The organism is Bacillus sp. SN32, from assembly GCF_002837495.1.
GTDB classification, from domain to species: Bacteria; Bacillota; Bacilli; order Bacillales; family Bacillaceae; genus Bacillus; species Bacillus subtilis.
Genome location: NZ_PJCT01000001.1, coordinates 514,847 through 572,517 on the forward strand (window position 1 = coordinate 514,847; position 57,671 = coordinate 572,517).

The window sequence follows — 57,671 nt, forward strand, 5'->3', positions numbered from 1 at the left end:
TCCAGCTTGAGACAAAAGAGGCCTCTCACGCAATGGTTGAGGCAAGCAGAATGAATGATGAACAAAATAGTGCCATTCACGAAACTGGAGAGGTATTAAATACGATAACTGCAGAAATGCAGTCACTGGTACAAGGTATTGATCACATTTACGCGGAAATTCAAAGAATGAGTGAAGAACAGCTTGCGATATCTGAAGCTATTCAAAGCATTTCAGCCATATCACAGGAATCAGCTGCCGCAGCAGAGGAAGTGAACGCATCAACCGATGAACAGCTTGTCACCCTTGATAAAGTCAAACACTCAACGGAAACACTAAAACATGCAAGCCAAGAGCTTATGAACACAATTGCAAAATTCACATTGTAATCCAATTACATCCCCAAACATCATTTGTTTTGGGGATTTTTTATTTTATAAGATGAATAGATATGGTAGTCTAAAAAATGAAGGAAAAATGATAAATTTTAACTAAAATCAAAACGAAACATCTGGGAGGAATGACCTTGAAAAAAACAATTGGTTTTATCGGTCTTGGAGTAATGGGAAAAAGCATGGCATCACATATTCTGAATGACGGCCACCCTGTTTTGGTGTACACCCGGACAAAAGAAAAAGCAGAAAGCATACTTCAAAAAGGCGCGATCTGGAAAGATACGGTCAAAGATCTTTCGAAAGAAGCGGATGTTATCATCACAATGGTCGGCTATCCCAGTGATGTTGAAGAAGTGTATTTTGAAAGCAATGGAATTATTGAAAACGCAAAAGAAGGCGCATATCTTATTGATATGACGACATCTAAGCCTTCGCTTGCGAAGAAGATTGCTGAAGCGGCCAAAGAAAAAGCATTGTTCGCTTTAGACGCTCCTGTTTCCGGTGGAGACGTCGGTGCACAAAACGGAACACTCGCGATTATGGTCGGTGGAGAAAAAGAAGCTTTTGAAGCCTGCATGCCGATTTTCTCTTTAATGGGAGAGAATATTCAGTATCAAGGACCGGCTGGAAGCGGACAGCATACCAAGATGTGCAATCAGATTGCAATTGCAGCCGGTATGATCGGTGTTGCTGAAGCGATGGCTTATGCTCAAAAATCAGGCCTAGAGCCGGAAAATGTTCTGAAAAGCATCACAACGGGCGCAGCCGGAAGCTGGTCATTGTCAAATCTTGCTCCCCGTATGCTGCAAGGCAACTTTGAACCGGGATTTTATGTGAAGCATTTTATTAAGGATATGGGAATCGCACTAGAGGAAGCAGAATTAATGGGGGAAGAAATGCCAGGCTTGTCGCTCGCAAAATCCTTATATGATAAGCTAGCTGCTCAAGGTGAAGAAAACAGCGGAACACAGAGTATATATAAGCTTTGGGTGAAATAAAAAAAGATTGCCTGTACGAAACAGGCAATCTTTTTTTATTATTTTCCGATGAATTGTTGTGTCCAGATGCTTCCAGACTCAACGTAGCCAACACCGATGTGAGTAAAGTTAGGGTTTAGAATGTTTTTTCTGTGTCCTTCACTGTTCATCCAAGCTTTTACTACTTCTTCAGGTGTCTTTTGGCCCTTCGCAATGTTTTCACCTGCTGTTTTGTAGCTGATTCCGAAAGATTTCATCATATCAAACGGTGAGCCGTAAGTTGGGCTTTGGTGATCAAAATAGTTTTTGTCCTTCATATCCTGAGATTTTGCGCGTGCAGATTTGCTTAACGTTTCATCAATTTGAAGCGGCTTTAATCCTTGTTTTTGTCTTTCTGCATTTGTAAGTTCAACAACTTTTTTCTCATATGCACTTACAGATGAAGGTGCAGATGTTGTTGTGTTTGTTTTTTCAGCAGTTGCAGGTGCTTTAGAAGCAGTGTTTTGATCAGCAGCTGCTTTTTCAGTAGTCTTTTGTGCAGGTTTTGCCGTTTCTGTCTTTTGAACATCCTGAACTTTCACGTTAGATTGCTTCGCATGTTTTTGAAGAAGCTGCTTAATCTCTTTTTCGTTTGCAGCGTTTAACGTTTTGATATTTGTGTTAATATGCAGTTTTTTCACTGCATCGTTAAGTGACATGTTTTGTACTGTGTTCCCCGTTTTTACTGTAACCACAGGCTGGCAGGAGAGTTCTTTCGCTGATGCTTGCTGTACGCCCCCGAATGTGAATAATCCAACCGCAGCGGCAGCAGATAAAATAAATGCTTTCTTCATTAGTTCGTAACCTCCTAGAGTTGTTTGTTTCTACAGAAAAATCATAACATAGCTTTTTTGTCATAAAGGTTCCAGCACTTTCCTTTGACAAATAGAGATTGTCATTTTCGTAAAGTAAATCCGTTGAATCACTAAGAATAAGGGAATCAGCGGTATATATGATTTTATCGTACCGTTACATATCTTCCTTTTTTTTGAACCGTTAGTTATATTTTAATGTGTTTTTATATTGACAGCTTTTTTTACTCCTTTTCGCTGTAACAACTATTACAAAGGTGTTACAATTAATCTCAGTATATGTAAATATATTGAATGATTTGAGAGGGGTAACCAGAAGTGACTGAAATAGGACGTGAACCAAAGAAAAAGAGCAAAGGAAACAGAGCAATCAGAATGAACCTTTTTTTCCTAGCTGTCTTTGTTCTATTCACTGCATTAATTTTTAAGCTCGGGGTTGTTCAAATTGTTGAAGGCGAACAGCATGAAGAAGACGCTGAGAAATCAAATGCAAAAACAGCTTACTATCCTGCGCCTCGCGGGAAGATGTACGACAGAAACCAGAAAGTTGCTGTCGACAACCAGAGCGTTCCAGAAATTGTGTATGTATCAACATCTAGCACAAAAACAGAAGATAAAATCAAAACAGCGAAGCGGCTTGCTTCTTTCATTCATATTGATACTGAATTTTTGAAGGAAAGGGATCTTCGTGATTACTGGATCGCAGCTCATCCGAAAAAAGCAGCCGCTCTGCTTAAGGAATCAGAAAGCAATCTGAAAGGAGACCAGGCTTACAAGCTTCAAATAGAGCGTGTTCCGGATCAAGAATTAAAGGCTATTCAGCAAGATGACGAAGAAATGGAAACTGCTGCGATATATACAAGGTTTTCAAGCGGAAATGCTTACGAACCTCAAATCGTAAAGGCAATGAATCCAAATAAGAGCAATAGCAATGGAAAAAACGGAGCGCTGCTTGATGAGAAGAAAAACTCCTCGCAAAGACCAAAAAATGACTTAACATATGATGAAATTTCCATTGTTTCTGAGCATTTAGAAGAACTTCCGGGAATCGATATCGTAAACGATTGGACACGAAAATATCCTTATGACAAAACCCTTTATTCTGTTTTCGGGGGCGTCACGACACCTGATCAGGGCCTGCTGAGCGACCGGAAAGATTTCTACTTAACAAGAGGCTATGCGAATAATGACAGGGTGGGAAAAAGTTATTTAGAGTATCAATATGAAGAATATTTAAATTCGCATAAAGAAAAAGTGGAATACGTAGAAGATAATAAAGGAAATGTCGTCAGCCAAAAAACCATTGATAAAGGCAGCAGGGGATACGATCTTCAGCTTTCTTTTGACATGGAGCTTCAGGCAAAGGTAGAAAAGATCATTGAAGAAGAAGTAAGAAACAGCCGTGCACGCGGAAATTACATGCTTGACAGAGCCTTTGCCGTGATGATGGACCCGAATAACGGCGATATTTTATCGATGGCAGGGAAAAAGATAGATTTAAAAACCAACAAAATTGAAGATTATGCGATAGGGGCATTTACCACCCAATATGAAATGGGATCAGCAGTAAAGGGGGCCACCGTGCTAGCCGGCTATCAGGACGGGATCCCGCATTATAAATATTTTGTTGATACACCTCTTTATTTAGCAGGATACGGTAACAAACCGAAGAAATCCTACATGAACATGGGAACCATCAATGAATTAACCGCTCTGCAAAAAAGTTCAAACGTATATATGTTTAATGTTGCCATGCACATTGCCGGTGTCACATACAAGCCGTATGGACCTCTTCCTGCTGACCAGAAGGATTTAAACAAAATGAGAAATTACTACAGCCAATTTGGCCTGGGAGTAAAGACAGGTATTGATCTTCCGCAGGAATCAGCCGGAATGCAAACTACACCTGATGCGGTAGGGGGGTTAATTTTAGACTTGGCCATTGGACAATACGATACATATACACCGCTTCAAATGGCACAGTACATCTCATCAATTGCCAATGGGGGCTACCGTGTTCAGCCAAGAATTGTTACAAGTATCCATGAGCCCAGCAAAAAAGAAGGCCTTGGGAAGACCATTGAACAAAGAAAGCCAAACATTCTCAACAAAATTAACAACTCAGAAAGTGACATTCAGCAGGTGAAGACCGGAATGAAGCTAGTTACCACTTCAGGGACAGCAAAAAATACGTTTACAGAAGATGTATCAGGGAAAACGGGAACAGCGGAAACATTTTACTACGGCACGAATCGCAACTGGTGGGGGGAAAAAACATACAATCTGACTTTTGTCGGCTATTACCCATCGAAAAATCCAAAAGTGGCTTTTAGTGTTGTTGTTCCATCAGTAAATGATGATGATAAGATCAATAAAATTATTGCCAAAAGAGCTATACACGCCTACGCAGAGCTCGAAAAAAAACACAGTAAAAAATAAAAAACAGGGTGCACAACGAAAAGATTGTGTGCCCTTTCTTTTATTCAAAAATTGACGTTCACCATAAGAATAGAAGGAGAATACTCATTTTCTAGCGAATCATACTAGGTAAAAGTCAATCTGTATATGTCGAAACACGATGATCATGCAAAGGAGGGATTCTGTGGAACAGGATACGCAGCATGTTAAACCACTTCAAACAAAAACCGATATTCATGCAGTCTTGGCCTCTAATGGACGCATCATTTATATATCTGCCAACTCCAAACTGCATTTGGGCTATCTCCAAGGAGAGATGATCGGATCATTCCTCAAAACGTTTCTGCATGAGGAAGACCAATTTTTGGTTGAAAGCTATTTTTATAATGAACATCATCTGATGCCGTGCACCTTTCGTTTTATTAAAAAAGATCATACGATTGTGTGGGTGGAGGCTGCGGTAGAAATTGTTACGACAAGAGCTGAGCGGACAGAACGGGAAATCATTTTGAAAATGAAGGTTCTTGAAGAAGAAACAGGCCATCAATCCCTAAACTGCGAAAAACATGAAATCGAACCTGCAAGCCCGGAATCGACTACATATATAACGGATGATTATGAACGGTTGGTTGAAAATCTCCCGAGTCCGCTATGCATCAGTGTCAAAGGCAAGATCGTCTATGTAAACAGCGCGATGCTTTCAATGCTGGGAGCAAAAAGCAAGGATGCTATTATTGGAAAATGGTCTTATGAATTTATTGAAGAAGAATATCATGATATCGTGAAAAACAGGATTATACGAATGCAAAAAGGAATGGAAGTCGGAATGATTGAACAGACGTGGAAAAGGCTTGATGGCACACCTGTTCATTTAGAAGTGAAAGCATCCCCGACCGTCTACAAAAACCAGCAGGCTGAGCTGCTGCTGCTGATCGATATCTCTTCAAGGAAAAAATTCCAAACCATCCTGCAAAAAAGCCGTGAACGATATCAGCTGCTGATTCAAAATTCCATTGATACCATTGCGGTGATTCACAATGGAAAATGGGTGTTTATGAATGAATCGGGAATTTCCCTGTTTGAAGCGGCTACCTATGAGGACTTAATTGGCAAAAACATATACGATCAGCTGCATCCTTGCGATCACGAGGATGTAAAAGAGAGAATCCAAAACATCGCCGAGCAAAAAACAGAATCTGAAATTGTCAAGCAATCCTGGTTCACCTTTCAGAACAGGGTCATTTATACGGAGATGGTCTGCATTCCGACGACCTTTTTTGGTGAAGCGGCCGTCCAGGTCATTCTTCGGGACATCTCAGAGAGAAAACAAACAGAAGAATTGATGCTGAAATCGGAAAAATTATCAATCGCAGGGCAGCTCGCGGCGGGAATCGCCCATGAGATCCGCAACCCTCTTACAGCGATCAAAGGATTTTTACAGCTGATGAAACCGACAATGGAAGGCAACGAACATTACTTTGATATTGTGTTTTCTGAACTCAGCCGTATCGAATTAATACTCAGTGAATTGCTCATGCTGGCGAAACCTCAGCAAAATGCTGTCAAAGAATATTTGAACTTGAAAAAATTAATTGGTGAGGTTTCAGCCCTGTTAGAAACGCAGGCGAATTTAAATGGCATTTTTATCAGAACAAGTTATGAAAAAGACAGCATTTATATAAACGGGGATCAAAACCAATTAAAGCAGGTATTCATTAATTTAATCAAAAATGCAGTTGAATCAATGCCTGATGGGGGAACAGTAGACATAATCATAACCGAAGATGAGCATTCTGTTCATGTTACTGTCAAAGACGAAGGGGAAGGTATACCTGAAAAGGTACTAAACCGGATTGGAGAGCCATTTTTAACAACAAAAGAAAAAGGTACGGGGCTTGGATTAATGGTGACATTTAATATCATTGAAAACCATCAGGGAGTTATACATGTGGACAGCCATCCTGAAAAAGGCACAGCGTTTAAAATTTCATTTCCAAAAAAATAAAACAACGGCTTAAACGCCGTTGTTTATCGTCTGCATGGCTTCACGTTTTTTTAATACAAATAATTCTAAACGGTCCAGGCCTTCTCTCAGCGTGTCCAGCGAGTACGCAAAAGACAATCTTACATATCCTTCACCATATGTTGAGAACGAGCTGCCCGGCACGAGTGCCACACCAGCGTCTTCCAAAAGAGCCATACTAAAATCAAATGAAGTCATTCCAAATGATTTAATAGAAGGAAAGATATAAAACGCACCGGACGGTTTAACTACGTCAAGTCCCATGGAAACAAGACGGTCATAAACATAGTCGAGACGTTTTTTGTATTGTTCTCTCATAATCAATGCGTCGTCAAAGCCGTTTGTGACAGCTTCAAGCGCGGCTTTTTGAGAAATGGATGAGGCGCACGACACATTGTATTGATGAACCTTTAAAATGTGCTTTGCAATGTCTTTCGGTGCGAATAAAAATCCAATTCTCCAACCGGTCATGCTGTGTGATTTTGACAAGCCGTTAATGACAATTGTTTGATCCCGCAAATGGTTTGCGATGGAGTAATGCGGTCTGTCATATGTTAATTCACTGTATATTTCATCAGACAATACGAAGACATTTCTGCCTTTTAAAAGGGCTGCGATGCTTTTCAGTTCTTCTTCAGATAAAGTCACGCCGGTAGGATTTGACGGATAAGGAAGCACGACACACTTGGTGTTGGGTGTCAGAGCATCTTCAATCAGCCGGGCGGTAAGCTTAAAGCCGTGTGACGTAGTATCAACAATGACAGGCTTGGCCCCGCACAAATTGATAATAGGTTCATAGCCTGGATAAATAGGCCCTGGCATAATGACTTCATCACCGGGAGATAAAATCGTCCGGAATGCAGCATCAATGGCTTGGCTTGCGCCTGTTGTGATGATAATTTCAGATTCAGCATCATAGTTGAAATCCGCTTTTTTCTTCATATAAAGCTGCACAGCTTGTCTCAGCTCCAGGTAGCCGGCATTCGGAGTATATGACGTCACGTTTTCATCAATGGCTTTTTTTGCGGCAGCTTTCACATGATGCGGTGTGAAAAAATCAGGCTGGCCGATTGTAAGTGAAATGACGTCTTCGTGTTGGGCTACAAGATTCGAGAATTTGCGTATTCCTGAAATTTCGATCTCTCTTGCTTTCGGATTCAGCAAATGTTCCATAATTCATCACCTTAACAAATATAATGAGTTTATCCTATTTTACCACTAGCTGATCATTTGTCACCTTTTTAACTGATATATTTCGATTGTATGCGCCTTTTTTCTAAACATACCTTTCTTTTCAGAAAAAAAGAAGACAACCAGCGATTTGATTGTCTTTATTGTATCATGTTCTATTATTGTTTATATGTGCCAATTTCATTAATAGCCATAATCAAAATGAAGGTCTTCGTGCCAAATCAGATACGGAGGATGCTCTTCTTGAAGGTCAGCTGATTCTTTCTTCATATTCAGGTAAGTTTCTTCACTGATATCCTCTAAAACAGTCATTTCGTTTTCTTTAAATATTACTAAGGTACCCATTATTTACACCCTTCTTTGGAAAAATCCTTGACTATTTTATCACTGTTAGTTGGAAAGTCAATGGTTATTAGGAAAAAAGTTTCTTTTTTGAGGAACGCGGCTTGTTGCCTTCGGAATTCGATTTTGAAGAGCTGCCATTCACTTTTTACAAATTACGCCGATATATACAGTACAATACTGAATGCGAATAGCGAGGGATTGAATTGTCGTTACAACAATACGAAATTTTATTGGATTCTGGTACAAATGAATTAGAAATTGTGAAGTTTGGCGTGGGTGAAAATGCTTTCGGAATTAACGTCATGAAGGTAAGAGAAATTATTCAGCCTGTCGAGGTGACATCAGTGCCTCACTCCCATCAGCATGTAGAAGGAATGATTAAACTCAGAGGAGAAATCCTCCCGGTGATCAGTCTCTTCTCATTTTTTGGAGTAGAGCCTGAAGGATCAAAAGATGAGAAATATATCGTGACTGAATTTAATAAACGGAAAATTGTTTTTCATGTCGGCTCTGTTTCTCAAATTCACAGAGTATCCTGGGAAGCGATTGAAAAGCCGACATCGTTAAATCAAGGAATGGAGCGGCACCTTACCGGGATTATTAAGCTCGAAGACCTGATGATCTTTTTGCCTGACTATGAAAAAATTATTTATGACATTGAATCAGATTCAGGTGTTGACACGTATAATATGCATACCGAGGGCTTCGATGAAAGAAGAACTGATAAAAAGCTTATCATTGTAGAGGACTCACCGCTTTTGATGCGCCTCTTGCAGGATGAATTAAAAGAAGCAGGGTACAACAATATCGCTTCGTTTGAAAATGGAAAAGAAGCATATGAATACATTATGAACCTTGCTGAAAACGAAACTGATTTATCAGAACAGATTGATATGATCATCACTGATATTGAAATGCCAAAAATGGACGGACACAGGCTCACAAAGCTGCTGAAGGAAAATCCGAAAAGCTCAGATGTGCCGGTTATGATTTTCTCATCGTTAATTACGGATGATCTGCGTCACCGCGGCGAAGTTGTAGGCGCAGATGAGCAAATCAGCAAGCCTGAGATCAGTGATTTGATTAAAAAAGTGGATACGTATGTTATTGAATAAATAAAAACAGCCGTTGCCAGAAAGAGGCACGGCTGTTTTTATTTTAAAAGTAACTCTCGCCAAGTTTTTTAAAGACCGGTTTATGGTAAACTGGCTGCTGGCGATTTGGCACTAGCGGCTTTTCTTTCATGCCGACATATTCTTGCAATAGGTGTTTCGCTTTTGTTAAAGACATTTGAGCTTTAGGATTTCGGTACGATTGATTAAGTGTACCTAAATGCGGAAGATGTTCGAAGTCTTCTTTAGTTGGAGGCATGTGAAAATAGTAGTCTCCGATTGAGATAAGCACGTCCGATTGCTGTTGGCTGAACCTTGGATTTTTTGAAAAATGAAGCCCTATTTTCTTTCCTTTACCTTCTTTGACAAGCTTTTGCAAAGCCCGTTTTTTCAGCAGATATAGGTATTTAGGGTTGGGGGCGGTTTTTGCATGGCGGTTCACAGTGTAAACTGCTTTTGAAAGATTTTCTACGGTTGGCTGCAGATCTTTCGTATATGCATGGTCGTCCATTATTTCTCTCCTTTGCTCTTATCAATTTCTATATGTTTAGATTATACTTTTTTAAAGTTGAAATGCAAATATTGAATGTAAAAATGCGCTTTTTTCTAAGAAAAAAAGCGCATTTTTAACCTGCATTATACAGATCTTGCCTTCTTTTTCGGCTGTTCTTGAAATGCTTCCTGAACATTCACTTCCACAGCCTGAGCACTGTATTTTGGCAGTGCAATAAAATAAAAAATAAAAACGAGCAGGATAATAACACCCATGCCGTAATAAAGATAATCAATGTTTGAAACAAACTTAGGGAATAACAGCGCGACTAAGCCAAGTGTCAAAGACTGTGCAAACATCATAAAAGGGTCCTGCATGCCGCTTACACGTCCCATCAGTTTTGGATGAACAATTTTTGGCATCCACCCTCCGATTGCAATGTTGATCGGTCCGATGCACATTCCCAGTGCAAAAGCTGCCGCGTAATACACCCATAAAATATTGGTGTAGCCGAGGACGAAGATCAGCAAACCTGCAATGAAAATCGGTATCGACATTAAAAAGTGCGGCTTCACTTTTTTAGAGATGATCGTGCCGATTACGCTGCCTGCCAGCAGCCCAAACCCGAGTGCGATCGTAAATACAGACGTATGCCACTCATAACGGTCAGGCGCCAATCCATATTTCATTGTAAACATCGGCAATACGGCGAATCCTCCGTTGACAAATCCAAAAATGAAGAAGCCGAAAATAAGAGATGCCAGCAATTTGTTTTTTAAAATATAGAGAATGCCTTCTCTAAAGTCATTTATTGAATCCTTAACAGAAGTCTTTCTCCAGCTGAATGCACCGTTTGGCTGTCGGGCTTCTTTTGGAATCCGGCAGCTGCGGATCAGCAGCCCGGAAATGATAAAGCTGACAAAATCAAGAATAATGGCGCCTTCAATACCGATTGTGTTGTACATAAACGCGCCTATACCGACTCCAAACACCATAAAAATGCTAAAAAGCATCTGATTAAGCCCTGCCGCTTTCGCATAATGCTCCTTCGGCAGAATGGCTTGTACCAAACTGTTTTCTGCCGGAAAGAAAAACTTTGTTACAGCGCTTCTGATAAATAAGATACAAAAAACAAGAGGAATATTGCCGGTAAATAAAGTGAAAAAAAGCACGACAGTCAGGCCTGCTCTGATCCAATCACAATTTTCTGCCACCTTTTTTCTGTCAAACCGGTCCGCGACGACTCCCACGATCAGAAATACAAATATGGTCGGAAGAGAATACATTAGCTCCGCCAAGGTCGTATATGAAGGCTGGCTGCTGAATCGGTCCAGCAAAAAAAAAGCAAAGGCCATGTTGCCTACTGTCGTGCCCATTTGAGAAGCGAGTGCTGCGAAAAATAGACGAACAAAATTACGATTTTTAAATATATCCATAAAAACGCTCCTTACCCTAAAGGTCCCACTTTATCATATTATAAACCGCCTGTTTTTGAAACAAATAAGAAAACATTACCGGTTAATCGTGACTCTTGTTCCGTTTGGCACAATTGAAGCAAGTTCGATCACGTCTTTGTTATGCATGCGAATGCAGCCTTTAGAAACAGCCTTACCAATCGAAGCGGGATTATTCGTCCCATGTATTCCGTAGTGCTGCTTTGAAAGGCTCAGCCAATAAGCGCCAAATGGGCCGCCGGGATTGCGCTGGCGGTTAATAATGTAAAACTCGCCAGTAGGCGTTTGCGTTAGTATTTTACCAACGGCGATGGGATAGGTTTTCATTACCCGATTATTTAGGAACAGCGTAAGGGTCTTTGCTCCGATTGAGACTGCGATATGATACGGAATTGTATAAGGGTCCGGCAGTCCGGGGATGACTATGGACTGTCCCGCGGTGAGCCCTGCCTGTAGTGACGGATTAGCCTGGAGTAATGCAGCCGTGCTGATTCTGAAATCAGCCGCGATGCTGTTCAGTGTATCACCTTGCTTCACCTGGTACGTAAGCAGTTTCCTCATCCTCCTTTTTTACTTATAAGTATTGATGAGGAGCCCATCCTGCTACATTAATTTGTGCTTTTTAAGGTGAAGACAGTGATTTCAGGCTTGGCCAGAAACCGCAAAGGCAGCCTGGTCATCCCGAGGCCTCGGTTTACGTAAATATGAGTGCTGCCCATTTGATACATTCCCTCTGTGTAGACTTTTCCATATGGAGGCGTAATAATCGGTCCGTAAAAAGGCAGCTGAATCTGGCCACCGTGTGTATGACCGGAAAGCTGAAGGTTCACGGGATAATCTGTTGTTTTCAAGGCTGCATCAGGTTCATGGACGAGAAGAATGGAAAAAAGTCTGTCGCTCAGCCTTGAAAGGGTGCCTTCATAATCTGGGTTTCCCAGCATTAAGTCATCAAGCGAAGCAATTTCGATTTTGCTGCCATCTGCGAGTGACAATGTTTGATAGCCATTGCGATATACCGTGAAACCTCCGGCCGTCATCAGGCTTTTGTAAACGGCAGTTCCATAGCCTCCGTGATCATGATTGCCGTAAATACAAAGCTTGCCGAAGGGAGCATTAAGCTTTCTCAATAATGGAATGACTGCCTGGTGGTGCTGGTACGTATCAGGATTATCGATAATATCACCTGTAAAAACAATTAGATCAGGTTTAGATTCATTAATTGTAAGAATGACAGTTTTTAAATCTTCGAGAGTAAAGTAATCACTCAAGTGTGCATCGCTGAACTGCACGATTTTAAAACCGTCAAATCCGTGCGGGATGAGAGAGCTTTTTATTGTGTGTTCGGTTGTCTCGATCATATGCGGCTCGAGATACCTGGCATAGCCATATCCCCCGCCGGCCGTTAAAGCCCCGGCAGCAAGAGCGCCGAACATTCCTTTTAGAAATTGTCTTCTGGACATCTTTTTCATTTCAAACCAACCTTTAATAGAGTTTTTCTATTATATCATCTGTATCTGATAAAAATCTCATATGAGCATGTGCTGACAGAGGCAGGGATATAATGATAGAATATTATTGAATGAATACTCATTCACAATTGGAGGGATAAACATGGAAAAAAAGGCGGTAATTATTACCGGCGGGTCAAGCGGCATGGGAAAAACGATGGCAAAAAAACAGGCTGAATTAGGGTGGCACGTTATGGTGACAGGGAGGAACCATGAGGCACTTGAGGAAACAAAAAAAGAAATTCAGACCTTTGAGGGACAGGTCGCTTGTTTTCAAATGGATGTCCGTTCCGATTCCGCCGCTTCAGACATGATTAAAGAAGCGATAAAAGCCTTTGGCCGGCTTGACGCGCTGATTAACAACGCAGCCGGAAACTTTATTTGTCCGGCAGAAAAGCTGACGCCCAATGGATGGAAAGCCGTTATTGAGATTGTTTTAAACGGCACATTTTTTTGCAGCCAGGCAGCGGCAAGGCATTGGATTGACCAGAAGCAGCAGGGTGTCATTTTAAATATGGCAGCCACGTACGCTTGGGGAGCGGGAGCGGGGGTCGTTCATTCCGCTGCAGCCAAAGCGGGGGTATTGTCATTGACAAGAACGCTGGCCGTTGAATGGGGGAGCAAATACGGCATTCGCACAAACGCGATAGCCCCCGGACCGATTGAACGAACAGGTGGTGCGGAGAAGCTATTTGAATCGGAAAAAGCGATGGCCCGCACGATGAACAGTGTGCCGCTCGGCCGATTGGGCACACCGGAGGAAATCGCCGCTTTGGCAGCGTTTTTGCTTTCTGATGAAGCATCCTATATAAACGGGGATTGTATCACAATGGACGGAGGGCAATGGCTGAATCCTTATCCGTTTTAAAGAATATTAATCTTTGGATTCAATGTGGTATAATCAGACAAAGATAGAGAAGCAGGTGATAACATGTTGGATCCACTTGATATTTTAACGAACATTGATGATGTCCTTCCATATTACCAGGCGATTTTCAGTGCCGAGGAACAGAAGGTTGTCGGATATGAGGTGCTTGGACGAATTTTGGCAGATTCAGAAATCCAAAGTCTCGGACCCTTCTTTTTAGATGCAGGGATACCCGAAGAATATAAATTAGAGGTTGATAACAGAATTATCCGCCAGGCTCTTGACCGCTTTTTAGAGGCGGATTCTGATCTGCTGATTTTTATGAATCAGGATGCCAATCTGCTGATGCTGGATCATGGTGAAAGCTTTCTGGAGCTTCTGAAAGAATATGAAGCGAAGGGAATCGAACTACATCGTTTTGTTCTTGAAATTACAGAGCACAATTTTGAAGGGGATATTGAGCAGCTCTACCATATGCTTGCATACTATCGTACATACGGAATTAAAATCGCAGTTGACAACATCGGAAAAGAAAGCAGCAACTTGGACAGAATCGCGCTGCTCTCACCAGATCTGTTAAAAATCGATTTGCAGGCGCTGAAAGTGTCACAGCCGTCACCGTCATATGAGCATGTGCTGTACAGCATATCTTTATTAGCAAGAAAAATCGGTGCGGCGCTATTGTATGAAGACATTGAGGCGAACTTCCAGCTTCAGTACGCCTGGAGAAACGGAGGCCGTTATTTTCAGGGCTATTACTTGGTGTCTCCATCTGAAACGTTTCTAGAGAGAGATGTATTGAAACAAAGACTTAAAACTGAATTTCACCAATTTATCACACATGAGAAAAAGAAACTGGAGACCGTCTATGAGCACTCTGAACAGTTTTACAAACGAGTGCATCAGGCTGTGACCTCTTTGAGAAAAAACAATCTGTCTTCTGATGATGACTTTATTAAAAAGCTGGCGGAAGAGCTGACAGATTGCAGCTTCAGGATTTACATGTGTGATGAAGAAGGCGATCAGCTGACGGGAAATGTGTTTAAGCAAGATGGAGAATGGATTTATCAGCCGGAATATGCGGAAAAGAACTGGAGCTGGCGCCCTTATTTTCTGGAGAACATTATGAGAATGAGAAATCTCAGGAAAGGTTTTTTCAGTGATCTGTACAGTGATTTGGAAACAGGTGAAATGATCAGAACGTTTTCATATCCGATGGATGATCAGATGTATTTATTTATAGACTTGCCTTATTCTTATTTATATGAGCAGGACGGACTGATTTAACGGCTGAAAGGCCGTTTTTTTTATGAATTGAAAAAAATATCAAAAAACGATTGACATTGATACTGAGAATCATTATCATTTAATTGTAGAGAGAAGCTACTCTCTGTTCCCCAACCCCTCTATCAGATCAAGATCCGAAAAAACTTGGCGCTACCCCCGCCAAGTTTTTTATTTGTCAAAGCATAGGACAATCCAATGAAACAATAAACCTAACTAGTGGTAAACGTTTAACACGGGGAGAAACATTCAGTGCCGAACACCCCTGACACTGCTGCACGGGTGAGGAGGAAAATTCGTTCTGAAATGTTTATTTCAGTTCCGTTGTTTACCTCTATCCAGCATGACTCCCATTGATTATGGCCACGCGGGACTTCACCATAAAATTCAAAAGAAGGTTTTGACAAAATTGCAAAAAGGCATTCTTAATGCTGCCAAAGATTCGAAAAAAATTATAATTGTGTGCATGACATTCAAAAAAAGCCTCAAACTAAAGAAAAATAGTTTTTTTCACTTTTTTTCTTTGCTTAAATTCAGCAGTGAAAATGCCATCCTGTCCGACTTTATGGTATGATGCTCAATAGAACTTGTATTATAATAAATACTTGTTGATTTGAAGTTGCTTTTTGAAAGGAGTCTTTTTTTAGAATGTCACAATTAATGGGTATCATCACACGGCTGCAAAGTCTGCAAGAAACAGCGGAAGCGGCTAACGAGCCAATGCAGCGTTATTTCGAAGTGAATGGTGAGAAAATATGCAGTGTTAAATATTTCGAAAAAAATCAAACGTTTGAACTGACGGTTTTCCAAAAAGGTGAAAAACCTAACACATATCCGTTTGATAATATCGACATGGTTTCCATCGAAATCTTTGAACTTCTTCAGTAAGATTCCTGAAATAGGGGGAACAAGCTTCCGCCTTTGCAAAAGTAATCGAAATAAACGGTAAGGAACATACTTGTTTCATGGTTGTAAATCCTTGAAAAGGAGTGTCGTGATGGCTGATTCTTTTCTGTTTTATAATCTTTCAGAAGCACAGATGACCTTTCAAGATGTGATGGAACGGCTTAAAGCCTTTGTTCAAAAGGACCCCCGTTCTTCTTATGTGTTATCGATCGGAACCGATTCACAGGTTTACCGCGATTACACAAAGTTTATTACCGCATTGCATTTGCATCGTACAGGCAAGGGAGCTTGGGGCTGCTTGAAAAATCATACAGTCGACAGACCCATACATAGCCTTCGGGAGAAGATTTCGTTAGAAACGGCGTACAGCCAAGAAACGGCCGCTCATATTCTTGATGGACACTTAATGGATATTACCGATCTGCTCCTGCCCTTTACCGGTGAGGGGGCGGATCTTACCTTTGAAGTTCACTTGGATATTGGGAAAAAAGGGCTTACAAAAGATCTGATCCAAGAAATGACTGGACGTATTACCTCCATGGGGATTGAGGCCAAAATAAAGCCGGATTCATACACTGCCTTCAGCTATGCAAATCGTTTCACAAAATAATTTGGCTGAAAAAGCCAAGGTAAATGTCGAATTATGCGGTTGACGTTTGTTATCTGATTACTTATTCTAGCGGTAGAGCTGAAAGTAAGTTGTCTTGCTTTCAGAGGTATTCAGTATAAAACAGGGGGCCTGATTGCGAATGAGTCTTATCGGTGAACGATTTACAGAAGAAGAACAAAAACTTCTGCTGAATATCCTGATCAACCATGAGTATGCCATCGAGCTATTAAGCAGTGAAATCAACGATATAGAGACAGGGACCAAAAACGTTGACGGAACCACCTACAAAAAACTTGTAACGCTATACGACCGATTTCGATTTGAAAATTAATGGGACACCCTATAATTGATACTCCACAAAGAGTATCTTTTTTATTGAAAGGAAACTTTTCGACAAATACTGATAAAGTTTATATTATTGCAATATAGGGAATGTATTGATGATGAAAATGAAAAGGGGTCGAAAACATGATAAGCTTACAATCAGATCAACTTCTTGAGGCAACAGTCGGACAATTTATGATTGAGGCGGACAAAGTAGCGCACGTGCAAGTCGGAAATAACCTTGAGCACGCATTATTAGTATTGACAAAAACCGGATACACAGCCATCCCGGTTCTGGATCCTTCCTATCGTTTACATGGCTTAATCGGGACAAATATGATCATGAACAGTATTTTTGGACTTGAGCGAATTGAGTTTGAAAAGCTTGACCAAATCACTGTTGAGGAAGTCATGCTGACCGACATTCCGCGCCTTCATATCAATGATCCGATTATGAAGGGATTCGGCATGGTCATTAATAACGGATTTGTCTGTGTTGAAAATGACGAGCAGGTATTTGAAGGGATTTTTACGAGAAGAGTCGTTTTAAAGGAATTGAATAAGCATATACGCTCGTTGAATAAGTAGGCTGTACGGCCTATTTTTATTATATAGCCAGAGCGAAAAAAGAAAGCGCATACATAATTTAAACGAGAATAGGGCTTGAATAAGAAACTAAGATTTTATTAGAATGGGAGATAAGAAAAACTTATTGATAACAAAAAGGAGGACGACATGCAGCTTCAAGAGCTTCATATGCTCGTAGTTTTAGCTGAGGAATTAAATATGAGAAAGGCGGCAGAACGGCTTTTTGTATCTCAGCCGGCTTTATCTCAGCGCTTACAAACCATTGAAAAGGCGTGGGGAACAAAAATCTTTTTAAGATCACAAAAAGGATTAACGGTAACGCCCGCCGGTGAGAAAATCATTCAGTTTGCGAATGATGTGACATTAGAGCAGGAAAGAATAAGAGAAAATATTGACGAGCTTGAAGGTGAAATTCACGGCACATTGAAGCTTGCCGTCGCCTCCATAATCGGTCAGCATTGGCTCCCTAAAGTCCTGAAGACGTATGTGGAAAAGTATCCGAATGCAAAGATCTCGCTCATAACCGGGTGGAGCAGCGAAATGCTGAAAAGCTTGTATGAGGATCAGGTTCATATCGGCATTATAAGAGGCAACCCTGAGTGGAAGGGGCGCAAAGATTACTTAATGACAGATCATCTGTATTTAGTGGATACTGAAATTTCCTGCATCGAAGATATTGCCCATACAGAACGGCCGTTTATCCAGTTTAAAAGTGACAGCACTTATTTTCAGGAAATTCAGCACTGGTGGCACCAAAAATTTAAAACGTCGCCGAAACAGACGATATTGGTTGATCAGATTGAAACGTGCAAACAGATGGCGTTGCACGGAATCGGTTATGCTATTTTGCCGTCTGTTACCCTTCAAAATGAAGATAAAGTGAATAAAATGCCTCTTTTAGACATGAAAGGGCATCCGATCGGTCGGGATACATGGTTATTAGGCTATGAGCCTGCCTTTGAACTGAAACAAGTTCAAGCTTTTGTACAAGTGATAAAGGATATGCTGGATCAGGAAAATCCATTTTAAAGACAGCGAGGTGCTGTCTTTTTTTTATTTATCTGTTGACAGTGAGAATCATTATCATTTAAAGTGATACATATGATATTGAAAATCATTATCAATTAATGGGGTGATAACATGGCTAAAGCCTTGATTACATATGCCAGCATGTCAGGAAATACAGAAGACATTGCCTTCATAATAAAAGATACGCTTCAGGAATATGAGTTGGATATCGATTGTGTCGAGATAGATGATGTGGATGTGTCTTGTTTAACCTCCTATGATTACGTACTGATTGGCACCTATACATGGGGGGACGGCGATTTGCCCTACGAAGCGGAGGATTTTTTCGAAGAGGTCAAACAGCTTCAGCTTAATGGTTTAAAAACAGCCTGCTTCGGGTCTGGCGATTATTCTTATCCAAAGTTTTGCGAAGCGGTGAATTTGTTCAATGCCATGCTGCAAGAGGCGGGAGCTGCTGTTTACCAGGAAACACTAAAAATTGAATTAGCGCCTGAAACAGATGAAGATGTGGAAAGCTGCCGAGCGTTTGCGAGAGGTTTTCTTGCATGGGCAGATTATATGAACAAGGAAAAAAGCCATGTTTCATAAAGGAGCAACTGCTGTTACGGCATCGGCGTTTTCTGGATATTTTGTGGCGGTACAAAGAGAAGGCATTTTTCATTATTCTTTAGAGCAGGGCTGGAGAAAGCTTTTTCGTTTGAAAAGTAAGATACACTGTATCAGCTACATAGGGCCTTACTTATTTGGCGTTGGTGAAAAGGGAACAGTCATTCGTTCGGCTGATGAAGGGAAAACCTGGACGATGTCGAGCTTTCCGACAAATGCAACAGTGTGGGCGATTACCGGCAGAAACAACGGGTTTGTCTGCGCCCACGGTAAGCATTGTATTTATGTATCGGATGATTTTGGTGTCTCATGGCGCGTAGCCAAACCTTTTGCCGAATTTCATAATCCCCCTGTTATCCGGTCGCTATGCCTTCACGGGGGCAATCTTTTTATCGGCACGCAAATACACGAATATTTTGGCGGCATTTGGGCTTACGACATTAAGCGTGACAATGTCCAAATTGTCAAAAAAGAAAAAAACCGGATGACGGCATCCATGCTCGTGTTCAATGAAAATTGGCTGGTGGCGGCGATGGGTTCTGTGAAAGGAAAGCACGGTGCTGTCACTGTACGGAATCTTTTGAATGGTGAAGAATTCATCATTCAATCCAGCATGATCAGAATAGAAGAATCATTTCTTGATCTTTCAGAGGATGATGGCATTATATATGTCACTACAACACAAGATGAAAATGGTTTTTCGAGAATTTACCAGGCTGATCTCGAAGCCCGATCGTTAAAATGGTTCGATATCATTAAGGGGCATGGATGGAGAGTGGCCAATCAGAAAGAGAATTTCTTTTGCGCAGGCTTGTATGAATGTAAATTTGTCCAGCCGTACGAAGTTTCAGCAATGATTCATTAGAGGAGGAACAAGGAATTGGCGAAGATTTTGCTCGTTTATGCAACAATGTCAGGCAATACTGAAGCAATGGCAGATTTGATTGAAAAGGGGCTTCAGGAGGCGGAAGCAGAAGTAGACCGTTTCGAAGCAATGGATATTGATGATGCCCAGCTGTTTACCGATTATGACCATATCATAATGGGGACCTACACATGGGGAGACGGAGATCTGCCTGATGAATTTTTAGATCTGGCTGAAGACATGGATGAGATTGATTTTTCCGGCAAAACATGCGCTGTATTCGGTTCCGGTGATACAGCATATGAATTTTTCTGCGGAGCGGTTGATACGCTAGAGGCAAAAATAAAAGAACGCGGTGGAGACATTGTGCTGCCTTCGGTAAAAATCGAAAATAATCCAGAAGGTGAAGAAAAGGAAGAATTAATAAACTTCGGGAGACAATTCGCAAAGAAAAGCGGGTGCGCTGTCTGATCACTCACTGGGAACTGCTAAAACGGCTGTTCCTTTTTTTCTTGTCTTTGTATCTTTCCTTTGATACAGTAATGAGGTAGAAAATCAGGAGGAGGACTATACATATGAAAATGATGGACGCAAATGAAATTATTTCATTTATTCAAAATAGTACAAAATCTACACCTGTAAAGGTTTACGTGAAAGGTGAGCTGGAAGGAATCAATTTCGGCGAATCTGCGAAAGCTTTTATCAACGGAAACACTGGTGTCGTTTTCGGTGAGTGGAGCGAAATCCAAACAGCAATCGAAGAAAACCAAAGCAAAATCGAAGACTATGTGGTTGAAAATGACCGCCGCAATTCTGCGATCCCAATGCTTGATCTTAAAAACATCAAAGCGCGTATCGAACCGGGCGCGATCATCCGCGACCAAGTTGAAATTGGTGATAACGCAGTCATCATGATGGGTGCTTCTATTAATATCGGTTCAGTCATCGGCGAAGGCACAATGATTGATATGAACGTTGTGCTTGGCGGACGAGCTACTGTCGGAAAAAACTGCCATATCGGCGCGGGTTCTGTACTTGCGGGCGTTATTGAGCCGCCATCCGCTAAACCGGTTGTGATTGAAGACGACGTCGTAATCGGCGCAAATGCTGTTGTGCTTGAAGGCGTAACAGTAGGTAAAGGAGCTGTTGTTGCTGCGGGAGCGATCGTGGTAAACGACGTTGAGCCATACACTGTCGTTGCAGGCACACCAGCTAAAAAAATCAAAGACATTGATGAAAAAACAAAAGGCAAAACTGAAATCAAGCAGGAATTACGCCAGCTGTAAGGAAAAGTTTGATAAAAAAGGCGTGGATAATATATCCACGCCTTATTCGTATAGGCAGGAGGAATAGAAATGAAGATAGAGGAGCTCATCGCAATTCGCAGAGATCTGCATCGTATACCGGAGCTTGGATTTCAGGAGTTCAAAACCCAGCAGTATTTATTAAATGTCTTGGAACAATATCCGCAAGACAGAATTGAAATTGAGAAATGGCGAACAGGGCTTTTTGTAAAAGTGAACGGGACGGAGCCGGAAAAAATGCTGGCGTACAGAGCGGATATCGATGCGCTTTCTATAGAAGAGCAAACTGGTCTTCCATTCGCATCAGAGCATCACGGCAACATGCACGCCTGCGGTCACGATTTGCATATGACGATTGCACTCGGCATTATTGATCATTTTGTTCACCACCCAGTCAAACATGATTTGCTTTTTCTGTTTCAGCCGGCAGAGGAAGGGCCTGGCGGTGCGGAACCAATGCTTGAGAGCGATGTATTAAAAAAGTGGCAGCCTGATTTCATCACTGCGCTTCATATTGCTCCAGAGCTTCCGGTAGGCACCATTGCGACAAAAAGCGGCCTTCTATTTGCGAATACATCAGAGCTAGTCATCGATCTGGAAGGCAGAGGGGGACATGCGGCATATCCGCATTTGGCTGAGGATATGGTTGTAGCGGCAAGTACACTTGTCACTCAGCTGCAAACGATTATCTCTAGAAACACAGATCCGCTAGACAGTGCTGTTATTACAGTTGGTACCATTACCGGAGGCTCGGCACAAAATATCATTGCGGAAACGGCCCACCTGGAAGGCACAATCCGCACGCTTTCTGAAAAATCGATGAAACAGGTAAAGGAACGGATTGAAGATGTGGTGAAAGGAATCGAAATCGGATTCCGCTGCAAAGGAAAAGTGACATATCCGTCTGTCTATCACCAAGTTTACAATACGAGCGGATTAACAGAAGAATTTATGTCTTTTGTTGCTGAACATCAACTGGCGACAGTAATTGAAGCAAAAGAAGCAATGACTGGGGAGGATTTTGGCTATATGCTGAAAAAATATCCCGGCTTCATGTTCTGGCTCGGCGCTGATTCTGAACATGGGCTTCATCACGCTAAGCTGAATCCCGATGAAAATGCGATAGAAACAGCGGTTAATGTCATGACAGGTTATTTTTCTGTTTATGCCAATTAAGCACAAATGAAAGAATAAAATTCCATAAAATGAGCACTCTAGTAAACGGAGGTGTTCAAAAATGGCTAAAAAAATTGGAATTGAACAATCGTTATCAGATGTAGAAGCTGCTTTAAAAGAAAAAGGATATGACGTTGTAATGATGAAAAGCCCTGCTGATGCTCAAGGCTGTGACTGCTGTGTCGTAACAGGTCTTGATAATAATGTGCAAGGGATAGCCGATACGGTAACACAAGCACCTGTCATTACAGCTTCCGGGATGACGGCTGAAGAAATTTGCAGCGAAGTTGAAAGCAGAATTCAGTAATATAAAAACCGAAGCAAAAAGCTTCGGTTCTTTTATTTATTCTGTTTCTTTAGGGAAAGCGCGGTCGAACGCGTTCTTTATTTCTTTTCTCAACACTCGTTCGACTCGCCACTGTTCCATATTTTCTGTTTTGGCAATGACCCTGATCACAATTTCAGAAGTCCCCAGTTCTTGAATCCCGATGACATTTGGGCCTTCTTTTATTTGTGGAAGAGCCGCTGCCGTCTCATCACAAACCTGCTGTAAAATATGAATCATTTCATCAATGTTTCTTTCAGCCGGCACTTTAATATCAACAAGAGCCTGCATGGTACCACGAGAATGATTACTCACGTTTGTGATGTTTCTGTTGGGGATGTAATGCAATGTTCCGTCAAAGCTGCGGATTTGAGTTGTTCTTAAGCCAACCTGCTCGACAATTCCGTCAAAGGTGGAAACGGTAATATAGTCTCCGACATCCAATTGTTTCTCAAGCAAAATAAAAAAACCTGTCACGATGTCACTGACAAGCCCTTGGGCGCCAAATCCGACAGCCAGGCCGACGATTCCTGCCCCCGCTAAAAGAGCGCTTGGATCATAATGAAACAAATCTAGAACCATGACGAAGAATATAAAAATCAAAGTATAAGCAAATATGTTAAGAGTCAGGCTTCGGAGCGTATGTGCACGTCCTATAGACAAGCTATTCTGCTCCTCGAATTTTGCAAACAGATGTTTAATGATTTTCATGCCTAATGATCGAACGATAAAATAGAGCAATATCATAATGGCGAGTTTAATGAGCAGAACACCGGCATTTGTAATCAGTCCCGCCCAATCATATTGTTTAATAAAGTCCATGTTGAGCTCCTTTTCTAATTGATGGCTGCACATTGAGGCTAGTTACCCTGTACATGACCATGTTAAACGTTTTATTCAAAAATGTCGAAGCCAAAGACATGCATGATTTGTTAAAAATTGACTCAGGAAATCTACTTTTATATAATGGCATTGCAATATAACTAAAAATGGTTAATAACCCTTTATTTTCAAGCTATTTCGATTTTAAGCCAAACAATAAATTGGAGGGATACATATGGCAGAACGTATGGTAGGTAAACAAGCTCCTCGTTTTGAAATGGAAGCAGTCCTTGCAAGCAAAGAATTCGGCAAAGTAAGTCTTGAGGAAAACATGAAAAACGACAAATGGACAGTGCTGTTCTTCTATCCAATGGACTTTACTTTTGTTTGTCCGACAGAAATTACAGCAATGTCCGACCGCTATGACGAGTTCGAAGATCTTGATGCAGAAGTCATCGGGGTTTCAACTGATACCATCCATACTCATTTAGCTTGGATCAATACAGACCGCAAAGAAAACGGTCTTGGCCAGCTGAAATACCCGCTTGCTGCTGATACAAACCATGAGGTATCCCGGGAATATGGCGTTTTAATCGAAGAAGAAGGTGTGGCTTTGCGCGGATTGTTTATTATTAATCCTGAAGGGGAGCTCCAATACCAAACTGTTTTCCATAACAACATTGGACGTGATGTTGATGAAACGCTTCGTGTTCTCCAGGCGCTGCAAACTGGCGGACTCTGTCCGGCTAACTGGAAGCCAGGCCAAAAAACACTTTAATTCTTTCCAAGAACGAAAAGCGGTCTAGCATATTCGTTAGGCCTTTCTGTTAAATAGGAGGGAAAAGCAATGAAATTACGTCAGCCCATGCCGGAATTGACGGGAGAAAAAGCTTGGTTAAATGGTGAAGTGACGAGAGAGCAATTGATTGGGGAAAAGCCGACGCTTATTCATTTCTGGTCCATCAGCTGCCACTTGTGCAAAGAAGCGATGCCGCAAGTGAATGAATTTCGTGATAAATATAAAGATCAGCTGAATGTTGTAGCAGTGCATATGCCTCGTTCCGAAGATGATCTTGACCTTGGTAAAATTAAAGAAACAGCTGCTGAACACGATATCACTCAGCCGATTTTTGTTGACAGTGACCATGCTTTAACCGATGCATTTGAAAATGAATATGTGCCTGCATATTATGTGTTTGACAAAATAGGACAGCTCCGTCACTTCCAAGCCGGCGGGAGCGGTATGAAAATGCTTGAAAAACGTGTGAACCGCGTTCTGGCTGAAACGGAATAGATATCTGGCTAAATAGTATTTCCTAAAAACCTGATCTCATCAGGTTTTTTATTTGTGCAAAAAGCAATGGAAGAAGAGTAAGAAGCTTATTTTTCCAAATTTGGGTATAGGAATTGATGATTTGTTTGATTGATACGCTAAAAAACATAGCTAATTTTTGATGTTTTTCCTCAATTTTAGATAAATCTCATATCTCATAACTCGAAAATTGTAGATATTACACTAAATTTCTTTAAAGAAGTAAGTAAAATATATATTTTCAACATTATACCAAATAAACTAGAAAGACCCTTGACCCCTTGAGAATAAAGGACTCTTTTGAAAAATAAAACTTTTTCAGAAAATAAGGAATTTTTCATAGAGTAAATATAATAGTAAAATGCTAAAATAATAGTTGATAAAATTACTTTTGTAATCTAATATCTTAATTAAAGATGTTAATTTTGATAGGGGGTACATTGAGGAATGTTTAATGAAAGAGAAGCTTTGCGCTTGCGGTTAGAACAATTAAATGAAGCTGAAGTGAAAGTCATTCGTGAATATCAAATTGAACGTGATAAAATATACGCAAAATTAAGAGAGCTGGACAGAAATGGAAGCCCTTCCGAAATCAAAAAGGATTTCCGTTCTGAAAAAAAACCTGACTCTCTGCCGGTTCTCGCTGAGCTTGCGGCTCAGGAAATCAGAAGCTATCAGCCGCAATCACAGCAGCAGTCTGTTCAGCCTCAGCTTCAATCTATTTCCTCTCTTCCTGCCGGTATACCAGACGGAACAACACGAAGAAGAAGAGGAACGGCAAGACCGGGATCAAAAGCAGCTAAGCTGCGTGAAGCTGCTATTAAAACATTAAAACGCCACAACGCGGCGATTAAGAGCTCGGAGCTTCAAAAAGAGATTGAAAAAGAAAGCGGTCTTGAAATCCCTAATATGACAACGTTTATGCAAAGCTTAATTAAAATGTACCCGGAAGTGAAAAAGCCATATCGCGGGCAGTACATTTTAGAGGGTGAAATCGAATCTGCAGAATCAGCAAATGAATAAATATAAAGAAAAACTGCTTGGCATCGCTCAAGCAGTTTTTTTATTGAGGTTTTTTCTGTGAAGGTTTGTTTTCTTTTTCAAGATTAAGCTTATACACCCACTTTTGATAAGGCTTTTCTTCAGCGGCTCTGTTTTTCAGCTCTTCGATTGTATGGCTCTTGGCCTGGTCTGATGATTGGGCGTGGGCAAGCTGTTTTTGAAGCACATGTATCTGTTTGGTGACATCTTCAAGGATGGTCTCTACATGATTTGGCTGCGCGTAGACCGCTGGAGCTTCTTCTTCCGTTTTTTCTTTTTGTTTCGTGCCGCCATCAATATCGGCAAAATGAGAAGCAATCCAGGCATCGCTTTCATCAAGCTGCCGTTTATACGATATAATAGTTTCGTGAAATAATTTTTCTTTCGTTTTTTCTATGTCTAGCAGTCTTTCTTTCGTTTCTATGATTCGATCTTTCATATGATCAACTTCTATTTTAATATGTTTTAGCTGATATTCTTTTTCTACCATTTGCTCTTTTAGACGCCCGTTTTCGGCTTTTATCAATTCGGCTTGCTGTTTTGCCTGAAGCAGTGCATTTTGTTCCTGCTCAATTGAGGCTTGAAGTTCGCTGATCCGTTTATGAAGATTTTTATTTTCTTCTTCGATTTTGACTTTAGCAATATGAAGTTTATGTTTTTCTTCGATTTCGGCTCTGCGTTTATAGGTTTCAGCAGATAGAAGCTCCTGCAAAACAACGATTTTATCAAGCAGTTCAGCTCTTATTTGGTGCAGGGTTTGGCTGGTGTGGGAGGCATGTTTTTCTTTTGTTGACATATGTGTTAATTCGGCAGACAGCTGCTGGAGCTTTTCTTTCATATCGTTATTTTCTTTGAGCAGTTTGTTATTTTTCTGATGAAAGTAGCTTGCTTCAAGTTCAGAAATCAGCTTATGGCACCTTGAAAGCTCGGATTTTAAATAAAGGTTCTCCTGAGACACGTCGTGGAAAAAAGGACCTGATCTTTTCATTCGAACCATCTCCCTCATGATGTTAACACTACAATATGCAAATACTGAACAGCTATTCCTCTTTAATAAACAGACAAGCAGTAGCGTTGAGCCTTTGCTTTTGCTATGCTTTTAACGAAACTAGAGGTGAGATGATATGAAGCATGTAAACGTACTGCTGGCAGGGGGAGCCTCGCGGCGATTTGGAGAACCGAAGGCGTTTGTCAAATGGAAGGGCAGGATGCTTTACGAATGCGCTAAAGAAGCACTTGGAGAACAAACGGTTATCATCAGCCGTCCCGAATTTATTGATAGATTTCAAGAAAACGGTGAAAATGAAGTGTATCAAGATGCTGAGCCATTTCAAGGCATGGGGCCATTGGCTGGTATATATACCGCTTTTAAAAAGACAGACGGTGATCTTTATACTGTTCTTTCCTGTGACACACCGCTGATACAAAGAAGGACGATGCTGGAGCTCAAACGTCTAATGACTGCCGGTGCGGACGCGGTAGTCCCAATTTCAGACGGACAAGTGCAGCCATTGATTGCGATTTACCACAAACGTATCATGCCAGTTCTATACGATCAGCTTTCTGAGAAGAGGTTGAGAACATCAGATTTATTAGGCAGAATTTCGGTTTGTTACGTACAGGCTGAAAATATCGGAGCAAACCCGGCAGAGTTTATCAACATTAATACACGTGATGATTTTAGCTGTTTGGAAGAAAAATCGAACTCCCTCAAGCGGGACTGACGGGGCAATAACATGATAAGATGACATAAAAGATAAGGAGAACAGGTTTGATGGAGGAACGTTATTCACGGCAAATCAGATTTAAGCAAATTGGGGAAGAGGGTCAGAAAAGACTGGCAGACAGCCATGTGCTGATTGTCGGAGCGGGAGCGCTCGGCACTTCAGGAGCTGAAGGGCTTTCGAGAGCGGGAGTCGGTACGATTACCATTATTGACCGTGACTATGTGGAGTGGAGCAATCTTCAAAGGCAGCAGCTTTATACAGAAAGCGATGCCAAACTCCGCATGCCGAAAGCCATGGCTGCCAAAGAGCATCTATCAGCGATTAACAGCGAGATACATATTGAGGCGTATGTTACCGAAGGAACAGCCGAAACGCTTGAGCCGCTGATTGAAAAAGCAGATATCGTAATCGACGCGACAGATAATTTTGAAACCCGCATGCTGATAAACGACCTTGCCCAGAAAACAAAGACACCTTGGGTCTATGGCGCCTGTGTAAGCAGCCAGGGAATGTTCATGACTGTCATTCCCGGAGAAACCCCTTGTCTGTCTTGTTTGTTTGAGCAAATTCCTGTTGGCGGGGCGACGTGTGATACTGCCGGCATTATTCCGCCTGCTGTGCATATCGTTTCAGCATATCAGCAGGCTGAGGCATTAAAGCTGTTAACCGGCCAAATAGAAGCAATACAGCGGGGTTTTGTGACATTTGATGTCTGGAACAATTCGCATATGAAGATTAACGTTAATCATGTACGCCGTGAGGATTGCCCATCTTGCGGAGCAAATGCGGTATATCCTTATCTTCAGGATTGGAATACACCAAAAGCTGCTGTATTATGCGGCCGTGATACAGTGCAGGTAAGGTCAGAATCATTAAAAAGAATCCCGAAACAGGAACTCATTAAGCGGCTGAAAACAATCGGCAAGGTCGAGGCTAATGCGTTTTTGCTGCATATTTTTTACGAGGATTTCAGAATTGTCATTTTCAATGACGGACGGGCACTGGTGCATGGAACAAATGATGTGAAAGAAGCCAACTCCGTGTTGGCAAGAGTGATTGGACTGTAACAACAGGAGGGGTCAGAATGCTGGAGAAAAGAACACCGATACCGGTAGACGAGGCAGTTCGGCGTGTCTGCCATTTTCAAAAACAAGGTGAAACAGAATGGGTGGCGCTTGAAGACAGCCTTCACCGGTTTTTAGCCGAAGATATAACTGCGGATCACCACGTCCCTGCGTTTGACCGTTCGCCATACGATGGTTTTGCTGTCAGAGCGTGCGATACGGCAGATGCATCACGTGAAAACCCAGTTCGGTTTGAAGTTATTGACCATATTGGAGCTGGGGCAGTATCTGAAAAAGAACTTGGCCCGTTTCAGGCCGTGCGGATTATGACTGGTGCGCAAATCCCTGAAGGGGCAGATGCAGTCGTCATGATTGAACTGACTCAAACCTTTGAGGAGAATGGGAAGTCATTTATGTCTTTAAAACGCCGCTTTCAGACGGGGGATAATATTTCAAAAACAGGTGAGGACGCTCAAAAAGGGAGTGTTTTACTGAGAAAGGGTACCCGGGTGACACCAGGAGTGACGGCTCTTTTGGCAACCTTCGGATACGCATCTGTGCCTGTCGTGAGAAAGCCTGTAGTCGGGATTATCGCAACCGGTACCGAATTGCTGAATGTCAGTGATCCGCTGGAACCGGGAAAAATCCGCAACAGCAATGCGAGTATGGTATATGCGCAAGCGATAGAAGCAGGCGCAACACCGCTTTATTTAGGGAAAATCTCTGATGAACTGGATAAAAGCTTTGATGCAATTAAAGAAGCGATGAAAAAGGTGGATTTCCTGATCACAACGGGCGGTGTGTCAGTCGGTGACTTTGACTTTTTGCCTGCGATCTATGAAAAACTCGGAGCGGACGTGCTGTTTAATAAAGTTGCCATGCGCCCGGGCAGCGTGACAACGGTGGCGCATGCAAACGATATGCTGCTGTTTGGCCTTTCAGGTAATCCGTCGGCATGCTATGTCGGTTTTGAACTGTTTGTCAAACCGATAATCCAGACATGGCTGCTCAATGAAACACCGCATTCAATTTGTGCGGAAGCTGTTTTGACCAAGGATTTTCCGAAGCCGAACCCATTTACCCGATTTGTTCGTGCGCTCGTGCACCATCAGGAAGGGAAGCTGTTGGCGACACCCGTCGGATTAGATAAGTCGAGCTCTGTCACATCACTTGCAGATGCCAATGCATTTATTATCCTGCCGGGCGGCACGCGAGGCTACGAAACTGGCAGAACGGTTCAAGTGCTGCTCATCAGAGAAGAGAATGGAAGTGAATGGCCTTGGTCCGTCCTTTCCCGATCGTCCAAGTTGTAGGATTTCAAAACAGCGGGAAAACAACGTTTATTGAGCGCATTCTTGAAAAAGCCTCTGAACAGGGAGTCCATTTGGGCTGCCTGAAGCATCATGGTCACGGCGGTGAACCGCAAACGCTCACGGAAGGAAAAGACACGGACCGTTACAAGGCGGCAGGTGCTGATGTAACAGCGGTAGAAGGTGCTGGTGTGTTACAGCTGACTGCCCGCCGCAATTGGGATTTGGCACGGCTGATCGAGTTATACCAATTTCTCGAAACAGATTGTCTTCTGATTGAAGGCTTTAAAAAAGCCCCTTATCCTAAAGTGGTTATCCTAAGTGAAAAGGAAGATCTGGAAGCGCTGCAAGCAGTAAATATAATCGCCATCATCTATAGAAAAAAAGAGCATATGACAGAGCATCAGGGATTACCCGTTTTTCATGCGGATGATCCGGTTGCCGTGGATTTTGTGCTTTCACAGCTGAAGGGGGAATCTGCATAATGGAACGGTTTGAGATTACGAAAACACCCATTAATACTGAAGACATCATCAAAAAAGTGGAGAAACGGGAAGCAGGAGCCATTACGACATTTATTGGTACGGTTCGGGAATGGACAAACGGAAAAAGAACGGTTCGGCTTGAATATGAGGCATATGAACCGATGGCCGTGCAAATGCTTGCTCAAATCGGCGCTGAAATCGAAGAAAAATGGGAAGGTGCCTCAGCTGCGATCACGCACCGTATAGGTGTGCTCGATGTCGGTGAAGCAGCGGTAGTGATTGCTGTATCTTCTCCCCATCGAAAAGCCGCATATGAAGCCAATGAGTATGCGATTGAACGCATTAAACAGATTGTGCCGATTTGGAAAAAAGAAATTTGGGAAGACGGTGAGCAATGGATCGGCGACCAGCTAGAAACAACAGCTTATCCGAACGGAAAACCAGACCTAAGCGAGGGAGAGCAGCATGATTAAAATTCTTTTATTTGCAGGGCTTGCTGAACAGGCCGGTACACAAGCAATAGAAATAGATATGGAACAAGCAACCACAGATGAAATAAAAGCGAGTCTAAAAGAACAATACGGTCTTGAATCTATTGATACGGCTATGATTGCCGTTAACGAAAGCTATGTAAAAGAAAATACCTCTGTATCTTCAGGTGACACGGTAGCCATCATACCGCCGGTCAGCGGGGGATGAAAACCGGACGGCATTTCAGCCGTCCGGTTTTCTGTATTTCATTGGCATATCCCCAAGTATCCCCAGCATACAATGATTTTCTGTAAGCGTTTATTCTACATATGGTACTCCCTATAAAGTAAGAGACTCATTCCATAATTAGACTGAAATTTTGAAAAATAATAGAAATTTATTACGGGTATCGATATAGTAAAGATGATAAATGTTGGAAAGGTGCTGGATATGGAGACATTTAAAAGATTAAAAATGTATTATTGGCCGTATAGAAAAGTGTTTATGTGGTCGCTTCTAGCCATGCTTTTGATGACTGCAATTACTGTCGTTTATCCGATTATCCTGCAAATTACGATTGATGAGATCGTGTTGGGACGGCAGTATCAGCTTGCGGCGTGGGTCAGCTTAGGATTTATTGCGGTAATGGTTTTGAAAGGAACGGCTACCTTTTTTCATCAGTATTTAGGTGATATGTTCGGGATCAAATCCGTTTATCGGCTGAGAAATGGTCTGTATGAAAAACTGCAGCGGCTTTCTTTTTCTTACTATGATAACGCGAAAACAGGAGATTTGATGTCCAGGCTGACTGCTGATGTTGAAGGGCTTCGTTTTTTCTTATCATACGGTCTCGCTGAGCTCATTCGCTTCGGCCTGCTGGTAGCCATCAGCCTGTCGGTTATGTTTTACTATTCTGTTCCTCTCACGCTTGTGACAATAGCTGTTCTGCCATTTCTCGCGGTAGCGGTATACCGGTTTGACAAAAGAGTCCATCCCGCCTTCAGAGGCATCCGCAAATCGTTTGCGAAACTCAATACAAAAGTCCAGGAAAATATCAGCGGCATTAATACGGTTAAATCTCTTTCAAGGGAAGATTTTCAGATCAGCACTTTCAATAAAGCCAATGCAGAATACAGGGCGCAGTATTTACAAACATCATCCATCTGGTCTGCGTATTTCCCTTTAATGGAGTTCATTGGTAACATTTGTATTGTAGCTCTCCTCTCATACGGCGGTTACTTGGTTATGCAAAATCAGCTCAATCCCGGCGAGCTTGTTGCTTTCTTCAGCCTTGTCAATTATATGATGTGGCCGATTATGAACTTAGGTTTTGTCATCAATATGTTCTCTCAAGCAAAAGCGTCAGGGGAACGCCTGCTCGACATTCTGGAAAAAGAAGAAGACATTACAGATCATCCTCAGGCTTTGCATAAACAAAAATTAACCGGAGATGTCCATTTCAAAAATGTTTCTCTTGCATACGGAAAAGAACAAACAAACGCGCTGTGCAATGTAAGCTTTGAGGCAAACAGCGGGAAGGTAATCGGACTGTTGGGCCCGACAGGTTCAGGCAAAAGCTCAGTGACACAGCTTCTCACCAGATTTTACAGTCCTGTTGGCGGAATGATTACCATTGATCACAAACCAATCACAGATTATTCGTTAAAAACCCTTCGCTCCAATATCGGGGTCGTACTTCAAGAATCCTTCCTGTTTTCATCTACGATTAGATCAAATATTTCGTATGGGCGGCCGGATGCCTCAATGGAAGACGTCATCGAAGCGGCAAAAAGGGCGCAGGCTCATAACTTTATTATGGAGCTTCCTGATGGGTATGACACCATGCTGGGAGAGAGGGGAATGGGGCTTTCCGGCGGGCAGAAACAGCGAATTGCCATTGCGAGAGCCATCTGCTTGAACCCGAGCATTTTAATATTGGATGATGCCACAAGTGCAGTAGATATGCAAACGGAGCACAGCATACAGCTTGCCTTAAAAGAAGTCATGAAAAACCGCACAACCTTTATCGTCGCTCACCGCATTTCTTCACTGAAACACGCCGATGAAATTCTCGTTTTTAATAAAGGACGCATTCGTGAAAGGGGAACACATCATGAGCTTCTTGAAAAAGGCGGCTACTATAAAAAGATTTACGATTTGCAATACCGTGATGTCAAAATCATTAATGAACCGCATGAGGTCGGATAGGGAGGGGCCAAATGAAACAAGCGAAAAAACAGGGGATTTTAGAGCGTTTCTATTACTCTTCAGATGAAATCATTGAAAAGCCGTTTAACTGGGCTCAAATGTGGCGGCTGCTGAGCTATGTCAAACCATATCGAAAAACAATTTTGCCGCTTTCTTTTCTCACCGTATTAATTGGCACTGCTGTGAAGCTTGTGATCCCCATTCTGATCGGCGTTTATGTTCTTGATCAAGCGATTACAGGGAGAAACTCGGAGCTGCTGATTCAGCTCATTTTTATTATTAGCGGTTTATATGTCCTCAATTACGCCGCCAATGTGTTAAGAATCAGGTGGATGAATCAGCTTGGCCAGCATGTCATTTACGATTTGCGACAGCATTTATTTACCCATGTGCAGCGCTTATCCCATCGATTTTTTGATCAGCGGTCGGCGGGATCGATCTTAGTCAGGATCATGAATGATATTAACTCTCTTCAGGAGCTCTTTACAAGCGGAGTCATCAATTTGTTGACCGACTTGCTGCTTCTGGCCGGCGTGATTATCATTTTGTTTACGCTGAGCCCTGAGCTGACTATAGCCATCATGGTGACATTGCCGATTATGTTTTTTATTTCAACAAGTCTCAGAAAAAAAATACGCCGATCCTGGCAAACGGTACGGCTGAAGCAATCGAAGCTCAACTCTCATCTAAATGAAAGCATTCAGGGCATCCGGGTCACACAGGCATTTACGCAGGAAGAAGAAAACATGGCGTATTTTGACGGTGTCAATCAGGAGAACTACGAATCATGGCGGGAAGCAACTAGAAAAAATGCCATGTTCCGTCCGCTGGTAGAAATGACGAATGCGATTGGGACGGCTGTCTTGATTTGGTATGGAGCCACACTCATCATGAATGAAACCATTACGATTGGCGTCTTCGTTTCTTTTGCTTTCTATCTGGGAATGTTTTGGGAACCAATTTCGAGACTGGGTCAGGTCTATAATCAGCTGTTAATGGGGATGGCATCATCAGAACGGATTTTTGAGTTTCTGGACGAACAGCCAAATGTCAAGGAGAAGCCGAATGCCATTCATAAGGAAAAGATAAATGGGGAGATCAGTTTTGAAGAGGTTGAATTTTCGTATGATGAAAAACGAAAAGCCCTTCACGCCGTTTCTTTCTCTATTCCTGCAGGCTCGATGCTTGCGCTTGTCGGGCATACAGGGAGCGGGAAGACGACGATTGCCAATTTAATCAGCCGATTTTATGATGCGACCGGAGGCACCATTAAAATAGACGGTATACCGATTAAGGATCTTTCCCTTGCCAGTCTGCGCTCTCAAATCAGCATTGTCCTGCAAGATACATTTATTTTCTCTGGGACCATCATGGAAAATATTCGTTTTGGAAGGCCAAATGCTTCGGATGAAGAGGTGATGAAAGCGTCCCAAGCGGTCGGAGCGGATGAGTTTATTTCCGATTTAGCGGAAGGATACGCAACAGAGGTGGAGGAAAGGGGCAGCGTACTGTCTGCCGGTCAGCGTCAGCTCATTTCCTTTGCAAGAGCATTGCTCGCCGATCCGGCTATTATCATCCTTGACGAAGCAACGGCAAGCATTGATACAGAGACAGAAGTAAAAATTCAGCAAGCGTTAAAAACGCTTCTGAAAGGGCGTACAGCAGTGATGATCGCTCACAGATTGTCTACGATCCGCGACGCCGACCGCATCATTGTTCTTGATCACGGCAGGAAAATAGAAGAAGGGAACCATGATCAGCTGCTCGCTAAAGGAGGCATTTATGCCGAGCTTGTGAAAGCGCAATACAGCACAGCGATAGAATAATATGAAAAGCCTTCAATATTGAAGGCTTTTGGAAATTTATTAGAAAAACATGAAACTTTTTGATATCCTTCCCGTACTATTTGTTAGATATTCTCAAGGAGGTTTTGAAATGGAAACGAATGTAGAAAAAAACAGCGGAACGGCGACTGAAAAGCCTTCACTTTTAGGAGTAATCACAAGTCCGTCCGTTCAATTTGAAAGAATAAGAGAAAGGCCGGCTGTGTGGGGACCGCTTTTGATTGTTGCAGCAATTATCATCGTCGGTGCCGTGCTGCAATCACTCGGTACGGATTATAGTGAGCTTTTGAAAAGCCAGGATACGCAAGGGCTATCTGCTGAACAAATGGAAACTGTCGCAACAATAACCAAAGTTGGCGGAATGGCAGGCGCTATTATCGGCGGTATCGCAGCATTATTTATTGCCCCTCTTATTTATTGGCTCTGTGTAAAAGTATCAGGCGGTGTTACGTCATATAAAAAAATGCTTTCTCTCGGCCTGTTTGTCTCTTTGATTAGCAGTCTCGGATTATTGGTTAATGGAATCGTTGCTTTTACGACTGACGTGAATCCTCTTTACAGCACGACGTCACTGGCAGGGATTATCCCATCTGACGGGGCTCTTGCCAGCGTGTTAAATACCTTTGAAATTTTCAGCATCTGGAGCTTTGTATTATTAGCAATCGGACTTCACAAAACGGGAGGCATCTCCAAAAAAGCCGGGTGGATTTCAGCAATCATTCTATTCGGAATTTTAGTTGTATTTTCATTCTTTTCAGGTTTAATCAATTCTGTGGCGGGTGCATAAGCTCATGAAAAAAGTCTGGATCGGAATTGGAATCGCAGTTATAGTCGCTCTTTTTGTTGGAATCAATATATACCGGTCTGCCGCTCCAACAAGCGGCAGCGCCGGCAAGGAGATACAGACGGGGAGCGTTGAAGAAAATGAAATCTCATCAACGGTTATGGTTCCTGGCACGCTAAAATTTTCAAATGAACAGTATGTCTTTTATGAAGTGGATAAAGGGACATTAGAAGACATTAAAGTTAAGGAAGGCGATAAAGTTAAAAAGGGCACGCCTTTAGTCACCTATACAAATGAGCAGCTGAGCCTGGAAAAAGAACAGAACCAGTTAACGTCTGAATCCAACCGGCTTCAAATTGACCAAATTCAAGAAAAGTTAAAAGCCTTAGACAGCAAAGAAAGAGAACTGGAAAAACAGGTAGGAAAGAAAGAAGCAGAAAAACAAATCGAATCTGAACGAACAGAGCTTCAAATGCAGAAAAAAACAGCGGAGATCGAATTAAAACAAACCGAGCTTCAGCGACAGTCACTTGCCAACCGGGTATCAGATTTAGAAGTGAAAAGCGAAATTGAAGGCACCGTTATTTCTGTCAACCAAGAAGCGGCATCCAAAAAGTCAGATATTCAAGAGCCTGTCATACATATCGGCAACCCAAAAGACCTTGTCGTCTCAGGGAAATTGTCTGAATACGATACATTGAAAGTCAAAAAAGGCCAGAAGGTCACACTCACTTCAGATGTAATACAGGGTAAAACATGGAAAGGCACGGTTTCCGCAGTCGGGCTTGTTCCGGATCAGCAGGAGAGCGCTGCGGCACAAGGAACAGAACAGGCGGTCCAATACCCGCTTCAAGTGAAAATAAAAGGAAATCTTCCAGAAGGAAAGCCAGGCTTTAAATTTATTATGAACATTGAAACAGATAAGCGGAAAGCAAATACGCTTCCTTCAAAGGCAGTCAAAAAAGAAGATGACCAATATTATGTGTATACAGTAAAAGACGGAAAAGCAAAGCGAGTTGATGTCAAAATCGGCGAAGTGACAGATGACCTGACAGAAATTAAAGAGGGGCTTTCCCAAGATGATCAAGTCATTTTGAATCCATCTGATCAGGTGACTGACGGAATGGAAGTGAAATCTTAAATGATTCAGCTTTCTAATGTGCGAAAAAGCTACCAGATCGGAAAGGAAACGTTTGATGTTCTCCACTCTATTGATTTGGACATTCATCAAGGTGAATATGTCTCGATTATGGGGCCGTCAGGATCAGGGAAATCGACGATCATGAATATTATCGGCTGTCTTGATCGGCCGACTTCCGGTACATATAAATTGGACGGCGAAGACATTTCTTCATATAAAGATAAAGAACTGGCGGCAGTCCGTAACCGGTCCATCGGTTTTGTATTTCAGCAATTTCAGCTTCTTCCGCGGCTGAACGCAAAAAAAAATGTCGAGCTGCCGATGATTTATTCCGGGATAGGCAAAAAGGAACGTCAAGAGCGGGCTGAGAGAGCATTGGAAAAGGTCGGGTTAGCCGATCGAATGCTCCACATGCCCAACGAGCTGTCGGGCGGGCAGAAGCAGCGGGTGGCGATTGCGAGGGCGATCGTGAATGAGCCGAAATTGATTTTAGCTGATGAACCGACCGGCGCCCTGGATACGAAAACAAGCGAGGCGATTATGGATCAGTTTACAGCATTAAATGCCGAGGGAACGACAATCGTTCTGGTTACTCACGAGCCTGAAGTAGCAGATTGCACGAATCGGATCGTCATGGTGCGTGACGGAAACATTGTTCCTGCCAGCTCCGGACAAAGGAGTGTGGGAGAATGAGCCTGTTAGAAAACATCAGAATGGCTCTAAGCTCTGTTCTTGCCCATAAAATGCGTTCGATCTTAACGATGCTCGGCATTATCATTGGTGTAGGCTCTGTCATTGTTGTCGTTGCGGTAGGACAGGGCGGCGAGCAAATGCTGAAGCAGTCGATCAGCGGCCCGGGAAATACTGTGGAGCTGTACTATATGCCTAGCGACGAGGAGCTTGCAAGCAACCCGAACGCCGCAGCTGAATCTACGTTTACAGAAAACGATATTAAAGGTTTAAAAGGAATAGAAGGCATTAAACAAGTCGTTGCTTCGACTTCTGAAAGTATGAAAGCGCGTTATCACGAAGAAGAAACCGATGCTACGGTTAACGGAATAAATGATGGATACATGAATGTCAATTCTTTAGAAATCGAAAGCGGCAGAACATTTACCGACAATGACTTTCTCGCGGGGAATAGAGCCGGAATCATCTCTCAAAAGATGGCTGAAGAACTGTTCGATAAAACCTCCCCTTTAGGTGAAGTTGTCTGGATAAACGGACAGCCCGTTGAAATTATCGGCGTGCTGAAAAAAGAAACAGGCTTGCTTTCTTTCGGTTTAAGTGAAATGTATGTGCCATTTAATATGATGAAATCCTCTTTTGGCACAAGTGATTTCAGTAACGTATCATTGCAGGTCGAATCAGCAGACGACATAAAATCGGCTGGAAAAGAAGCGGCACAGCTGGTAAATGACAATCATGGCACAGAGGATTCGTATCAAGTGATGAACATGGAAGAGATTGCGGCCGGAATTGGCAAAGTAACGGCAATTATGACGACGATTATCGGCTCAATTGCAGGTATTTCCCTTTTGGTCGGCGGAATCGGTGTCATGAATATTATGCTCGTATCAGTCACAGAACGGACGCGGGAAATCGGAATCAGAAAATCACTTGGTGCGACGAGAGGACAGATTCTGACTCAGTTTTTAATTGAATCAGTCGTATTGACGCTGATTGGCGGACTTATCGGGATTGGTATTGGATACGGAGGGGCCGCGCTTGTTTCAGCCATTGCGGGCTGGCCGTCACTCATATCCTGGCAGGTTGTATGCGGGGGCGTGCTGTTCAGTATGCTCATTGGTGTTATTTTCGGCATGCTTCCTGCAAATAAAGCCGCAAAGCTTGATCCCATTGAAGCGCTGCGTTATGAGTAGCCTCATGCAACATGCATGAGGTTTTTTATGTTTAGTGATTTCTACTATGAATATAAAAGACTTTTTTCATTAAAATAAGAAAAAAATGTCGTACAATTGTCCTTATTTTTGTCGAATTTACAGTTTACAAACCCTATAGACATACGTTAATATGGAGAAACGTGAAAGATTTTGATAGTTATTGAATGAATTTGAATGATTTTAGTTGCCTAAACCGAAAATAGCGTTTACAATGAAATTGTATTCAAAATGAATACGTTTTCATTAGGAGGTGAAGCATGCTAACTCCTGAACGGCATCAATTGATTATTGATCAAATAGAAAAGCATGATGTGGTAAAGATTCAAGAGCTTATAAATCTGACTAATGCTTCTGAATCAACAATCAGAAGAGATTTATCGACACTTGAAGAACGCGGTTTTTTAAAGCGCGTTCATGGTGGAGCGGCCAAGCTTTCCGATATCAGACTTGAACCCGATATGCTTGAAAAATCATCCAAAAACCTTCACGATAAACTGAAGATTGCTGAAAAAGCAGCTTCTCTTTTAGAAGAAGGGGATTGCATTTACCTTGATGCAGGCACGACGACATTGCACATGATTGATTTTATGGATAAAACCAAAGATATTGTCGTTGTCACAAACGGGGTAATGCATATCGATGCATTAATAAGGAAAGAAATTTCTTTTTATCTGCTTGGAGGATACGTAAAGCACAGAACGGGCGCGATTATTGGAGGCGCTTCACTGATTGCCATGGACCAGTACAGATTTGACAAGAGTTTTCTGGGGACAAACGGTGTCCATACAGAGGCTGGATTCACAACGCCGGACCCTGATGAGGCCCTTTTAAAACAGAAAGCGATCAAACAGGCAAAACACGCTTACGTCTTAGCAGACCCTTCGAAGTTCGGAGAAATTTCATTTTCGGCATTCGCCGGAATAGGCGACGCAACAATCATTACGACTGACGCTGAAGAGCTTACATTCGATAATTACCAAGAAAAAACTGTCGTAAAGGTAGTGAAACCATGATTTACACTGTAACACTTAATCCATCTGTCGATTATATTGTTCACGTTGAAGATTTTACTGTAGGAGGCCTGAACCGTTCTTCGTATGATACCAAGTATCCAGGGGGCAAAGGCATCAACGTATCGAGACTGCTGAAAAGACACCATGTGGCGTCTAAAGCGCTCGGATTCGTCGGCGGATTTACCGGAGAATATATCAAAACATTTTTACGGGAAGAAAACCTGGAAACAGCTTTTTCTGAAGTAAAAGGGGATACCCGTATCAATGTAAAGCTGAAAACTGGTGATGAAACTGAAATTAACGGGCAGGGACCGACAATTTCGGATGAAGATTTCAAAGCCTTTTTAGAGCAGTTCCAATCTTTGCAAGAGGGAGATATCGTTGTTCTTGCAGGAAGCATTCCATCTTCACTCCCTCACGATACTTATGAAAAAATCGCAGAGGCCTGCAAACAGCAGAACGCACGAGTTGTTCTGGATATCTCAGGCGAGGCTCTTTTGAAAGCAACAGAAATGAAACCATTTTTGATGAAGCCAAATCATCATGAGCTTGGAGAAATGTTCGGCACGGCCATTACATCTGTTGAGGAAGCCGTTCCTTATGGGAAAAAGCTTGTAGAACAAGGCGCTGAACATGTAATCGTATCAATGGCCGGAGACGGAGCGCTTCTGTTTACGAACGAAGCTGTTTATTTTGCTAACGTGCCAAAGGGGAAATTGGTAAACTCAGTCGGAGCAGGGGATTCCGTTGTTGCAGGTTTCCTTGCCGGAATTTCCAAACAGCTGCCGCTTGAAGAAGCATTCCGCTTAGGAGTTACTTCAGGCAGTGCTACCGCGTTCTCTGAAGAACTTGGAACAGAAGAATTTGTCCAGCAGCTTCTTCCTGAAGTTAAGGTCACACGTCTATAGAGGAGGAAACACAAGTGAAAATAACTGAGCTTTTAACGAAGCATACGATAAAGCTTAATATTGAGAGCAAAGAAAAAGAAAATGTTATTGACGAAATGGTCACTGTTCTTGATAAGGCTGGAAAGTTAAATGACCGACAAGCCTATAAAGAAGCCATTTTAAATCGCGAAAGCCAAAGCTCCACGGGTATCGGTGAAGGAATCGCTATCCCCCATGCGAAAACGGCAAGCGTTATCAACCCGGCGATCGCGTTTGGACGTTCAAAAGACGGCGTCGATTATGAATCATTAGACGGCCAGCCGGCTCACTTAGTGTTCATGATCGCGGCGACTGAAGGCGCAAACAACACTCACCTTGAAGCATTGTCAAGACTTTCAACGCTGTTAATGCGTGAAGAAATCCGTAAGCAGCTCCTTGAAGCTGAGTCTGAAGATGCCATCATCGACATTATTAATCAGCACGATAAAGATGATGACGAAGAGGAAGAGGAAGAAGAAGAAGCGGCACCAGCACCTGCCGGAAAAGGAAAAATTTTAGCGGTTACTGCATGCCCGACAGGTATTGCCCATACATTCATGGCTGCGGATGCCCTTAAAGAAAAAGCGAAAGAGCTTGGTGTGGAAATTAAGGTCGAAACAAATGGGTCAAGCGGCATTAAGCACAAGCTCACTGCCCAAGAAATCGAAGATGCACCTGCAATCATTGTCGCAGCGGACAAGCAGGTTGAAATGGAACGTTTTAAAGGCAAGCGAGTACTTCAAGTTCCTGTAACGGCGGGTATCAGACGTCCGCAAGAGCTTATCGAAAAAGCGATGAATCAAGATGCGCCGATTTATCAAGGCAGCGGCGGCGGTTCAGCAGCTTCAAACGACGATGAAGAAGCGAAAGGCAAGTCTGGAAGCGGTATCGGAAACGCGTTTTATAAGCACCTGATGAGCGGTGTCAGCAACATGCTTCCGTTCGTAGTCGGCGGCGGTATTCTCGTTGCGATTTCATTCTTCTGGGGAATTCACTCTGCTGATCCGAATGATCCTAGCTACAACACGTTTGCAGCAGCATTAAACTTTATCGGCGGCGACAATGCATTAAAACTGATTGTTGCAGTTCTGGCCGGTTTCATTGCGATGAGTATTGCAGATCGTCCTGGTTTTGCGCCTGGTATGGTCGGCGGATTTATGGCAACTCAAGCGAATGCTGGATTCTTAGGCGGCTTAATTGCCGGATTCCTTGCCGGTTATGTCGTGATTTTACTGAAGAAAGTATTTACGTTTATCCCTCAGTCACTTGATGGATTAAAACCTGTTTTGATTTACCCGCTGTTCGGTATTTTTATCACTGGCGTATTAATGCAATTTGTCGTCAATACACCTGTAGCGGCATTTATGAATTTCTTAACAAACTGGCTTGAAAGCCTTGGTACTGGAAACCTTGTGTTAATGGGTATTATCTTGGGCGGCATGATGGCGATCGATATGGGCGGCCCGCTTAATAAAGCAGCCTTTACGTTCGGTATCGCCATGATCGATGCAGGCAACTATGCGCCTCATGCAGCAATCATGGCCGGCGGTATGGTTCCTCCGCTTGGTATCGCACTTGCAACAACCATTTTCAGAAACAAATTCACTCAGCGTGACCGTGAAGCTGGTATTACATGCTATTTCATGGGAGCTGCTTTCGTAACAGAGGGAGCGATCCCATTTGCTGCGGCTGATCCGCTTCGCGTCATACCAGCTGCTGTAGTCGGTGCAGCTGTTGCCGGCGGATTAACTGAATTCTTCCGTGTAACGCTTCCAGCCCCTCATGGAGGAGTATTCGTAGCTTTCATTACAAACCATCCGATGCTTTACCTTTTAAGTATCGTGATCGGTGCTGTCGTGATGGCAATTATCCTCGGTATCGTCAAAAAACCTGTTACAGAAAAATAAGAAAAAAAGCGTCCTTGGTTCGAAAGGACGCTTTTTCTTATCCGGCCGGCAGGGAGCGCGGTTAAGTTATGTATTTTATTCTTTTTTATGATAAAGTAAAAGAAGAGAAACAACTGACATAGCAATTGTCTAGGAGGAAACACTTTGACCGAGGAAAAAAATACGAATACTGAGAAAACGGCGAAGAAAAAAACCAATACGTACCTGGAATGGGGTAAAGCGATTGTCATCGCTGTTCTGCTGGCTCTCCTGATCCGTCACTTTTTGTTTGAACCGTATTTAGTTGAAGGTTCATCTATGTATCCCACATTACATGACGGAGAAAGGCTGTTTGTGAATAAAACAGTCAACTATATCGGCGAGCTGAAGCGCGGAGATATCGTTATTATCAACGGTGAAACTTCTAAAATCCATTATGTAAAAAGATTGATCGGAAAGCCTGGAGAAACCGTTCAAATGAAGGATGACACGCTTTATATAAACGGTAAAAAAGTAGCCGAGCCTTACTTGTCTAAAAACAAGAAGGAAGCAGAAAAACTTGGTGTCAGTCTGACAGGAGACTTTGGACCGGTTAAGGTTCCGAAAGGCAAATACTTTGTCATGGGAGATAACCGGCTAAATTCTATGGACAGCCGAAACGGGCTGGGACTGATCGCGGAAGATCGAATTGTCGGCACATCGAAGTTTGTCTTTTTCCCGTTTAACGAAATGCGTCAAACAAAATAAAAACGCCTTGCTGGCCTTTGGACAGCAGGCGTTTTTATTTTGAAAAAGAAGCGACTAATGCAATGCATAAAACCGTGATGAACACTGAACCGATAATAGCTAGCACACTGAAGAAAAGGTGAACCTGTTTGTTCTCTTTTCCGCGCTTTTCTAAAAGCCGTTTAGAAAAAATGTGCGAAAATATGTAAATAAGGGCTATGCCTATATATAAGCCGATATCTTTGGCGGTAAAGCCTGTTACGGCAAGGTAAAAGCCCGTAAAAAAGATCAGTAAGCAATATTCAGTAAGTGTTAAAAGCCTCAACGTGTTCCTCCATGAGAGTGTGTAATTTTCCAGGCGGATGCATTCTCTCTCTTTAATTTTAACACAGCTGGCTGGTTTGGGTGTACAAGTGTTTTCTCTCTGTTTTATCAGGGAATCATTTCTCTTGCCCTGCATTCATGGTATACTTTTATTGATGATAGACATGATGGAGGATAATAAATGATTGCTGTAAATAATGTAAGCTTGCGGTTTGCGGATCGCAAGTTATTTGAAGATGTTAATATTAAATTTACCCCAGGCAACTGCTATGGGTTAATTGGTGCAAACGGTGCCGGTAAATCAACGTTTCTAAAGGTGCTGTCAGGCGAAATCGAGCCTCAGACAGGCGACGTGCATATGAGTCCTGGCGAGCGTCTTGCCGTCTTGAAGCAGAACCATTTTGAGTACGAAGAGTATGAAGTGCTGAAAGTGGTCATTATGGGCCACAAACGCCTGTATGAAGTCATGCAGGAGAAAGACGCTATTTACATGAAGCCTGATTTCTCAGATGAGGATGGGATTCGTGCTGCTGAGCTAGAAGGTGAATTTGCGGAACTGAACGGTTGGGAAGCGGAAAGTGAAGCTGCGATCCTGTTAAAAGGTCTTGGTATCTCAGAAGATCTGCACACAAAAAAGATGGCAGACCTCGGCGGTTCGGAGAAGGTAAAAGTTCTCTTGGCACAGGCATTATTCGGCAAGCCGGATGTTCTGCTGCTCGATGAGCCGACGAACCACCTGGACCTTCAGGCAATCCAGTGGCTTGAAGAGTTTCTGATTAACTTTGAAAACACAGTTATTGTCGTATCCCATGACCGTCACTTCTTAAATAAAGTATGTACGCACATTGCCGACCTTGATTTTAACAAAATTCAAATCTATGTCGGAAACTATGATTTCTGGTACGAGTCAAGCCAACTGGCGTTAAAGCTTTCTCAAGAAGCGAACAAGAAAAAAGAAGAGCAGATTAAACAGCTTCAAGAGTTTGTCGCTAGATTCAGCGCCAATGCGTCTAAATCTAAGCAGGCTACATCAAGAAAGAAACTTCTCGAAAAAATCACGCTGGATGATATTAAACCGTCTTCCCGCCGCTATCCTTATGTTAACTTCACGCCGGAACGGGAAATCGGAAATGATGTTCTTCGCGTGGAAGGCTTAACAAAAACAATCGATGGCGTAAAGGTGCTTGACAATGTCAGCTTTATTATGAATCGAGAAGATAAAATTGCTTTCACTGGCCGAAACGAACTTGCTGTTACTACGCTGTTTAAAATCATTTCCGGGGAAATGGAAGCTGACAGCGGAACGTTTAAATGGGGTGTTACCACATCTCAGGCGTATTTTCCAAAAGACAACAGCGAATATTTCGAAGGCAGTGATCTGAACCTTGTAGACTGGCTTCGCCAATATTCTCCACACGACCAAAGTGAGAGCTTTTTACGCGGTTTCTTAGGACGCATGCTGTTCTCCGGAGAGGAAGTCCACAAAAAAGCAAACGTACTCTCCGGGGGAGAAAAGGTCCGCTGTATGCTGTCGAAAGCGATGCTTTCTGGCGCCAATATTTTAATTTTGGATGAGCCGACCAACCATTTAGACCTAGAGTCCATTACAGCGCTCAATAACGGCTTAATCAGCTTTAAAGGCGCTATGCTGTTTACTTCCCATGACCATCAGTTTGTGCAGACCATTGCCAACAGAATTATAGAAATTACACCTAACGGCATCGTCGATAAGCAAATGAGCTATGACGAGTTCCTTGAAAATGCTGATGTGCAGAAAAAATTGACTGAACTATACGCGGAATAAAAAAGCAGAGATTTCTCTGCTTTTTTTGATACCTAAATATGAAAGGAGATCACAATATGAAATTTTTAGTTGTCGGAGCAGGTGGAGTAGGCGGGTATATTGGCGGACGGCTTGCAGAGAAAGGAAATGATGTGACATTTCTCGTGCGCCAAAAAAGAGCTGAGCAGCTGAAAGAAACCGGGCTTGTCATCCATAGTGAAAAAGGGAATGTATCATTTCAGCCCGAACTAATCAGTGCTGGAGAAACAGGGCAATTTGATGTCGTTATCATTGCTTCTAAAGCATACTCACTTGGTCAAGTGATAGAGGATGTTAAACCATTTATCCATCAGGAATCTGTCATTATCCCTTTCTTAAACGGGTACCGCCACTATGAGCAGCTATTTGCGGCATTTTCAAAAGAACAGGTGCTGGGCGGCCTGTGTTTTATAGAAAGTGCTTTAGACAACAAAGGAGAAATTCATCATACGAGCGCATCACATCGTTTTGTATTTGGAGAATGGAACGGCGAGCGTACGGAGCGAATAAGAGCGCTTGAAGAGGCATTTTCAGGTGTGAAGGCTGAAGTCATCATTAGCGGGCATATCGAGAAGGACATTTGGAAAAAGTATCTCTTTATTGCAGCGCAAGCGGGGATCACAACGTTATTTCAACGACCGCTTGGCCCAATCCTCGCCACAGAAGCCGGACGTCACACGGCTCAAACTCTTATTGGGGAAATTTGCGCTGTTTTACGAAAAGAAGGTGTTCCGGCTGATCCGGCTCTTGAGGAAGAGAGCTTTCGTACGATGACCAGCATGTCTTACCATATGAAGTCCTCCATGCTTCGGGATATGGAAAACGGCAAAACGACAGAAGGCGACCACCTGCATGGATTTTTGCTTGAAAAAGCAAAACGTTTATCTCTCGCAGCACCAGTATTAGAAACCGTTTATGCGAATCTGCAAATGTATGAAGCAGAAAAATAAAAAAAGGAGGCGAAAAAGCCTCCTTTTATTTACTTAAAAAGCCCAATTTCCGTTTCTGAAGATAGGCTCTCTTTTCCCGTCTGCCGTAATTCCGTCAATATTCATATCCTTAGAACCGATCATAAAGTCCACGTGTGTAATGCTTTCATTTAGGCCTTCTTTGACAAGCTCTTCACGAGACATCTGCTTTCCGCCTTCAATATTAAAGGCATAGGCGCTTCCGATCGCCAAATGATTTGACGCGTTTTCATCAAACAGCGTGTTATAGAAAAGAATGTTTGATTGTGATATAGGCGAATCGTAAGGAACAAGTGCCACTTCACCTAAATAGTGAGAACCTTCATCTGTTTCCACCAGTTCTTTTAAAATATCCTCACCTTTTTCAGCTTTAATGTCGACTATACGGCCATTTTCAAACGTCAGGGTGAAATTTTCAATAATATTTCCGCCGTAGCTTAATGGTTTTGTGCTTGATACCACTCCGTCAACCCCGTCTTTTTGCGGCAGCGTGAACACTTCTTCTGTCGGCATATTGGCCATAAACTCATGGCCGCTTTCATTCACACTTCCCGCACCTGCCCAAACATGCTTCCTAGGCAGCTTAATTGTTAAATCAGTTCCTTCAGCTTGATAATGTAAGGCAGCGTAATGTCTCTCGTTCAAATGGTCAACTTTTTCATGAAGATTTTGGTCATGATTGATCCACGCCTGAACCGGGTTGTCTTCATTTACGCGCGTCGCTTTAAAAATTTCTTCCCACAGAAGGTGGATCGCTTCCTCCTCTGATTTGCCAGGAAACACCTTGTGAGCCCAGCCTGCTGATGCCGCACCTACGACAGTCCAGCTGACTTTGTCTGATTGAATATATTGTCTGTATGTATGTAATGCTTTGCCTGCTGCTTTTTGGAATGCCGCAATCCGTTTGGAATCTATACCTTTTAGCAAGTCTGGGTTTGACGACACAACAGAAATGAAAGCAGCTCCATTTTTTGCAAGCTCTTCTCTGCCTTTTGCTTCCCATTCAGGATATTCTTCAAATGCTTCAAACGGCGCTAGTTCGTATTTTAATTTGGCGACTTCGTCATCCTGCCAATTCACGGAGACGTTTTTTGCGCCCTTTTCATATGCGTGTTTTACAATTAAACGAACAAAATCCCGGACGTCTGTTGAAGCATTGACGACTACATACTGGCCTTTTTGGACATTAACGCCGACTTCTACCGCCAGCTGTGCATATGTATTTAATTTCTGTGAAAATGAATCCATGAATCATTCCTCCAAGCTTTTTTCTCATCATATCAAATATGATCCTATAAAGGAAAGAAGGAGCCCAAAGTGAAAAACCCAAAACGACACGTCTTGGGTTTTTCAATATTATGGATGATTCAGTTTTACAGTGCCGCCTGCAGGCGAATGGGGCATATTTGCCAAAGAAATGCTCATGCCTCCAAGAATAATTCCGCTTAAAATGGCTGCGATCGCTACTCTTCTTCCTAAATCTCTTAGCATCTGTTTCCTCCTTAACGTTTCTCCATTTCCCACAATATGAAGGAAGTGAGGAAAAAAGAAGCAAGAAATTTGCCGCGTGTGAGAATTTTGCGGGTAAAGACTATTTAATTGCCTTTTGCAGCTTATCAATCACTTCTAAAGAACGGCCCGTGCCGATTGCTACAGATTCAAGCGGGTTTTGCGCCACGTGTACAGGCACGACAATCTCTTCTGTGAGCCATTCTTTAATTCCATTAAGTAGCGCGCCGCCGCCTGTTAAAATAACGCCGCGATCAACAATATCTCCGCTCAATTCAGGCGGGCAGTCCTCAAGTGTCGCTCTGATGGCTTCAAGGATATGCAGAAGGGATTCACGCATTGCATCTTGAATTTCGTTGGATTGAAGCATAATGGTTTTTGGAAGACCTGTCACGAGGTCGCGTCCCCGAATTTCCATTGCCTCTGGTATATGTTCAATCAGAGCATGGCCAATTTCCATTTTTACCTGCTCAGCTGTGCGTTCGCCGATCAGCAAATTGTATTTTTTACGGACGAAAGAAACGATATCCTCATCAAGCTGGTCTCCGCCGATCCTGATAGAATGGCAGGAAACAACGCCACCGAAGGAAATAATAGCGACCTCTGTCGTCCCTCCGCCGATATCTACTACCACATTGGCAACCGGCTCATCAACCGGTAAATCCGCTCCGATGGCAGCTGCGACTGGCTCTTCGATTAAATGAACGTTTTTCGCGCCGCAATTTTTCACTGCGTCACTGATGGCGCGGCGTTCTACTGCTGTTGAGCCTGACGGTGTGCAAACGACTACGTTCGGTTTTCTGAACGACATGCCGATGCTTTTTGCGGCTTTTTTCATAATGTGCTTTAGCAGATCAGTTGTCATATCATAGTCTGCGATCACGCCATCTTTCATCGGTCTGACAGCGACAATTTTTCCCGGTGTTTTACCGATCATGTTTTTCGCGTCAGCTCCGATTGCAAGCACTGATTTTGTCGTCGTATCCACTGCGACAACAGATGGTTCATTTAGGATAATCCCTTTATTTTTGCTGTAAACAAGTATATTAGCTGTTCCTAAGTCAATCCCGATTTCAGTTGATTGAAACATGTTTTCACCCAATCTCTATCCTAATTTAATATGATTCTACATTTAAAGTTTCTCAGAAATACTGCGATTTTTGGGGGTGTGCGTCGGTAAAGAAATGTTTTTGTAAAAAATCAAGGAACTGTGTAACAGAAGTAATACATTTTTCGGTTTTATGGAAAAAATATCTTGTAATTCTTATAGAAAGCGGGAAACTTTTTCAAAGTTTCATTCGTCTACGATATATTGAGGTACATCCTTAAAACATTACATGAGAAAAGAAACATTTAAAGGAAGAAGGGTTTTTATGAAATCAATAGGTGTTGTGAGAAAAGTAGATGAATTAGGCCGCATTGTCATGCCGATTGAGTTGAGACGGGCATTGGATATTGCCATAAAAGACAGCATTGAGTTTTTTGTTGACGGAGATAAAATTATCTTGAAAAAGTACAAACCTCATGGCGTTTGTTTAATGACTGGAGAAATCACTTCAGAAAATAAAGAATACGGCAACGGTAAAATTACGCTAAGCCCTGAGGGGGCACAGCTGCTTCTCGAAGAAATTCAAGCCGCTTTAAAAGAATAAAATCATGCTAAAAAAGGCGGAGCGATATCATCTCCGCCTTTTTTGCGTGCCAATTTTTGATTACCGCCGCCTAAGGTAAGACATCAAGATATTTGGTAATGAATGATTTGGGATACTTTACATATTTTACTCAATTATTTGTCGAAGAATGGTACAATAAGTAGAGAAACACAAGCGGCAGGTGGTCATATGAGAAAATATCAAGCTCGTATCATTTCCATCATTTTGGCAATGATTTTTATAATGTTTTGGGATTATTTATTTTATTATATAGGCAAAAATCCGATTAATTGGCCTGTTGATATTGTGTATACTGCAGTCACGCTGGTAAGTGTCTGGATGCTGGCTTATTATATTGATGAGAAACAGCAGCTGGTTAAAAAAATGAAGGATAACGAATGGAAGTATAAACAGCTTTCAGAAGAAAAAAACCGCATCATGGATAATTTGCAGGAAATCGTATTTCAAACGAATGCAAAAGGCGAAATTACATATTTAAACCAAGCGTGGGCATCAATAACCGGCTTTTCAATCAGTGAATGTATGGGAACAATGTATAACGATTACTTCATAAAAGAAAAGCACGTAGCCGACCACATTAACACCCAAATTCAAAACAAAGCGTCTTCTGGCATGTTTACGGCAAAATACGTGACAAAAAACGGCACGATTTTTTGGGGAGAAGTTCATTATAAACTTTACTATGACCGGGATGACCAATTTACAGGCAGCCTGGGTACAATGTCAGATATCACTGAGCGGAAAGAGGCTGAAGATGAGCTCATTGAGATTAATGAACGGCTGGCGAGGGAATCCCAGAAACTATCAATCACAAGTGAACTTGCCGCAGGTATTGCTCATGAGGTCAGAAACCCTTTAACATCTGTCAGCGGTTTCCTCCAGATTATGAAAACACAATATCCGGACAGAAAAGACTATTTTGACATCATCTTTTCAGAGATTAAAAGAATCGATTTAGTGCTCAGCGAGCTGCTGCTGCTTGCAAAACCGCAGGCAATCACATTTAAAACACACCAGCTTAATGAGATCTTGAAACAAGTCACGACATTGCTTGATACCAATGCCATTCTGTCCAATATCGTCATAGAGAAAAATTTCAAAGAGACAGATGGCTGTATGATTAATGGAGACGAAAATCAGCTGAAGCAGGTCTTTATCAACATCATTAAAAACGGAATTGAGGCAATGCCAAAGGGCGGTGTCGTAACCATTTCAACTGCTAAAACCGCCTCTCATGCAGTGATAAGCGTAAAGGATGAAGGAAACGGCATGCCGCAGGAAAAGCTGAAGCAGATTGGCAAACCTTTTTATTCAACAAAAGAAAAGGGCACTGGACTGGGACTTCCCATTTGTTTGAGAATCCTGAAGGAACATGACGGGGAATTGAAAATCGAAAGTGAAGCTGGAAAAGGCAGCGTCTTTCAAGTGGTTTTGCCTTTAAAATCAGACAGCTGAGAGGAGAAAAATAAAGTGAACTCGCTTCTGTTTGTATACGGGACATTAAGAAAGCATGAAAAAAACCATCATTTGCTGGCACAATCGGCATGTATCAATGAGCAGGCGAGAACAAAGGGAAGTTTGTTTGCTGCAAAAGGGGAGCCCACAGCTGTTTTAAATGGTGAAGGCTATATATACGGCGAAGTATATGAAGCAGATGAATTGTGTATACATAAGCTCGATCAATTTTTTCAAGGATATCATAAACAAACGGTGTTTGTAGAAACGGATGTCGGGATTAAAATTGCGCTTATTTATTTTATGAACAAAGACGGGTGTGCCGGTTTTACGAAAATAAGCAGCGGCGACTGGAAAGAACATCAGATGATCAGCAAATCGAAAAATCCCATTTATTATTTTGCCTATGGATCATGCATGGATAATGCCCGCTTTCAAAAAGCGGGAGTCGATCACTATTTTCAAGATCGAGTAGGAAGAGCTGTTTTAAAAGGATACACAACCCGCTTCACGCTAAAAAGGGAAGACGGTTCAAGAGCGGACATGTTGGAAGACGGAGGAACAACAGAAGGCGTTTTATACCGTATCCCTTATTCTGCTCTCTCCTATCTATATAAAAGGGAGGGCGTCGAATCTCTTACGTATCGGCCGGCATTTGTAGACGTTGAAGCTGGCGGAAGGCACTACAAAGACTGTTTAACCTTTCTCGTCCTCCAAAAAGAAGCGGAAATTGCCCCGCCTCAGCACTATCAGATTGAAATCGAACGCGGAGCGGAGCTGTATTTGTCGCCTGAGTTTACTGAAAAGCTCAAGCGGCATATGAATTCGCTGCCAAAAGGATAACACTGTAACAAAAGAATATGATAAAATTTGATCAATATCATGTCATATAAAGGAGCACCACGATGAAAAAAGAATTTGCGGTAATTGGGCTGGGCCGTTTTGGTGGCAGTATTTGCAAAGCATTAAGCGAAGAAGGCGTCGAGGTTATGGCAATGGATATCGATGAAGATAAAGTCAACGAGTATGCCAAGATTGCATCTCACGCAGTTATCGGTGATTCGACAGACGAATCTGTCCTGAAAAATTTAGGCCTGCGAAATTTTGACCACGTTATTGTAGCAATCGGGGAAAATATTCAAGCGAGTATTTTAACGACACTCATTCTGAAAGAACTTGGCGTCCATACGATTACAGTTAAAGCGCAGAACGATTATCACGAAAAAGTGCTGTCTAAAATTGGTGCGGATCACATCGTCCACCCGGAACGCGATATGGCAAAACGAATTGCGCATAATATCGTGTCCAACAATGTACTTGACTATTTGGAGCTGTCTGAAGAGCATAGTCTTGTTGAAATCGTAGCTAACAGCCGCCTGGCTGGAAATACGCTTCTCGATTTAGATATTCGCGCAAAATACGGTATTAACATCGTAGCCATAAAAAGGGGCAAGGAAGTCATCGTATCACCGCTTGCAACCGAAGTCATCCACCAAGAAGATATACTCATTGTTATTGGATCAGTTACAGACATCTCCCGTTTCGAAAAAAGAGTTCTTCATACAAAATAGCAGGCAAATAAGCCGTCCTCAAAGGGCGGTTTTTCATATTATCAGAATATAACAACTTTAATGAACTGAGCGTCAATTTCTTAAAATTTCATTGACTAAGCACAGGCGTTCCGATAGCATATTGTACCATATAATAAAAAAGAGGAGGGGCCTATTTGAATAAAGAAGCGCTAGTCAATAGGCTGAATGCTTCAGCCCAAAGACAAAAAGCTGATATCGTCATTAAAAACGGAAAAATCATGGACGTATATAATCAAGAATGGATATATGAAGATATTGCGATTACAGATGGACTTATTGTAGGCCTCGGTGAGTATGAAGGCGAAAATATCATTGATGCAGAGGGACAAATGATTGTTCCGGGTTTTATTGATGGACATGTACATATTGAGTCATCAATGGTTACACCGATTGAGTTCGCTAAAGCAGTGTTGCCGCATGGCGTGACGACGGTTGTTACAGATCCGCATGAGATCGCGAATGTGTCTGGTGAAAAAGGGATTGTGTTTATGATTGAACAAGCTCGGCATACACCGCTGAATATCCATTTTATGCTTCCTTCCAGTGTGCCTGCCGCAAGTTTTGAGCGATCAGGCGCAATTCTCAAAGCTGCCGATCTCAAGCCTTTTTATGAAGAAGAAGAAGTATTAGGGCTGGCTGAAGTTATGGATTATGTGTCGGTTCAGCAGGCTGAAGAAGACATGGTTCAGAAACTGCTCGATGCCCGTGTTGCAGGAAAACGGATAGACGGTCATTTAGCTGGTTTATCAACAGACCTCATTAACATTTACAGAACCGCATTTGTCTTAAACGACCATGAAGTAACATCGAAGGAAGAAGCCCTTGATCGTATCAGAAGGGGCATGTATGTCATGATGCGTGAAGGATCAGTCGCCAAAAACACGCTCAATGTGCTGCCGGCGGTAAATGAAAAGAACGCACGCCGTTTCTTTTTCTGTACGGATGATAAGCATGTGGATGATTTATTGTCAGAGGGAAGTGTAAATCATCAGGTGAAAATGGCGATTCAAGCTGGACTTGATCCATTTTTAGCCTATCAATTAGGAAGCCTCAATGCAGCCGAATGCTACGGATTAGATACAAAGGGAGCGATTGCCCCGGGTTTTGACGCTGATTTGCTCTTTGTATCTGATCTGGAAAATGTCACTGTCACAATGACGATGGTAAAAGGGCAGACTGTTGCTGAAGACAGCAAAGCGGTCTATCAGGATCATGCTTCAACTGCAGCACCAGAACCGGCACTGCTTGATTCTGTTAAGCTTGCTGCTCCTCTTAACAAACAGGATTTTCATATGCCAATCGATTCAGAGCAGCAGATCAATGTCATGCAAATCATACCAAATCAGCTTGAAACACGATTAGTACAAATTCCGGCTCCTGATGCCCGCTACTTTGAGCCAGACACTGAGCTTGATTTGTTAAAGATAGCAGTTGTAGAGCGGCATAAAGGATTAAAAGAAACCGGACTTGGTGTTGTGAAAGGATTTGGATTCAAGAGCGGAGCGATTGCAACAACCATTTCACACGACTCCCATAATATTATTGCCGTCGGAACAAATGATGAGGATATCGCGGGGGCAGTTAATAAGCTGCAGGAAATTGGCGGAGGATTAACGATTATAAAAAATGGGGAAGAGCTCCATTCAGTACCGCTGCCGATTGCAGGGTTATTATCCGACCAATCTGCAGAGCAAGTGAATCAAAGCTTGCTGACGCTTCATGATAAATTGTCGTTAATCGGTTTCACAGGCGGATTTAATCCATTTTTGACATTGTCGTTTTTAGCGTTGCCTGTCATTCCTGATATTAAAATGACGACAACGGGATTATTCGATGTAAAATCATTTCAACACATATCACTGCAATAAAAGAAGGCACTCCCTTAGGGAGTGCCTCTTTTTTTAAACCTCCATAATGATCGGCAGGATCATTGGACGGCGCTTTGTTTTTTCGTACAAGAAAGGTGCAAGAGTGTCTGTAATCTCGTTTTTGATTTCAGACCATTGAGTCGTTTTTCGTTCCATTACTTTTTGTAAGTGATTTGAAATGAGCTCTTGAGCGTCGTTGATCAAGTCGCCAGATTCTCTCATGTACACAAATCCTCTGGAAATCAAATCAGGACCCGCTGAAATCTTGAAGTCGTCCATGTCAATGCTGACTACAACGATGACAAGTCCTTCTTCAGAGAGAATTCTGCGATCACGAAGTACGATATTGCCAATATCACCGATACCGCTTCCGTCAATGTACACCGAACCGGACGGGATTTTTCCTGCAACTGAAGCCTCATCGCCTTTAAGCGCTAATACTTCGCCATTATCCATGATAAAGCAGTTTTCCTCTGGGATGCCGCAATCTGTTGCAAGCTTGACATGCATCTTTTGCATTCTGTACTCACCGTGAATCGGCATGAAGAATTTAGGCTTGATTAAACGAAGCATCAGCTTCTGTTCTTCCTGTCCGCCGTGACCGGATGTATGGATATCGTTAAGAGGGCCGTGAATAACCTCAGCACCCGCACGATACAGCTGGTTGATTGTTCGACTCACGCTGATTGTGTTGCCTGGGATAGGTGATGAAGAAAATACGACTGTATCCCCAGGATTGATTGAAATTTGGCGGTGTGTGCCGTTTGCAATTCTTGATAACGCCGCCATTGGTTCCCCTTGGCTTCCTGTACATAAAATTGTTACTTTATTAGCAGGCATACGATTGATTTCGTTATGCTCAATAAACGTATTTTTAGGACAGTTAATATAACCGAGTGTCTGTCCAATTTCGATAGCCGATTCCATACTGCGTCCAAAAACGGCAACTTTTCTTCCATTTTGTACAGCAGCCTCAATTACCTGCTGCAAGCGGTGAATATTCGACGCAAATGTAGCGAAGATAATTCGGCCGTCCACCTTGCGGAAAATGTCATGAATGCTTTCTCCTACACGGCGCTCAGACATGGTAAACTCCGGATTTTCACTGTTTGTGCTGTCTGAAAGAAGGCACAAAACCCCTTCTTTACCGATTTCGGCCATTTTCGTTAAGTTTGCCGGCTCGCCGACTGGAGTAAAGTCGAATTTGAAATCCCCAGTATGTACGATGTTTCCGGGCGGCGTTTTTACAACAATGCCGTAGGAATCCGGAATACTGTGTGTTGTTCTGAAGAATGACACAGCCGTTTTGCGGAACTTTACAATATCATCCTCGCCGATAATGTTCAGTTTCGTCTGTCTCAATAATCCATGCTCTTCAAGTTTATTCCGAAGTAAGCCGATCGCGAGTTTTCCGCCGTATACAGGAATATTCACTTGTCTGAGCAGGTATGGTATACCGCCGATGTGGTCTTCGTGCCCGTGGGTGATAAAAAGCCCTTTAATTTTATCTTCGTTTTTGACTAAATACGTATAATCAGGGATGACGTAGTCAATTCCGAGCAGTTCGTCCTCGGGAAACTTGATCCCCGCATCAATCAGTACAATTTCATCCTGGAATTGCACCGCGTACGTATTTTTACCGATTTCGCCCAAACCTCCGAGGGCGAAAACAGCAGTCTGATCATTTTTTACAAATTTCATACCGCTCATAACTCCAATACTTTAAAATTTTCGCTCTGTTGTTCATATTCTAAGAATGCACCATCAACAGGTGTAATAAACTCAATATTAAATTTCTTTTCTTTCAGCTTTGTTCTGACGTCACGCTCAGATACGCCTTCAATATAAAGTGAATCTGTCTTTTCCCGAACAGGTACTTCGTCAGCCTTCTTTTGATAAAATACCTTATAAATCATTCCAAATCTCTCCTTAAATGCCGTATGTTAGACTCGCTCATTCTATTATATTCGAAAACGGAATATAAGGAAAGCCTTGAGCAAAATAGGATCTCTCAAAAAGTGAAAGATCCCTTGTCAGGCAATTGCTTTCTTGCGGAGCATTCCGTTCCATTGTCTTCTGAGTTTCTTTCTTAATTTACGCAGCATTAGCCAGTCCCTCCTTTATGAAAAATTTGTCCCAGAGTTCTTTTATACAAATAGTATACGGAGATTGAGGAAGACTTTTCGTGGTTATTAATGGAATTTAATATGATTTTTGAACGAAATTGTTTGCTGAATGACAATCTTTTTGTATGATGAGGGTGGGAATTGCAGACCAAGACGATAAAGGGGAAGTTGCGATGGATTCAAAATTAATCTTTTTTGATATTGACGGCACAATATATGATCATGATAAGAATATACCGGAAAGTACGAGAAAAACCGTGGCGGAGCTGCAGCGCCAAGGGCATCATGTGTTTATTGCCAGCGGCCGGTCTCCATTTTTGGTTAAGCCGATTTTAGAGGAGCTGGGCATCCACTCATTTATTTCCTACAATGGACAGTATGTTGTCTTTGAAAATCAAGTGATTTATAAAAATCCGCTGCCTGAAGATGCAATCAGGCGATTATTAAAGCAGGCGGATAAGGGCAAGCATCCTGTTGTGTTTATGGCTGAGGACACGATGAAAGCGACTGTTGCGGATCACCCTCATGTTCTCGAGGGAATCGGCAGCCTTAAAACCGATTACCCAGAGACTGATGACCTTTTTTATGAAGGAAAAGAAATTTTTCAGCTTCTTTTATTTTGTCAGGATGAAGAAGAAAAAGCTTATGCCGCTTTTCCTGAGTTTGATCTAGTTCGCTGGCATGAGCTATCGACTGATGTTCTGCCGCACGGAGGTTCGAAGGCAGAAGGAATCAAAAAAGTGATTGAGCGTCTTCCATTTGATATCGGCGATACATATGCTTTCGGCGACGGATTAAATGATCTGCAAATGATTAAATATGTTGGGACAGGCGTTGCTATGGGAAATGCTGTTCCCGAACTGAAAGAAATTGCGGACTTTGTAACAAAACCGGTGGACGAGGATGGAATTGCATACGCTGTCAAAGAATTGGGCCTTTTAAAATAAAGAAACGGCTGGCATTGTGCCAGCCGTTTTTTCTTTTAGCGCTCAATTGCGATTGCATTTTCAGGTTCTTTGAAAGGATTTTCCTTGTCAAT

The 57,671-nt window shown here is 42.4% G+C and carries 61 protein-coding genes (2 of these 61 running past the window's edge); 45 read left to right on the forward strand and 16 right to left on the reverse strand.

Annotation, left to right across the window (positions count from 1 at the left end; genetic code table 11):
• Together mcpC and CW370_RS02835 are read left to right on the forward strand one after the other, a co-directional pair.
• Positions 1–368, forward strand: partial view of a methyl-accepting chemotaxis protein McpC gene (gene mcpC, locus CW370_RS02830; protein ID WP_101169477.1) — the end only. It extends 1,600 nt beyond the left edge of the window; only the last 368 of its 1,968 coding nucleotides appear in the window; the start codon falls outside the window, past its left edge; the stop codon is at positions 366–368.
• 137 nt (positions 369–505) lie between these two features.
• Complete coding sequence (locus tag CW370_RS02835; protein WP_021479395.1) at positions 506–1,372, forward strand: NAD(P)-dependent oxidoreductase; 867 nt, start codon at positions 506–508, stop codon at positions 1,370–1,372.
• 38 nt (positions 1,373–1,410) lie between these two features.
• Here CW370_RS02835 and CW370_RS02840 read toward each other — a convergent pair whose 3' ends face one another.
• Complete coding sequence (locus tag CW370_RS02840; protein WP_024573418.1) at positions 1,411–2,184, reverse strand: CAP domain-containing protein; 774 nt, start codon at positions 2,182–2,184, stop codon at positions 1,411–1,413.
• A gap of 336 nt (positions 2,185–2,520) precedes the next feature.
• Here CW370_RS02840 and CW370_RS02845 point away from each other — a divergent pair, with 336 nt between their 5' ends.
• A complete protein-coding gene (locus CW370_RS02845; protein ID WP_024573419.1) occupies positions 2,521–4,641 on the forward strand; it encodes a peptidoglycan D,D-transpeptidase FtsI family protein in 2,121 nt (706 codons plus the stop codon).
• Between the two features lie 163 nt (positions 4,642–4,804).
• A complete protein-coding gene (gene kinA / locus CW370_RS02850) occupies positions 4,805–6,625 on the forward strand; it encodes a sporulation histidine kinase KinA (protein ID WP_015252197.1) in 1,821 nt (606 codons plus the stop codon).
• A gap of 9 nt (positions 6,626–6,634) precedes the next feature.
• Here the strand turns inward: kinA and CW370_RS02855 are convergent, their stop codons facing one another.
• Both CW370_RS02855 and CW370_RS02860 read right to left on the reverse strand, forming a co-directional pair.
• Positions 6,635–7,816 carry an aminotransferase A gene (locus CW370_RS02855; RefSeq protein ID WP_014476653.1) on the reverse strand — a complete coding sequence of 394 codons (1,182 nt, stop codon included), beginning with the start codon at positions 7,814–7,816 and terminating at the stop codon, positions 6,635–6,637.
• Positions 7,817–8,017: 201 nt separating this feature from the next.
• Positions 8,018–8,179 (reverse strand): hypothetical protein, encoded by a 162-nt coding sequence (locus tag CW370_RS02860; RefSeq protein WP_003245246.1) that lies wholly within the window; start codon positions 8,177–8,179, stop codon positions 8,018–8,020.
• A 203-nt stretch (positions 8,180–8,382) separates the two neighbouring features.
• Here CW370_RS02860 and cheV point away from each other — a divergent pair, with 203 nt between their 5' ends.
• The gene (gene cheV, locus CW370_RS02865) at positions 8,383–9,294 is read left to right on the forward strand and encodes a chemotaxis protein CheV (protein ID WP_014476655.1); all 912 of its coding nucleotides are present in this window, start codon (positions 8,383–8,385) and stop codon (positions 9,292–9,294) included.
• Between the two features lie 43 nt (positions 9,295–9,337).
• Here cheV and CW370_RS02870 read toward each other — a convergent pair whose 3' ends face one another.
• From CW370_RS02870 to CW370_RS02885, 4 genes are all read right to left on the reverse strand, one after another.
• Positions 9,338–9,802 (reverse strand): YkyB family protein, encoded by a 465-nt coding sequence (locus CW370_RS02870; RefSeq protein WP_024573420.1) that lies wholly within the window; start codon positions 9,800–9,802, stop codon positions 9,338–9,340.
• 125 nt (positions 9,803–9,927) lie between these two features.
• A complete protein-coding gene (locus CW370_RS02875) occupies positions 9,928–11,220 on the reverse strand; it encodes an MFS transporter (protein ID WP_014479656.1) in 1,293 nt (430 codons plus the stop codon).
• A gap of 75 nt (positions 11,221–11,295) precedes the next feature.
• Positions 11,296–11,790 (reverse strand): L,D-transpeptidase family protein, encoded by a 495-nt coding sequence (locus CW370_RS02880; RefSeq protein ID WP_072174092.1) that lies wholly within the window; start codon positions 11,788–11,790, stop codon positions 11,296–11,298.
• A 56-nt stretch (positions 11,791–11,846) separates the two neighbouring features.
• Positions 11,847–12,707, reverse strand: a complete 861-nt coding sequence (locus CW370_RS02885) for a metallophosphoesterase (protein WP_024573035.1) — start codon at positions 12,705–12,707, stop codon at positions 11,847–11,849.
• 142 nt (positions 12,708–12,849) lie between these two features.
• On the opposite strand from CW370_RS02885, the gene fadH reads away from it, so the two are divergent.
• From fadH to CW370_RS02950, 13 genes are all read left to right on the forward strand, one after another.
• A complete protein-coding gene (fadH, locus tag CW370_RS02890; protein WP_029946463.1) occupies positions 12,850–13,614 on the forward strand; it encodes a 2,4-dienoyl-CoA reductase in 765 nt (254 codons plus the stop codon).
• Between the two features lie 63 nt (positions 13,615–13,677).
• A complete protein-coding gene (locus CW370_RS02895) occupies positions 13,678–14,901 on the forward strand; it encodes an EAL domain-containing protein (protein WP_003232391.1) in 1,224 nt (407 codons plus the stop codon).
• A gap of 645 nt (positions 14,902–15,546) precedes the next feature.
• A complete protein-coding gene (locus CW370_RS02900) occupies positions 15,547–15,786 on the forward strand; it encodes a YkuJ family protein (RefSeq protein WP_003218671.1) in 240 nt (79 codons plus the stop codon).
• A gap of 109 nt (positions 15,787–15,895) precedes the next feature.
• Positions 15,896–16,414 carry a ribonuclease H-like YkuK family protein gene (locus tag CW370_RS02905; RefSeq protein WP_003232389.1) on the forward strand — a complete coding sequence of 173 codons (519 nt, stop codon included), beginning with the start codon at positions 15,896–15,898 and terminating at the stop codon, positions 16,412–16,414.
• Positions 16,415–16,547: 133 nt separating this feature from the next.
• Positions 16,548–16,745, forward strand: a complete 198-nt coding sequence (gene abbA, locus CW370_RS02910) for an AbrB antirepressor AbbA (protein ID WP_010886502.1) — start codon at positions 16,548–16,550, stop codon at positions 16,743–16,745.
• A 137-nt stretch (positions 16,746–16,882) separates the two neighbouring features.
• A complete protein-coding gene (gene cbpB, locus CW370_RS02915; RefSeq protein ID WP_003218674.1) occupies positions 16,883–17,326 on the forward strand; it encodes a cyclic-di-AMP-binding protein CbpB in 444 nt (147 codons plus the stop codon).
• Between the two features lie 147 nt (positions 17,327–17,473).
• On the forward strand, positions 17,474–18,355 hold the full coding sequence (gene ccpC / locus CW370_RS02920) for a transcriptional regulator CcpC (protein WP_003232387.1): 882 nt from the start codon (positions 17,474–17,476) through the stop codon (positions 18,353–18,355).
• Positions 18,356–18,466: 111 nt separating this feature from the next.
• Entirely contained in the window at positions 18,467–18,943 is a 477-nt protein-coding gene (locus tag CW370_RS02925; RefSeq protein WP_014476664.1) for a flavodoxin, read from the forward strand.
• Positions 18,933–19,826 carry a WD40/YVTN/BNR-like repeat-containing protein gene (locus CW370_RS02930; protein ID WP_024573089.1) on the forward strand — a complete coding sequence of 298 codons (894 nt, stop codon included), beginning with the start codon at positions 18,933–18,935 and terminating at the stop codon, positions 19,824–19,826. The genes CW370_RS02925 and CW370_RS02930 overlap by 11 nt, the downstream gene beginning before the upstream one ends.
• A gap of 15 nt (positions 19,827–19,841) precedes the next feature.
• Entirely contained in the window at positions 19,842–20,297 is a 456-nt protein-coding gene (locus CW370_RS02935) for a flavodoxin (protein ID WP_024573090.1), read from the forward strand.
• 104 nt (positions 20,298–20,401) lie between these two features.
• Positions 20,402–21,112 (forward strand): 2,3,4,5-tetrahydropyridine-2,6-dicarboxylate N-acetyltransferase, encoded by a 711-nt coding sequence (dapD, locus tag CW370_RS02940; RefSeq protein ID WP_003218680.1) that lies wholly within the window; start codon positions 20,402–20,404, stop codon positions 21,110–21,112.
• Between the two features lie 69 nt (positions 21,113–21,181).
• Positions 21,182–22,306: an N-acetyldiaminopimelate deacetylase gene (locus tag CW370_RS02945; protein WP_024571972.1), complete on the forward strand. Its 1,125-nt coding sequence runs from the start codon at positions 21,182–21,184 to the stop codon at positions 22,304–22,306.
• A gap of 61 nt (positions 22,307–22,367) precedes the next feature.
• The gene (locus CW370_RS02950; protein ID WP_003232382.1) at positions 22,368–22,613 is read left to right on the forward strand and encodes a YkuS family protein; all 246 of its coding nucleotides are present in this window, start codon (positions 22,368–22,370) and stop codon (positions 22,611–22,613) included.
• A gap of 36 nt (positions 22,614–22,649) precedes the next feature.
• Here the strand turns inward: CW370_RS02950 and mscT are convergent, their stop codons facing one another.
• Positions 22,650–23,453: a small-conductance mechanosensitive channel protein MscT gene (gene mscT / locus CW370_RS02955; protein WP_003244994.1), complete on the reverse strand. Its 804-nt coding sequence runs from the start codon at positions 23,451–23,453 to the stop codon at positions 22,650–22,652.
• A gap of 235 nt (positions 23,454–23,688) precedes the next feature.
• Here mscT and ahpA point away from each other — a divergent pair, with 235 nt between their 5' ends.
• The 3 genes from ahpA (at position 23,689) to rok (ending at position 25,788) form a co-directional block, all read left to right on the forward strand.
• Complete coding sequence (gene ahpA, locus CW370_RS02960) at positions 23,689–24,231, forward strand: biofilm-specific peroxidase AhpA (protein ID WP_003245371.1); 543 nt, start codon at positions 23,689–23,691, stop codon at positions 24,229–24,231.
• A 69-nt stretch (positions 24,232–24,300) separates the two neighbouring features.
• Entirely contained in the window at positions 24,301–24,747 is a 447-nt protein-coding gene (gene ykuV / locus CW370_RS02965; RefSeq protein ID WP_024571971.1) for a thiol-disulfide oxidoreductase YkuV, read from the forward strand.
• A gap of 465 nt (positions 24,748–25,212) precedes the next feature.
• Positions 25,213–25,788 (forward strand): transcriptional regulator Rok, encoded by a 576-nt coding sequence (gene rok / locus CW370_RS02970; RefSeq protein ID WP_003232378.1) that lies wholly within the window; start codon positions 25,213–25,215, stop codon positions 25,786–25,788.
• A 40-nt stretch (positions 25,789–25,828) separates the two neighbouring features.
• On the opposite strand, the gene cse15 is transcribed toward rok, so the two are convergent.
• Positions 25,829–26,794: a spore protein Cse15 gene (gene cse15, locus CW370_RS02975; RefSeq protein WP_024571970.1), complete on the reverse strand. Its 966-nt coding sequence runs from the start codon at positions 26,792–26,794 to the stop codon at positions 25,829–25,831.
• A gap of 136 nt (positions 26,795–26,930) precedes the next feature.
• On the opposite strand from cse15, the gene CW370_RS02980 reads away from it, so the two are divergent.
• The 16 genes from CW370_RS02980 to sipT all read left to right on the forward strand — a co-directional run bounded on the left by CW370_RS02980 (position 26,931) and on the right by sipT (position 43,316).
• Positions 26,931–27,530: a molybdenum cofactor guanylyltransferase gene (locus CW370_RS02980; RefSeq protein ID WP_024571969.1), complete on the forward strand. Its 600-nt coding sequence runs from the start codon at positions 26,931–26,933 to the stop codon at positions 27,528–27,530.
• Positions 27,531–27,580: 50 nt separating this feature from the next.
• On the forward strand, positions 27,581–28,600 hold the full coding sequence (locus CW370_RS02985) for a molybdopterin-synthase adenylyltransferase MoeB (protein ID WP_029946464.1): 1,020 nt from the start codon (positions 27,581–27,583) through the stop codon (positions 28,598–28,600).
• A 17-nt stretch (positions 28,601–28,617) separates the two neighbouring features.
• Complete coding sequence (locus CW370_RS02990) at positions 28,618–29,910, forward strand: molybdopterin molybdotransferase MoeA (protein WP_024573301.1); 1,293 nt, start codon at positions 28,618–28,620, stop codon at positions 29,908–29,910.
• Positions 29,871–30,392: a molybdopterin-guanine dinucleotide biosynthesis protein B gene (gene mobB, locus CW370_RS02995; protein WP_003232370.1), complete on the forward strand. Its 522-nt coding sequence runs from the start codon at positions 29,871–29,873 to the stop codon at positions 30,390–30,392. Before CW370_RS02990 ends, mobB begins: the two co-directional genes overlap by 40 nt.
• The gene (locus CW370_RS03000; protein ID WP_024573300.1) at positions 30,392–30,865 is read left to right on the forward strand and encodes a molybdenum cofactor biosynthesis protein MoaE; all 474 of its coding nucleotides are present in this window, start codon (positions 30,392–30,394) and stop codon (positions 30,863–30,865) included. The genes mobB and CW370_RS03000 overlap by 1 nt, the downstream gene beginning before the upstream one ends.
• Positions 30,858–31,091: a molybdopterin converting factor subunit 1 gene (moaD, locus tag CW370_RS03005; protein WP_003232366.1), complete on the forward strand. Its 234-nt coding sequence runs from the start codon at positions 30,858–30,860 to the stop codon at positions 31,089–31,091. Before CW370_RS03000 ends, moaD begins: the two co-directional genes overlap by 8 nt.
• 222 nt (positions 31,092–31,313) lie before the next feature.
• Entirely contained in the window at positions 31,314–33,071 is a 1,758-nt protein-coding gene (locus CW370_RS03010; protein WP_024572138.1) for an ABC transporter ATP-binding protein, read from the forward strand.
• A gap of 11 nt (positions 33,072–33,082) precedes the next feature.
• A complete protein-coding gene (locus CW370_RS03015; RefSeq protein ID WP_024572137.1) occupies positions 33,083–34,897 on the forward strand; it encodes an ABC transporter ATP-binding protein in 1,815 nt (604 codons plus the stop codon).
• 109 nt (positions 34,898–35,006) lie between these two features.
• On the forward strand, positions 35,007–35,702 hold the full coding sequence (yknW, locus tag CW370_RS03020; RefSeq protein WP_024572136.1) for a toxin SDP protection protein YknW: 696 nt from the start codon (positions 35,007–35,009) through the stop codon (positions 35,700–35,702).
• A 4-nt stretch (positions 35,703–35,706) separates the two neighbouring features.
• The gene (locus CW370_RS03025; protein ID WP_024572135.1) at positions 35,707–36,840 is read left to right on the forward strand and encodes an efflux RND transporter periplasmic adaptor subunit; all 1,134 of its coding nucleotides are present in this window, start codon (positions 35,707–35,709) and stop codon (positions 36,838–36,840) included.
• Complete coding sequence (gene yknY / locus CW370_RS03030) at positions 36,841–37,533, forward strand: ABC transporter ATP-binding protein YknY (RefSeq protein ID WP_024572134.1); 693 nt, start codon at positions 36,841–36,843, stop codon at positions 37,531–37,533.
• Positions 37,530–38,723, forward strand: coding sequence for a sporulation-delaying-protein transporter subunit SkiZ (gene skiZ, locus CW370_RS03035; RefSeq protein WP_029946207.1), 1,194 nt, complete (start codon positions 37,530–37,532; stop codon positions 38,721–38,723). The genes yknY and skiZ overlap by 4 nt, the downstream gene beginning before the upstream one ends.
• 278 nt (positions 38,724–39,001) lie before the next feature.
• The gene (locus CW370_RS03040; RefSeq protein WP_014476685.1) at positions 39,002–39,757 is read left to right on the forward strand and encodes a DeoR/GlpR family DNA-binding transcription regulator; all 756 of its coding nucleotides are present in this window, start codon (positions 39,002–39,004) and stop codon (positions 39,755–39,757) included.
• Entirely contained in the window at positions 39,754–40,665 is a 912-nt protein-coding gene (gene pfkB / locus CW370_RS03045) for a 1-phosphofructokinase (protein ID WP_003244923.1), read from the forward strand. Before CW370_RS03040 ends, pfkB begins: the two co-directional genes overlap by 4 nt.
• Positions 40,666–40,679: 14 nt before the next feature.
• Positions 40,680–42,590, forward strand: coding sequence for a PTS fructose transporter subunit IIABC (locus CW370_RS03050; RefSeq protein WP_029946206.1), 1,911 nt, complete (start codon positions 40,680–40,682; stop codon positions 42,588–42,590).
• Between the two features lie 144 nt (positions 42,591–42,734).
• Positions 42,735–43,316: a signal peptidase I sipT gene (sipT, locus tag CW370_RS03055; RefSeq protein WP_003232348.1), complete on the forward strand. Its 582-nt coding sequence runs from the start codon at positions 42,735–42,737 to the stop codon at positions 43,314–43,316.
• 34 nt (positions 43,317–43,350) lie between these two features.
• Here sipT and CW370_RS03060 read toward each other — a convergent pair whose 3' ends face one another.
• Positions 43,351–43,620, reverse strand: a complete 270-nt coding sequence (locus CW370_RS03060) for a hypothetical protein (RefSeq protein ID WP_003232345.1) — start codon at positions 43,618–43,620, stop codon at positions 43,351–43,353.
• A 180-nt stretch (positions 43,621–43,800) separates the two neighbouring features.
• Between CW370_RS03060 and CW370_RS03065 the strand changes: the two genes are divergently transcribed.
• Together CW370_RS03065 and CW370_RS03070 are read left to right on the forward strand one after the other, a co-directional pair.
• Complete coding sequence (locus tag CW370_RS03065) at positions 43,801–45,423, forward strand: ABC-F family ATP-binding cassette domain-containing protein (protein WP_003232344.1); 1,623 nt, start codon at positions 43,801–43,803, stop codon at positions 45,421–45,423.
• Between the two features lie 56 nt (positions 45,424–45,479).
• Positions 45,480–46,391: a ketopantoate reductase family protein gene (locus tag CW370_RS03070; RefSeq protein ID WP_101169478.1), complete on the forward strand. Its 912-nt coding sequence runs from the start codon at positions 45,480–45,482 to the stop codon at positions 46,389–46,391.
• 33 nt (positions 46,392–46,424) lie between these two features.
• On the opposite strand, the gene CW370_RS03075 is transcribed toward CW370_RS03070, so the two are convergent.
• The 3 genes from CW370_RS03075 to mreBH form a co-directional block, all read right to left on the reverse strand.
• The gene (locus CW370_RS03075) at positions 46,425–47,657 is read right to left on the reverse strand and encodes an aminopeptidase (RefSeq protein ID WP_024572116.1); all 1,233 of its coding nucleotides are present in this window, start codon (positions 47,655–47,657) and stop codon (positions 46,425–46,427) included.
• Positions 47,658–47,765: 108 nt separating this feature from the next.
• Positions 47,766–47,900 carry a protein YkpC gene (locus CW370_RS03080; protein WP_003238865.1) on the reverse strand — a complete coding sequence of 45 codons (135 nt, stop codon included), beginning with the start codon at positions 47,898–47,900 and terminating at the stop codon, positions 47,766–47,768.
• 100 nt (positions 47,901–48,000) lie between these two features.
• A complete protein-coding gene (gene mreBH / locus CW370_RS03085; protein ID WP_024572115.1) occupies positions 48,001–49,008 on the reverse strand; it encodes a cell shape-determining protein MreBH in 1,008 nt (335 codons plus the stop codon).
• Positions 49,009–49,291: 283 nt separating this feature from the next.
• Between mreBH and abhA the strand changes: the two genes are divergently transcribed.
• The 5 genes from abhA to ade all read left to right on the forward strand — a co-directional run bounded on the left by abhA (position 49,292) and on the right by ade (position 54,506).
• Positions 49,292–49,570, forward strand: a complete 279-nt coding sequence (gene abhA, locus CW370_RS03090) for a transcriptional regulator AbhA (protein ID WP_003244728.1) — start codon at positions 49,292–49,294, stop codon at positions 49,568–49,570.
• A gap of 189 nt (positions 49,571–49,759) precedes the next feature.
• A complete protein-coding gene (gene kinC, locus CW370_RS03095; protein WP_024572114.1) occupies positions 49,760–51,046 on the forward strand; it encodes a two-component sensor histidine kinase KinC in 1,287 nt (428 codons plus the stop codon).
• A 15-nt stretch (positions 51,047–51,061) separates the two neighbouring features.
• Positions 51,062–51,889 carry a gamma-glutamylcyclotransferase gene (locus tag CW370_RS03100; protein WP_024572113.1) on the forward strand — a complete coding sequence of 276 codons (828 nt, stop codon included), beginning with the start codon at positions 51,062–51,064 and terminating at the stop codon, positions 51,887–51,889.
• A gap of 62 nt (positions 51,890–51,951) precedes the next feature.
• On the forward strand, positions 51,952–52,617 hold the full coding sequence (gene ktrC / locus CW370_RS03105; RefSeq protein ID WP_003222311.1) for a Ktr system potassium transporter KtrC: 666 nt from the start codon (positions 51,952–51,954) through the stop codon (positions 52,615–52,617).
• A gap of 155 nt (positions 52,618–52,772) precedes the next feature.
• Complete coding sequence (gene ade / locus CW370_RS03110; protein WP_024572112.1) at positions 52,773–54,506, forward strand: adenine deaminase; 1,734 nt, start codon at positions 52,773–52,775, stop codon at positions 54,504–54,506.
• 33 nt (positions 54,507–54,539) lie between these two features.
• On the opposite strand, the gene rnjA is transcribed toward ade, so the two are convergent.
• Positions 54,540–56,207 (reverse strand): ribonuclease J1, encoded by a 1,668-nt coding sequence (gene rnjA, locus CW370_RS03115; protein ID WP_003245660.1) that lies wholly within the window; start codon positions 56,205–56,207, stop codon positions 54,540–54,542.
• A gap of 5 nt (positions 56,208–56,212) precedes the next feature.
• Positions 56,213–56,422 (reverse strand): RNA polymerase subunit omega 1, encoded by a 210-nt coding sequence (rnpZA, locus tag CW370_RS03120; protein ID WP_024572111.1) that lies wholly within the window; start codon positions 56,420–56,422, stop codon positions 56,213–56,215.
• 383 nt (positions 56,423–56,805) lie between these two features.
• Between rnpZA and CW370_RS03125 the strand changes: the two genes are divergently transcribed.
• Positions 56,806–57,579, forward strand: coding sequence for a Cof-type HAD-IIB family hydrolase (locus CW370_RS03125; protein ID WP_024572110.1), 774 nt, complete (start codon positions 56,806–56,808; stop codon positions 57,577–57,579).
• A 35-nt stretch (positions 57,580–57,614) separates the two neighbouring features.
• Here the strand turns inward: CW370_RS03125 and def are convergent, their stop codons facing one another.
• Positions 57,615–57,671, reverse strand: the 3' portion of a protein-coding gene (gene def / locus CW370_RS03130) for a peptide deformylase (protein WP_003245474.1). Its footprint extends 498 nt past the window's final position; 57 of the gene's 555 nt are visible here — the last part of the coding sequence; its start codon lies off the right edge, out of view; it ends in the stop codon at positions 57,615–57,617.

Bases quoted from the DNA above. Each gene is read 5' to 3' on its own strand.
- ykuV (WP_024571971.1), top strand. From the start codon at position 24,301: ATGAAATTACGTCAGCCCATGCCGGAATTGACGGGAGAAAAAGCTTGG.
- CW370_RS02870 (WP_024573420.1), bottom strand. From the start codon at position 9,802: ATGGACGACCATGCATATACGAAAGATCTGCAGCCAACCGTAGAAAAT.
- ahpA (WP_003245371.1), top strand. From the start codon at position 23,689: ATGGCAGAACGTATGGTAGGTAAACAAGCTCCTCGTTTTGAAATGGAA.
- CW370_RS02990 (WP_024573301.1), top strand. From the start codon at position 28,618: ATGCTGGAGAAAAGAACACCGATACCGGTAGACGAGGCAGTTCGGCGT.
- CW370_RS03010 (WP_024572138.1), top strand. From the start codon at position 31,314: ATGGAGACATTTAAAAGATTAAAAATGTATTATTGGCCGTATAGAAAA.
- CW370_RS02860 (WP_003245246.1), bottom strand. From the start codon at position 8,179: ATGGGTACCTTAGTAATATTTAAAGAAAACGAAATGACTGTTTTAGAG.
- cbpB (WP_003218674.1), top strand. From the start codon at position 16,883: ATGATAAGCTTACAATCAGATCAACTTCTTGAGGCAACAGTCGGACAA.
- CW370_RS02980 (WP_024571969.1), top strand. From the start codon at position 26,931: ATGAAGCATGTAAACGTACTGCTGGCAGGGGGAGCCTCGCGGCGATTT.
- kinC (WP_024572114.1), top strand. From the start codon at position 49,760: ATGAGAAAATATCAAGCTCGTATCATTTCCATCATTTTGGCAATGATT.
- dapD (WP_003218680.1), top strand. From the start codon at position 20,402: ATGAAAATGATGGACGCAAATGAAATTATTTCATTTATTCAAAATAGT.
- CW370_RS02875 (WP_014479656.1), bottom strand. From the start codon at position 11,220: ATGGATATATTTAAAAATCGTAATTTTGTTCGTCTATTTTTCGCAGCA.
- yknW (WP_024572136.1), top strand. From the start codon at position 35,007: ATGGAAACGAATGTAGAAAAAAACAGCGGAACGGCGACTGAAAAGCCT.
- CW370_RS03040 (WP_014476685.1), top strand. From the start codon at position 39,002: ATGCTAACTCCTGAACGGCATCAATTGATTATTGATCAAATAGAAAAG.
- yknY (WP_024572134.1), top strand. From the start codon at position 36,841: ATGATTCAGCTTTCTAATGTGCGAAAAAGCTACCAGATCGGAAAGGAA.
- CW370_RS03125 (WP_024572110.1), top strand. From the start codon at position 56,806: ATGGATTCAAAATTAATCTTTTTTGATATTGACGGCACAATATATGAT.
- mscT (WP_003244994.1), bottom strand. From the start codon at position 23,453: ATGGACTTTATTAAACAATATGATTGGGCGGGACTGATTACAAATGCC.
- mreBH (WP_024572115.1), bottom strand. From the start codon at position 49,008: ATGTTTCAATCAACTGAAATCGGGATTGACTTAGGAACAGCTAATATA.
- CW370_RS02985 (WP_029946464.1), top strand. From the start codon at position 27,581: ATGGAGGAACGTTATTCACGGCAAATCAGATTTAAGCAAATTGGGGAA.
- CW370_RS02900 (WP_003218671.1), top strand. From the start codon at position 15,547: ATGTCACAATTAATGGGTATCATCACACGGCTGCAAAGTCTGCAAGAA.
- moaD (WP_003232366.1), top strand. From the start codon at position 30,858: ATGATTAAAATTCTTTTATTTGCAGGGCTTGCTGAACAGGCCGGTACA.
- CW370_RS02945 (WP_024571972.1), top strand. From the start codon at position 21,182: ATGAAGATAGAGGAGCTCATCGCAATTCGCAGAGATCTGCATCGTATA.
- CW370_RS03065 (WP_003232344.1), top strand. From the start codon at position 43,801: ATGATTGCTGTAAATAATGTAAGCTTGCGGTTTGCGGATCGCAAGTTA.
- rnpZA (WP_024572111.1), bottom strand. From the start codon at position 56,422: ATGATTTATAAGGTATTTTATCAAAAGAAGGCTGACGAAGTACCTGTT.
- CW370_RS02885 (WP_024573035.1), bottom strand. From the start codon at position 12,707: ATGAAAAAGATGTCCAGAAGACAATTTCTAAAAGGAATGTTCGGCGCT.
- pfkB (WP_003244923.1), top strand. From the start codon at position 39,754: ATGATTTACACTGTAACACTTAATCCATCTGTCGATTATATTGTTCAC.
- rnjA (WP_003245660.1), bottom strand. From the start codon at position 56,207: ATGAAATTTGTAAAAAATGATCAGACTGCTGTTTTCGCCCTCGGAGGT.
- CW370_RS03070 (WP_101169478.1), top strand. From the start codon at position 45,480: ATGAAATTTTTAGTTGTCGGAGCAGGTGGAGTAGGCGGGTATATTGGC.
- CW370_RS02895 (WP_003232391.1), top strand. From the start codon at position 13,678: ATGTTGGATCCACTTGATATTTTAACGAACATTGATGATGTCCTTCCA.
- abhA (WP_003244728.1), top strand. From the start codon at position 49,292: ATGAAATCAATAGGTGTTGTGAGAAAAGTAGATGAATTAGGCCGCATT.
- CW370_RS02925 (WP_014476664.1), top strand. From the start codon at position 18,467: ATGGCTAAAGCCTTGATTACATATGCCAGCATGTCAGGAAATACAGAA.
- skiZ (WP_029946207.1), top strand. From the start codon at position 37,530: ATGAGCCTGTTAGAAAACATCAGAATGGCTCTAAGCTCTGTTCTTGCC.
- CW370_RS02950 (WP_003232382.1), top strand. From the start codon at position 22,368: ATGGCTAAAAAAATTGGAATTGAACAATCGTTATCAGATGTAGAAGCT.
- cse15 (WP_024571970.1), bottom strand. From the start codon at position 26,794: ATGAAAAGATCAGGTCCTTTTTTCCACGACGTGTCTCAGGAGAACCTT.
- ccpC (WP_003232387.1), top strand. From the start codon at position 17,474: ATGCAGCTTCAAGAGCTTCATATGCTCGTAGTTTTAGCTGAGGAATTA.
- CW370_RS02840 (WP_024573418.1), bottom strand. From the start codon at position 2,184: ATGAAGAAAGCATTTATTTTATCTGCTGCCGCTGCGGTTGGATTATTC.
- CW370_RS02855 (WP_014476653.1), bottom strand. From the start codon at position 7,816: ATGGAACATTTGCTGAATCCGAAAGCAAGAGAGATCGAAATTTCAGGA.
- CW370_RS03000 (WP_024573300.1), top strand. From the start codon at position 30,392: ATGGAACGGTTTGAGATTACGAAAACACCCATTAATACTGAAGACATC.
- mobB (WP_003232370.1), top strand. From the start codon at position 29,871: ATGGCCTTGGTCCGTCCTTTCCCGATCGTCCAAGTTGTAGGATTTCAA.
- CW370_RS02930 (WP_024573089.1), top strand. From the start codon at position 18,933: ATGTTTCATAAAGGAGCAACTGCTGTTACGGCATCGGCGTTTTCTGGA.
- CW370_RS03080 (WP_003238865.1), bottom strand. From the start codon at position 47,900: ATGCTAAGAGATTTAGGAAGAAGAGTAGCGATCGCAGCCATTTTAAGC.
- CW370_RS02905 (WP_003232389.1), top strand. From the start codon at position 15,896: ATGGCTGATTCTTTTCTGTTTTATAATCTTTCAGAAGCACAGATGACC.
- rok (WP_003232378.1), top strand. From the start codon at position 25,213: ATGTTTAATGAAAGAGAAGCTTTGCGCTTGCGGTTAGAACAATTAAAT.
- CW370_RS03025 (WP_024572135.1), top strand. From the start codon at position 35,707: ATGAAAAAAGTCTGGATCGGAATTGGAATCGCAGTTATAGTCGCTCTT.
- fadH (WP_029946463.1), top strand. From the start codon at position 12,850: ATGGAAAAAAAGGCGGTAATTATTACCGGCGGGTCAAGCGGCATGGGA.
- CW370_RS03015 (WP_024572137.1), top strand. From the start codon at position 33,083: ATGAAACAAGCGAAAAAACAGGGGATTTTAGAGCGTTTCTATTACTCT.
- ktrC (WP_003222311.1), top strand. From the start codon at position 51,952: ATGAAAAAAGAATTTGCGGTAATTGGGCTGGGCCGTTTTGGTGGCAGT.
- CW370_RS03075 (WP_024572116.1), bottom strand. From the start codon at position 47,657: ATGGATTCATTTTCACAGAAATTAAATACATATGCACAGCTGGCGGTA.